Source organism: Marinomonas sp. GJ51-14, from assembly GCF_055808695.1.
In genome coordinates this window covers 3,550,831-3,608,501 of the sequence record NZ_CM147879.1, presented here as the reverse complement: position 1 = coordinate 3,608,501, position 57,671 = coordinate 3,550,831, and the positions used below count along the sequence as shown (strand labels likewise).

Sequence of the window (57,671 nt, the reverse complement as noted above, 5' to 3'; positions counted from 1 at the left end):
AATTCGTCTGCGCGCTGTTGCGCTTCTTTCAACTGTTGACGAATGCCTTCGATTTCTGGTGCCTGAATCTCTTCCGCTTTCTTCAAGGCTTTTTCGACTTTTTTAACCGCGGCTTTGGCAATCGCAGCATCGATTTTAAGCTTCTTCAACTCATCACTTATTGCCGCTTTGGGTGCTGCTGAACTTGCTAGTGTGTTGGCAGAGCTGGCCCCCAATTTTTCGACTGTAGCTTGTGCTGCTTTCAAATCGACTTGGAAACTCGTAATTTTATCTTTTAATTCTTGGTCATCCGGTGTTTCTTCTAACTGCTTGTTAAGCTTCTTCAGTTTCACACCAATTAGAGCCACATCCACTTTGGCTTTCTTTAGCTCATCGTTAACCGCTGGTTTGCTTTCCGCACTTGATGTGGCTTGTGCTGGAGCTGTCACTGGTGTCAGTTTAGCCAGTTGTTCTTCTAACTGAGCAAGTTGCGTTTCTTGCTCAGTTACTTGTAACTGCAATGCTTGAATATCTTCAAGATGTTCGTTTTCTTGAGCTTCAAGCAGTTGTTTTTGAGCTTTCTTCAATTTGGTTTTGCGAATCACTACATCGACTTTTAACTTTTTAGCTTCATCACTCATAGGCGCAGCTGGAGCTGCTTTAGATGGTGGCGGTGCTGTTTTTGGTGTTGTTGATTTGGCAGAAGTTGCTTTTTGACGAGCAAGACGTTTTGCTTCTCGCTCTGCATTTTCGGCGTCTTGACGTGCTTTACGCGCTTCAAAGCGTTGCTTCGCTAAGTCAGATTTCACATTGGCTTCACGTGCTTCACGAATACTGCTCTTAGTATGGCGATAGTATTGCACCAAAGGAATGCTGCTTGGGCAAACATAAGAGCAGGCGCCACATTCGATACAATCGAACAAATTGTAGTGTTCCGCTTTTTCGTGTTCTTGGCTTTTGCTGAACCAAAGTAACTGTTGAGGTAACAAGTTTGCAGGACAGGCTTGCTCACACATACCACAGCGAATACAGGCTTGCTCTGGTGCTGGTGGTGGAAGCTCTTCCTTTGTTGCTGCCAGAATACAGTTGCTGGTTTTGACGATAGGCACGGCAGCAGAGTCGAGGGTGTAACCCATCATTGGACCACCCATCACAAGGCGATATAGATTATCGTTTTGAGATTCTGCATATTCTAATAAGTGAGCAACAGGCGTTCCTAATAAAACGTCAACGTTTTGCGGTGCTTTTAAAGCATCACCAGTTAATGTGGTGAAACGAGAGATCAGTGGTTTGCCATGATGGATTGCGTCATGAACCGCAACACAGGTTCCGACGTTTTGGCATAAAACACCAATATCAGCAGGATATTGTCCACTTGGAACTTCTTCCCCTGTTAGTAACTGAATCAGTTGTTTTTCGCCACCAGAAGGATATTTGGTTGGCACAACAGCGATTTGAATAGAGCTGTTCTGTTCGCTCAATAAGGCGTTTAGCGCAGCAATGGCTGTTGGTTTGTTATCTTCAATACCAATAACTACTTGCTCTGCATTCACAATATGCTGAAGAATTTCAATACCCGAAATAAGCTCTTGGGTTTTTTCTCGGATCAGCATGTCATCCGCTGTGATGTAAGGCTCGCATTCTGCCGCATTGATAATGAAATACTTAAGCGTATTTTTATGTGCGCCTTGCAGTTTCACTTGGGTTGGGAAGCCTGCACCGCCCATTCCCACAATACCCATTTTTGCGAGATACGCTAAAACGTCAGTTTTGTCGTTGCTTTGCCATTTCGTTAATGGATTTAATGTTGTCCATTCTTCTTTACCATCTGGCTCTAGAATCATACAAAGATCACTCAAGCCGGATGGGTGAGCGATAGCGCGTTCTTCAATTGCAGCAATGGTACCGGATGTTGGCGCATGCAAGCAGCTGCTCAAAAAACCATTATTAATAGCAATGGTCTCACCTTTTAATACGCGATCACCTATCTTTACTAATGGGCGAGAGCTTTGTCCTATATGCTGTCTAAGTGGCAAGATAAGCTCACTTGGTAAAGGTGGACGGCCCAATGGAAGTTGTAAGGATTGCGCTTTGTTTTCTGGTGGGTGAATGCCGCCATGAAACGAAAAAATGTTTGCTGTCGTTGTGCTTGCTATAGCCATTAGTGAGCAACCTCCGATTGACGGTCGGTGGCAATAATATTTAATGAACTTGCTGCAATACCTTTAGGCTTATCCCAAGACCATGTCTGTGCTGTCACGCCAACTTCTACCATATCAATACAATCTACTGGGCAAGGTTCAACACAAAGGTCACAACCTGTACATTCGTCAGCAATTACTGTGTGCATTTGTTTCGCCGCACCCAAAATTGCATCTACAGGGCAAGCCTGAATACATTTAGTACAGCCGATACATTCATCTTCACGTATTACGGCAACACGTTTAGCGGATTCTTCACCATGATCACCGTCTAGTGGAATGGCTTCGATATCTAATAAATCAGCTAGAGCTTGAATCGTTGCTTGTCCACCAGGAGGACAATGGTTAATCGCTTCACCATTGGCAATGGCTTCTGCATAAGGACGACAACCCGGATGGCCACATTGACCACATTGAGTTTGTGGAAGAAGTGCATCGATTTGCTCAACAATAGGGTCGCCTTCCACGTGGAAACGTACATTGGCGTAACCAAGAATCGCACCAAAAATAAGCGATAAAAGAACCAGAACCCCGATAGCAAGTAAAACAGTTAACATACTGGCTCCTAAATCTGTACAAGGGCAGTAAAGCCCATGAAAGCCAGAGCCATAAGTCCTGCTGTGATCATGCCAATCGCAGAGCCTTTAAAAACAACTGGCACATCCGCCACGTTGATACGTTCGCGCATGGCAGAGAATAGAATCAATACAAAGGAGAAACCGACTGCAGCACCAAAACCATACAGAATAGATTCTACAAAACCGTTTTGTTTGCTGATGTTTTGCAATGCCACACCCAATACGGCGCAATTAGTGGTGATAAGAGGTAAGAAAATCCCCAAAACACGGTACAATAATGGGCTGGTTTTGCGCACCACCATTTCAGTGAACTGCACAACAACGGCAATTACCAAGATGAATGAAATGGTTTGTAGGTATTCAAGACCAAAAGGCTGAAGAACGTAGGTGAAAGTGAGATAGCTACATAAGCTCGACAGGGTCAATACAAAGGTTGTAGCCATCGCCATGCCAATAGACGTCTCCAGTTTTCCAGACACACCCATAAAAGGGCAAAGTCCCAGAAATTGTACTAAGACAAAATTGTTAACCAGTATGGTACTGACTAGTATCAAGAGATATTCAGTCATCTCACGTCCAAAAAATATATGGTGAATGTATAAAGTGAAACCTGTTGGCGGTGGGGGGCCATGCTTTGTATTGGCCTAGTCGGAATACCGTCTAACAGCTTCAGTATAGATACAAGTTTACAGATGTATCTTTAGGGCGTAACTATACCAATCGGCTTATAACTAACAAAGCTAAAACTCTAGTATATTTAGTCTGATTTAGTATATAGATAATAAGTTACGCTTATATAACTTTGATTTATGTTTGATTTGGGATGCTATTGTTTAAATTATTAAGAATGTTTCTTATTTGGCTTTCTTTGTACTTTTATAAAAACCTTTATGTCTTATCTGTATACCTTAAATTGAAGCGCCATTTGTTTGTTTAAATAAATGGCGCTGTCATGGAAAGCACAAGGTACAGTTAAAACATCACTTAGATAACACGTTGGCCTGGTTTCGCACCTTTATGTGGTTCTAAAAGATAAATTTCTTCACCACCAGGGCCAGCTGCTAATACCATGCCTTCAGACATGCCGAACTTCATTTTACGCGGTGCAAGGTTGGCAACCATCACTGTGTATTTTCCTTCCAAATCTTCTGGCTTATAAGCGGACTTAATACCAGAGAAAACAGTGCGTGTTTCACCACCAATGTCTAACGTCAGTTTCAACAGCTTATTGGCTTTCTCAACGTGTTCGGCTTTTGTGATTAGCGCAATACGAAGGTCGACTTTGGCAAAATCATCGAAATTAATTTCAGCTTCGATTGGTTCTTTGCTCAGTTCGCTTTCTTCTTGAGAAGGCTCAGCTGCTTCTTTTGCTGCGGCTTCGATCAAGGCTTCTTCTTTGCCTTCTTCGATCATTGCATCAATTTGTTTCTGATCAATACGCCCCATTAACGGTTTGAATTTATTAACGGTTTTACCAAACAGTAATTCGCTACGGTTATCCCATGTTAATTCTTTGCCTAGGAATGACTCAGCATCAGCAACCAAGTTAGGCATCACTGGTTTTAAGTAAGTAGCTAAAATGCTAAATAGGTTTAAGGCAACTGTGCAAACTTCTTGAACTTTCGGAAGTGTTGCTTCGTCTTTCGCTAATACCCAAGGGGCTTCGTCAGCAATATAGGTATTTGCTACATCTGCAAGGCGCATGATTTCACGAATCGCTTTACCGTATTCACGGTTTTCGAAATGCAAAGCAATCATTTCGCCAGCGTCAATGAACGACTGAATCATGGCTTCTTCACTGACTTGCGTCGCTAACTTACCGTCAAACTTTTTACCAATAAAGCTAGCGGTACGGCTCGCGATATTAACAACTTTACCCACTACGTCTGAATTTACTCTTTGGATGAAGTCTTGTAGGTTTAAATCAATATCATCTACGCTGGCGTTTAATTTGGCTGCAAAGTAGTAGCGAAGATATTGTGGATCCAGATGGTTCAAATAAGTACGGGCTTTAATGAAAGTACCGCGAGACTTAGACATTTTCTTGCCATCAACCGTTACATAACCATGTGCGTTTACTTTTGTTGGTGTGCGGTAACCCGCACAATCCAACATTGCAGGCCAGAACAAGGCATGGAAGTTAATGATATCTTTACCGATAAAGTGGTAAAGCTCTGCATCAGAATCTTTCGCCCAGTAATCATCAAAGTTTAAGCCTTCAGTACGATCACATAGGTTTTTAAAACTCGCCATGTAGCCAATTGGTGCGTCTAGCCAAACGTAGAAATATTTACCCGGTGCATCTGGAATTTCAAAGCCGAAATACGGCGCATCACGACTGATGTCCCATTCTTGCAAACCAGAATCCAACCATTCTGCTAGTTTGTTAGCGACTTGATCTTGTAAAGTGCCGCTGCGAGTCCATGTTGCTAAGAAGTCTTGGAAGTCTGGAAGTTTGAAGAAGTAATGCTCCGATTCTTTTTCCACAGGTGTCGCACCAGAGTAAACAGAAATCGGGTTGATCATTTCCATTGGTGTGTAAGTTGCAGAGCAAACTTCACAGTTGTCGCCGTATTGGTCTTCGGCTTTACACTTAGGGCAAGTGCCTTTAATGAAACGGTCCGCAAGAAACATCTCTTTTTCAGGGTCATAAGCCTGCACGATAGAACGGACGGAAATCTTACCGTTGTCACGCAATGCTTTATAGATGCTGTTAGAAAAATCACGGTTTTCATCAGAGTGAGTTGAATAGTAATTGTCATAACCAATCAAAAAATCGTTAAAATCGGCCATGTGTTCTTGGCGAACACCGTCAATAAGTTCTTCTGAGGTAATGCCGTTTTGAGCCGCTTTAATCATAATGGCGGTGCCGTGTGCATCGTCTGCACAAACCGCAGTACAAAGGTGACCACGCATTTTTTGGAAACGCACCCAAATATCGGTTTGGATGTGTTCCAGCATATGCCCTAAATGGATTGAGCCATTTGCATAAGGAAGGGCGCTGGTGACTAAAATTTTGCGTTGCGTTTGTGCCATTTTTGATAAACCTGCTGGATTAAAAAAGGTCGAATGTTCTATCGGTAACTAAGCTAGAATAACGAATGAGTAAACAGCCAAAAATACGGATAGCATTATAGAAGGCGTAATTATAAGTCTCAGCCTCTCGTGTGCAAGGGCTAGACTTGCTTTTCCGCAATTTGCCCCCACATTTGCCACATGATTTTAATTTACTTTTACAAAGAGTGCTGAGAACAGAGTAGAAAATTGTGCGATAACGAGGTTTGTACCTTTTATTTTTTCATATTCGCAGACTTTCTTCTCATCGCTAGGAGCGTTTAATGACAACGAACACGCAACAAACAGAATTGCTCGCGACACTAGAACGCCTGATTGATGAAAATAGCGGTCAACCTTATGGCCCTGTATGGCAAATTACAGACGATGAAACTCGTTTGCATATACTATTAAATTTGGGGTATCCAGCAGAGACGGAACAAGCCTCATTAGAAGCGCGCATCAAAACAGCATTGGGTGATAAGCGTGAAATAACGTTAGAAATGGTCTATGAAGTAAAAAGCCAACCGACACAAGGTAACATTGCTGGCTTAAAGGGCGTGAAGAACATTATTGCTGTTGCATCGGGTAAAGGCGGTGTTGGTAAATCGACAACCACGGTTAACCTTGCATTAGCGATGGCGAAAGAGGGCGCACGCGTTGGTATCCTAGATGCGGACATTTACGGCCCAAGCCAAGGCATGATGATGGGCTTTGCTGACGGCACTCGACCAGAAGTGCGTGAAGATAAGTTCTTTATTCCACCAACCGCCTATGGTGTACAAGTGATGTCTATGGCATTTCTGACCACCAAAGACACACCTGTTGCCTGGCGTGGCCCAATGGTGACTGGCGCATTAATGCAGATCCTGACGCAAACCGATTGGAATGACCTAGATTACTTGTTCATCGACATGCCACCGGGCACTGGGGATATTCAACTCACCTTGGCGCAAAAAGTGCCGGTAGCAGGTTCTGTTATCGTTACCACACCACAAGACATTGCTTTGTTGGATGCCCGTCGTGGTATTGAAATGTTTAACAAGGTAAAAATCCCTGTGCTGGGTGTGGTTGAAAATATGTCCACACACATCTGTTCTAACTGTGGTCATCACGAAGCCATCTTTGGTGATGAAGGTGGCGCGAGTCTTGCCAAAGAATATAACGTCAAGGTATTGGGTAAACTGCCACTGAGTCTAGCGATTCGCGAACAAAGCGACGCTGGCAAACCGATTGTAGTGGATGCGCCTGAAAGTGACGCGGCTGGCATTTATCAGTCGATTGCTCGTAAGCTTGGTGCTACCCTTACGTCCCAACAAGGTTCTTCAGATAATCAGCAGTTTGTTATGCCAACCATTGGCATGAGTGATGATTAAATAAAGACAATGATTTTACAGTTTATTAAGGAAAAGCAATGCGTTTGTGTGACCGAGATATCATAAAAGCCCTAGACGACGGTTCTATCGTAATAGATCCTCGTCCTGATAACAGTGTTATCAGCGGAGTGTCTGTGGATCTTCGATTGGGAAATTCATTCCGAGTTTTCCAGGGTCATCCTGCGCCGTATCTTGACCTAAGCAGCTCGAAAGCTGATTTAAACAAAGTGATCGAGTCCGTTATGAGTGACGAAATTCTCGTTGATGACGGTAAGCCTTTCTTTATTCATCCAGGGGAGTTGGTACTTGGAGTGACGAAAGAATCTGTTACTGTGCCAGATTACCTTGTTGGCTGGTTAGACGGTCGGTCTTCATTGGCTCGTCTTGGTTTAATGGTACACGTAACCGCCCATCGAATTGATCCAGGTTGGAGTGGTGGTATCGTTTTGGAATTCCTCAACGGTGGCAAACTACCGATTGCCTTAAGTCCAGGAATGACCATAGGTGCTATCAACTTTGAAACCATGTCAGGTTCGGCGGATCGCCCTTACAACAAACGCGACAACGCTAAATACAAAAACCAAACCTCTGCTGTGGGTAGTCGGATTTCGGGTGATAAATCTTAGGCTAACAGTTAAAGGGGTCAGAACCCTTTAACTAAATTCATATCGAAATGCACACTTTTATTGGATTTAAAGGGTTCCGACCCCTTTAACTCCAATATTCTGTTTCACTCCAACAACCACAGTATTCTTTTTTATGCGTCTGTTAAAATCGACCGTTCATTCAAGCCTTAACTCCCTCGATCAGTCTTCCTTTTTACGCCTTGCTGCACGGGGAATTGTGTTAAAAGGCGAGGAAATTTTGATGATGTATACCGAGCGTTACGATGATTATACTTTGCCGGGCGGTGGTATTGATGAAGGTGAAAACCAGATTGAAGGGCTAATTCGTGAACTAACGGAAGAAACGGGTGCGCAGAATATTTGTAATGTTAAAGCCTTCGGTATGTATGAAGAATTTCGCCCTTGGTATAAGGGAGATTTCGATATTATCCAGATGAAGTCTTACTGTTACACCTGCGATATTGATGACGAGTTAGGCGAGACGAGCCTAGAAGATTACGAAGTCAAAAATGGCATGAAAGCGGTATGGATAAATGTCCACGATGCGATTAAGCATAATCTAGACACGATTAAAAACAGTGATAAAAAAGGCATGTCGATTGAAAGAGAAACCTTTTTACTGTCATTGATTAGGGATGAGCTGATTATACCTGTGTCAGATTCGTTGTTGGGCTAAAGCTCAACCTATAAAATCTCACTTTGTTCCTTTCTCAGAACCCCGTTACTGTAAAATCTAATGCACCAATTATGTGGCCTCTAATGTGTTCGAGTGACCTGATTGGGTTATCCAAATTTTTCGTTTCCTGATCAATCTACTTTGATAACAATCACGCTAGAAAAAACCAATGAACTGTATCAGCATAAAGTGGAATATAGTTTGGTGGTTTATTGAAGACTGGTCTAAGGTTTAATGCTGTTATCTTTAACTTTCAGAAATTAGCAAAATCATGAAGGCTAGAGATGCGTAATTTTATGAAATAACTCAAATACTAAATAGGAAGATGATGAAAAAATTACTAGGAATATTGGCACTTACGAGCAGCGTTTCAGTAATGGCGGTTGATGGTTATAAAGACATTTATATCGACAAAGATAAAGACATCATTGTTCATGTCATACTTTGCGGAGATGATTTGAGCAACTTAAGTCAATTTACTCCATCGGCTGTATACACCAATACTTCTGACATCGAGAAGGGGACATATTATTATAAATCGCCATATGGCGAGTTTTCATTAACCTTTAACACAACTGAAAATGAGTTGGTTATGGTTCGTGGATTATTACAACACGGGCAAACATCAAAGGACGATATGGATAAGAAGCTTTGTATCGTGAAGTACGTAGAAGGCTTACCATCAGGCGTTAAAAGATACGTCGAACAAAAAACGATAAAAGCAAACGATCCAAATAAAGCGGGAACACTTGAGCAATACGAACTTATAACCGGAAAGCCAGCAATTGGGAAGAATAAGTATTAAGTTCATTCTTAACTTTTGTTAAAAATGATTTGAACCAGAGTTCGAAGCATTTCCACATTTTTAAAATATCACGAAATAACAAATACTTAATGTTCAATGCTATTGTGTATGCTTTCAAATACAAGTGTTTCTTATGTTGATATATCTTCAGATTTTACCCACTTACTACCTTGTTTGGAGTTTTGTCACTTTTGTTGTTTATGGCATAGATAAGTCAGCAGCCAAGCGAGATACGTGGCGAGTAAGTGAACTTACGTTGCATATTCTGTCATTACTTGGTGGTTGGCCTGGAGCCTTGTTAGGTCAGCGAGTGTTTCGTCATAAAACAAAGAAACGTATCTTTCGATTCGTATTTTGGTTAACCCTTATTCTAAATCTTGTCTTAGTTGTAGTTGGCTTTTATGTTTTTAGATAGCGTCTCTTAGTTATAGAATTTTGCTCTAAACGCGCACTTTGAAAGGATATTGTGACGATTTACTTTCTTGCGGCTGTTTTCTGTTTTAATATCATTGAACTAAGCAGTGATGCGAATTTAGAGTTTTGGTAGTGTCTGTTTTTTAGCATGACGTTGTTCATCATCATTTAACGATATAGGAAACAATAATGGCGGCTTTTGGTAGCGTGTTTATGCCTAAGATGGCATTGGCAACATTTGAAAATAATCAATGGAGTGAAGCAGGTATTGTCGCTTCGGATAGCATTCAGTTGCATCCAGGTGCGCATGTTTTGCATTACTCAAGCACGTGTTTTGAAGGTTTAAAAGCGTTTCGTCATGCTGATGGCAGTGTGCATGTATTTCGTATGGATCAAAACATTAAGCGTTTGGCACAAAGCAGTCGCTTATTGTCTTTGCCAGAAATTGATGAAGCTGCTGTTTCTAAAATGATTGTCGATGTTGTTGCTGAGTTCGCTAGTGAAGTGCCAGAGCCACCAGGGTCTTTATACATTCGCCCAACTCATATAGGTACAGAAGCGAACGTAGGCAAAGCCGCAGGAGCAACTGCAACATCTATGCTGTATGTGTTGTTGTCTCCTGTTGGAGATTATTTCACTGGTGGTGCGAAAGCATTGCGTCTTTTGTTAGATGAAACTGGTATGCGTTGTGCGCCACATATGGGCATGATCAAAAGTGGTGGTAATTACGCCAGTGCACTAGGTCCGATTAAGAAAGCAAATGAAGAAGTAAAAGCGGATCAAATTTTATTCTGTCCAAATGGCGATGTTCAAGAAACAGGCGCAGCTAACTTCTTGTTGATTGATGGTAACGAAATTATTACCAAAGGTTTGGATACGTCTTTCTTACATGGTGTGACACGTTCTTCTATTTTGACTTTAGCTGCGGATTTGGGCATGACAGTGACAGAGCGTGATTTGACTGTTGCTGAATTGTTAGAGCGTGCGGCTAAGCCAGAAGTAGAAGCGGTATTGTCTGGAACAGCGGCAGTATTAACGTCCGTAGGTACTTTTATTCATAATGATAAAGAGTACAAGGTAGGTTCTGGAGAGCCAGGACCTATTGCTGATAAACTGCGTCTAGCATTGAATAATATTCAATGGGGTAAAGCAGAAGACACTCATAACTGGTTAACGAAGGTCTGCTAGTTTTTATTAGCATCATACAAAGGCTTCATTAAGTAGAAGCATATAAAAGGGGTTGAACATTATGTTCAACCCCTTTTTTCTAAGCAATAAACAGTTCTGGTTTAGAAGCTCAATCTTGCAGAAGCGGATATAACATTTGAAGAATCAAGATCTTCATAGTTACCAGCAACAGAAAGGTTTGGAGTGAAGTAATAACCTAATGAAAATTTAGTGCTGTCTAAGCCATCATGATCTGTATATTGAGTGAAGGCAATAGTACCTTCTAAACGATCTCCGATGGTTGTACGAAAGCCTGCTCTTAAACTGAAGTCTGAATCTGTATTACCGCTATAGTCATTGTAGTGAACGAAACCAAAAATATGACTTGCGCTACCTACTGCAAACGCAGTACCTGCACCAACTTTTGTGATGTCTGTGCCACCAAAATCTACGAGTTCTAATGAAAAAATTGGTAGAAACATCGTTTCAAAAGAAATTGATAGGTTAGAGTAATCACCATCGCTACCGCCATCATATTCGACATTACCTATAGCATAGTCGATGTAAGTGAAAGGGGATGCACTAGCACCCATTGATAGCGTTAAGGTTGCTGCAGCGATACTTGCTGTGATTAATTTTTTCATCTCATTCTCCATTTTGCTGATGTTTATTAGTAACTAAAAAGTTTGTTTATATGTTCTTGTAGCAGGCTATCGGCAATGAGCTCTTAAACTTTAGGGTTTACAACTCTAAATTGATTTTTTTTATCTTTACTATCGTAATATTTAGTTTTTTGAGGTGTTATAAATAAATAGTGACTACATCGTGCTAAGTTAGGACGTATTTGAATTGTAAAAGGCTGTATTAATGAAAGACCTAATGAGAAAGCTTTGTTCGCCTGTATTGAGTATGTTTGAAACAGGTGAAGGTGAATATGATTATAGAAAATCCCACCGTACTATTTTGCTTGTGTTAGGAGGATTGTGTTTTGTAATTGCTTTGGTTTCTTTGGTTTTTACCTTTAAGACTGGAGAGTTTGCAGGCATCATTCCTATCGCATTGTTTTTTGTGACTGGGTTAGTGTGTGAAATCGTTGGATTGTTAGGTAGTGATCGGGCTGTGGCAAGAATTTGGAAGCGTGATTAGTTAATTATCTTAATTTAAAAAAAAGACGATGTACTTCACAGTGCATCGTCTTTTGGTTAGTTTAAAGTGTAATTATTTACCGCGTCGCTCAGCCATTTTTTCAGCACAGTCATTTAGGTGTTCTTTTTGTAGTTCTACAAATTTTGTTTTTTGTTCAGGTGTTAAAATACTGATCATCTTGTACTGATTATTAAGCATATTAACTTGACGTTTGATTTGTTTTTGCGCCATATCTTTTGCAATATTAGTGGCTTTAGCTGGATCGAAACTATCAGCAAGTAGTAAATCGTTTACTTTTTCAAGGCTAGCTAGACGTTCTGCTTGATGTTGTTCAGGGTTACCTTCGCCTCTATTTTTACGTTCTTCTTTAGTCGCTTTACGCAATGTTTTAAATTGCTCTTTTTGAGTATCGGTTAACTCTAGCTGTTTCATAATGCCGCGATCCAAGCCAACACGACATTCGCCTTTATGGCCCTTGTTGTCTTTTCCGCCGAAGGCTAAAGCGCTACCAGTGCTTAATACCAATGGTAAAACGACAGATGCGATAATTAGTTTTTTAGTCATTTTCATATTCTTTTCCTTCTATACTGTTTTAGAGTGTTTTAAGTTAATCACTGTGTTTCCAGTGGATAGGGATAGAATAGAGGTTGTTAGGTCAAGCAGCGTATTGCCAAGGTAAATTATCGTAAAAGCAGCATTGTTGTTCTGTTTTCAACGTAAAATAAGGTCAGTTGTCTATTTATCCGAATGATTGTTTAGGAATTTTTAATGCCACATATTTTAATAATCGATGATGATGTTGAATTGAGTGATTTACTCAAAGAGGTTTTGTCCTTTGAAAGCTGCACTGTTTCTACAGCGTATGATGGTGTGGAAGGCTTAGATATCATGAACGACAGTGTTGATCTTGTTTTACTTGATGTCATGATGCCTAAGCTAAATGGTTTCGAGACATTAAAACTATTACGCGAAAAATGGGATGTGCCAGTGTTAATGCTGACTGCGAAAGGAGATGAGATTGATCGTGTGGTGGGGCTTGAATTAGGCGCTGATGATTATCTTCCTAAGCCTTTTAGTGAGCGTGAATTGTTAGCTCGAATTCGTGCCATTTTACGTCGTACTCAAACACCGAAAGCTCAACAGCAGAATGATTTTGTTACCTATCGTGATATTAAAATTTATCCTGGGCGTTTAGAGGCGTATTGCAATGGTGAACTTCTGGATGTGACGAGTACGGAATTTGCGCTCTTGCATTATTTTTTACTTCACCCAGGTCAAGTGCTCACTAAGGAAGTTTTGAGCCTTGATGTATTAGGTAAGCGGCTAGCTGCGTTTGATAGGGCGGTAGATATGCATGTTTCGAATTTGCGTAAAAAATTGCCAGATTGGCCGAATGGCAAGCCTCGAATAAAAACCTTGCGAGGTCGTGGTTATTTACTGGTGGAGGGCGACTAATGCGTTTGCCAAAAATTACCAGCTTATATGGACGAATTTTCGCTATATTTTGGTTCACCATGTTTCTTGTTACCTTGGCTGTATTGGCATTGCCACATCTTGACCCACGAAAAACAAGAGATATTAGTCCGCCTTACTATGAGCGTTTGACAGAAGTAAGAGATCAAATAGAGCGTGAGTTTTCGACAGCCAATAGTATCGGACAGGTATTAGCCGCTTTTGACTCTAGGCCACCTAGAGATTCAAATGATGGTCGATTAAAGGTTTTTATTACCGATATTGATAGTAATATTCTAACGGTTTACCGCCGCCCTGATTTTTCTTTAAAAGCTTTACGTAATTTTGTGACGACGATTGAAACACCCTTAGTTCCTCAACAAAGACTTTATGGCAGAGTGATGATATCAGGGCCGTTTCCGATTCAACTTGCTAATGATGATTACTATCTTTATATCGGAGCTAAATGGAACCAACCACCAAACTTTGTGATACAGCTGTTTGATCATCCATTTCGTCTATTACTCGCGGTTATGTTAGTGAGTACACCATTTTTATTATGGCTGTCTTGGGCACTTAGTCAGCCTGCACGTCGTTTGGAGTTAGCCGCTCAGCGAGTGGCTCAGGGTATATTTGAAACAGACCCGGAGCTTGAGAAAGGCACATCAGAATTCCGTCAAGCGGGAGCGAGTTTTAATCAAATGGTGGAAGCCATTAATCTGATGATTTGTCGTCAGCAACGTTTGTTGTCTGACATTTCCCATGAACTGCGTTCACCGCTAACTCGTTTAAGAATGGCGCAAGCGTTGGCAACGAGAAAACAGGGAGAAAGTACAGAGCTCGTTCGTATTGATACTGAAGCCCAGCGGCTTGAGCAAATGATTGGCAAGTTGCTTGAGTTATCGAGTATGCAAGTTGATAGTCATTTAAAAAGAGAATCACAGCCACTTTCTAGTTTATGGGAAGCCTTATTAGCTGACAGTCAATTTGAAGCCGAACAAATGGGAAAAACACTTTATATATCTGATATCCCAGAACGATCACTGACATGTCATCCACAGCTGTTAATGAGTGCCATTGAGAATATTGTAAGAAACGCTATTTATTACGGTAAAGATCGTATAGAGGTAAGCTTTGAAGTTAAGACAGAAGATAAGTTTGATGTGTTAACCATTCGGGTGGAAGACAATGGTGAAGGCGTTCCTGATGAAGAGTTGAAATCGATCTTTCGTCCTTTTTATCGTGTGTCTACTGCACGTGATCGTCACAGTGGTGGTACAGGATTAGGTTTAGCGATTACGGAGAGTGCTGTCCGTCAGCATAACGGAACCATTAATGCATCTCATAGTCGCTTAGGCGGCTTGTTGGTTGAGGTTTCTTTGCCATTACTCACTAAACCATAATAGGTTTATTTCCATTTGACTGATGGGCCATTCGATTGTAGGGCAGGGCTTGCCAATAGGTTCTGTTAATAAAGCCGTGACATGTACTGACTCATCATTAGTTAAGTCATATTGCGGCTCTTATTTGATCTTGTTTGATTGATCCTAAGCATTTATAAAAAAGCTTTAGTAGACAAAGCAATCAATTAAGCCCATATTATTAGTTCATCGTGTTTGTTCTGATCTTCCGAATTCCTTTTCTTTGTATCGCACTCTATTTGAAAAAGACGCCGTGTAATAAACACCTAGCTTATGTGATTAGGCTGATGCTCATAAATAACCAATGGAGAAGCTTGTATTGATTTTCTCTACTATCATAGGAAAAATATGATAAATACTGCAAAAGAGTTTTTGTTAGAACGGATTTGTATTTTTACAAGTCAGGCATTTGATCCCAATTCTGATTCACAGGTTGTGGGTATGTTAAAAAGTAAATTTAATATACGCTTACCACAACGACGCTCTATGAATGAGTCTTTGTCTTCTACTGTAAGTGATCATGAAATCATTTCCTTGATCTTGAAGTATCGTGCAATGGGTTAAAATGCATTGCTCTGATTATTTTTTTACGCACACAAATATTGCATTGCCGGACATCTTGTCCCAAGCCATAATTTTATCGTACTCGTGTTCAAATATATGAATATCAAAATAGGGTGCGAGTAAGTCCTGTAACTTTTTAAAATTTAATGCCACCATAGGGTGTTCGTCTGTCCACTGCTGTGTTATTTCCGCGGTCGTCTTTTCAACACTCAGTTTTAATGTTTGTTTTTCTCCTTCTCCAGAATAAAACCAAGATGAACAAAAGCTAAACTCGCTGTTGTCGTGCAAAACGCTGTGCTTTGCTGTTAATGCATTATCTATATGGCTTTTATCTACGGAATTAAAACAAAGTACTCCGCCTGTTGTTAATGCCTTGTGAGCGCTTTCAATACAAGATATTAGACTCTTAATGTCGCCACAGTAATGAATGGAATATAGAAAACAGGTGATCAGGTCGTATTGTTCTTTTGTTTCAAAGGCACACATATTTCCTTGCTCAAAGGTAGCTGCAGGGCAGTATTGTTGAGCAATATCTAGCATAGGTTGGTTTATATCGATGCCGTGGCATTGGTAGCCTGCTTGGATAAAGTGACGAATGTGTGGGCCAGTTCCGCAAGCCAGATCTAAATGCCGTGTTCCACCATTACCAAAAATTTGATGAAGACGATGGATATTATCGCTTTGGGATTGATAGTTGATATCGGCACACATTAAATCGTAATAACCAGATAAATCCGTATAAAGCGCATTGTGGGACATTTTTTTGATCACTTGGAGGGTAAAAATTGATGGCGCATCATATAGGAAGAATGGCTTTTTGCGAAGCATAAAAAAAGAAGCAAACATAATATGTCTGCTTCTTTTTTTGAGCTTCTTTTGTCGTTTACTTAAGTTGAATCTTGTTTAAAAAAGACAAAGAACTTTTTAAACAAATACAAAGAACTTGGCAATAAACAATGCCGCTAGAATGTACACAGCAATACTGACTTGCTTGCCTTGACCAGATAATAATTTAATTACCGCGTAGCTGATAAAAGAAAGCGCAATACCATCAGCAATGGAATAGGTTAATGGCATAGTAAAGGCTGCAATTAATACAGGAGCTGCTTCAGATATATCATCCCAATCCACGTGCGCTAGACTGCTTGTCATTAGAACAGCCACGTACATTAATGCACCCGCTGTGGCATAAGCAGGAATAGAGCCAGCTAATGGGGCAAAGAAAAGACTTAACAAGAATAGTAAAGCAACCACAACGGCTGTTAAACCTGTACGGCCACCAGCAGATACACCAGAAGCACTTTCGATATAACTTGTTGTGGAGGATGTTCCTAATGCTGCACCAACTACTGTTGCGCTAGAATCTGCCAAAAGCGCTTTTTTTAAACGAGGTAATTTACCTTCTTTATCAAGTAATCCACCACGTTGACCTACGCCAATAAGCGTCCCTGAAGTATCAAACAGATCGACAAAGAAGAAAGCAAAAATCACGCTGATCATGCCAATTTGAAAGGCACCTTCTATGTCCATAGCAAGGAAAGTCGGTGCGATAGATGGCGGCATAGAAACCAAACCACCAAAACTGTTTTGACCAAATATCATGGATAAAACAGTGACCAATAAAATGCCAATCATCACGGCACCGGTTACATTTAAGTAAGCCAACGCACAGATAACAAAGAATCCTAAAAATCCATAGATAGCAGAAGGGGAAGACAAGTCACCTAAAGAAACCATGGTTGCTGGGTTTTTTACAATGATGCCCGCGTTTTGGAAAGCAATCATAGCCAAGAATAAACCAATACCCGCTGCAATACCTAGCTTTAGTGAAGATGGAATGGCGTTTATCACCCATTCACGAATTCGGAAGATACTGATGAAAATGAAAAGAATACCGGATAGGAATATTGCTCCAAGTGCTTGTTCCCACGAGTAGCCCATGCCTAATACAACACCATAGGTAAAGAATGCGTTTAAGCCCATACCAGGTGCTAATGCAATTGGATAGTTTGCATAAAGACCCATAATCAAACAACCGATGGCAGCAGCCAGACAAGTTGCGACAAAGACTGCACCTTGATCCATACCTGCTTGTGCAAGAATAGATGGGTTAACGAAGATAATATAAGCCATGGTTAGGAAAGTGGTAATACCGCCAATGACTTCATTACGTATAGACGTATTATGTGCCTTGAGTTGGAAATAGCGTTCGAGCATGAGGGTTGCCTTTTTTTGCCATAGTGGGAACGTATTAAAACTGATCATTTAGTCAGTGTTAAATTTTTAGGCGGCTAGTATAAAAAAATAGATTAGAATTTGGGAGGGAAATTTGAAAAAATGGGTAAAAACAAAGAAAGGATTAAGTTAAGCCACTTAAATAACTTTATTTAAAACCACTATTTTAAAGTTGCTTGCTTGGTTTCCTTAAAGTTGCTTGCTTGGTTTCCTTAAAGTTGATTAACCTTGTAGCCATTGGCTTTGAGCTTCGCTAATACACTGTCAGGCCCCGCTAAATGCATAGCGCCTATCATAACAAACTCGATATGTTTGTCTTTCAGCATGTTTTCGATTTGCGGTACCCAGAGGTTGTTACGTTTTACCAATAGTGATTGATATACATCGGGATAATCTTTTCTTAAATTATCCATCTCTAATGCCGCTAGGGTTTTCATGTCGCCTTTACGCCAACTATCACGCAGGCTAACTATACTTTCAGACATTACTTCGATCTCAGACAAGGCATAACGAACGATAAGGTTATTATCTTGCTGATTAAGCTCATCAAGCATTTGGATTTGTGCTTCAGGTTGTTCTAACCAACCTTTGTTTTTTTGATCTTGTGTGGCTTTTTTAGCATAAAACTGATCAACACCTTCACTGGTAAAGCCTAAATGTTTTAGCTCAATCATACTAAGAGACATAGCTAATGAGCCTGGTTTTAAATGTTGTATGGCAGTGACTGGAATATTTCGGCTATCAAGATAGGTTTTTAGTAAGTCATAAGTGTTCGGTGTGATGACTTGATCGATTGTTGTCCCATCAGCATAAGACAGTGTTTTTTGAGTTTCTCTTTGAAAAGCGGTATCAGTTAGCGCATCCATATTTGTTTCAAAAATAACGCTATCTGAGGCTTGGTACGCTTTTTCATAAGCTTTTGGTAATGGGTAATCTTCAGCAGTTAGCAGATGAATTGTACCGCCAATATAAAGTGTATTTTCTCCAGATGTTACCTTCCAAACCGAAGCAGCTTGAGTTTGGAAGGTCGCTGCCGCGAGTAAGGTAAATCCGATCTTTTTTAGAAAATGCATATTTTCCTCAGTTTGGTATTGCTGATGGCATTGTATAAAAGCCATCCTATTTATAAATAATGGTATTATCTTTGAAATTTTCAATGTCGGTATCGTGCTTACCATGAATAAAGAGTCAATAAATAAAGAATCAATGAATAAAGAATATGTTTATGTTGGATTAACGAATCCGAAAGGAGCCGAAAATGTCGGTTCTGTCATGAGAGCCGCTGGTTGCTATCGGGTTGATCAGGTTTTGTATTCAGGTCAACGTTATGATCGTGCTGTGAAAATGTCGACAGATACCCAGAGTGCAAGTACCTCTATCCCCCTTATTAATATTGAAACGCTAAATGTTGATAATTTGATTGATGCAGTCGATGGGGAAACTGAAGTTGTCTGTGTGGATTTGATTCAAGGCGCCACGTCGCTGCCTGCTTTCCAACATCCAAAAAAAGCCTTATATATTTTTGGTCCAGAAGACGGCACTATTCCCCAAAAGGTTGTCGATCGAGCTGATCATGTTGTGTTTGTACCAACGGTTGGTTGTATGAATTTAGCCGCTTCTGTGAATGTGCTGCTTTATGATCGTTTGGCAAAATCAGCCAGAGCAAACGCGGGAGATGAACTAATTAAGCAGAGTAAAGACGTAAATAACAATGTGAAAGTGCGTTCTCGATAAAGCTTTTTCTTTGTTTTATCAATTAGTTTTCAAATAGTTAACTCTATGTTGACTGAGATGAAAAGTGATCAATGCAAAAATACTTTCTTTGTCTGATGGCAATATTGGAAGTGAGTATTTCTGTTTTTGATGCTTTGAAAAATCTGTATACCTTCCTTTATTTGTCTTGTTTTAAAATAGAAATAAGGAAGATAGTCTAATGAAAATGCTCAAGTTACTGACGCTCACTGGTTTAACTCTAACAATTCCGACTCTTTACGCAGAAGAACCACAGAAGCAATTAGAGCCATTCAAAGCTGAATTAGAGTTAGGGATTATTGCTACGTCAGGTAATACGGAAAGCACTTCTTTAAAGGGGAAGGTTAGGCTTCACCAAGATTTTCAAGCTTGGAAAAATAAGTATTTGGTCGATACGCTCTACAAAAAAAATGAATACGATGGTGAAACAAAAACCACGGCGCAGAAGTTATTTTTATCTGCTCAAAGCGATTACAAATTAAGCGATGAACATACTTCCATCTTCGTTTATGGGGCTCACACAGATGATCGTTTAAGCGGTTATGAGTACCAAAATACGGTTGCTGTTGGTTATTCTGCAAGGCTTTTCTCTAACCAATATTCCTTCTTAGATTACAGTGCGGGTCCGGGTTATTCTTTTAATAAGACGGATGAAGGTGAGAAAGGGGAATCTGCGATTGTTCACCTTGAAGCGGAATATCTGTTTAATATCAGTCCGATAGCCAAGTTTACACAGACGCTTAGTACAGAAATGGCGTTAGAGTCTGATGAGAATACCCAGACAAAATCAGAAACAGCAATTAGTACAAAAATCCGTCGAGACTTAAGCATGAAAGCCGCTTACAGCATTACTTATAACAGTGAAGTGCTGAGTACGAAAGAGAAGACAGATACAGTGACAAGTGTGTCATTGGCTTATACATTTTAATTTAAATAGTTGAGATTTTTTTCATGCGCTATCAAGGTATAAAAGTAACATTAATTACAGGGTTTTTAGGCGCAGGGAAAACCACCTTGATTCGGCAGTTACTTGAGAAAGCACCGATTCATGAAAGATGGGCTGTATTGGTCAATGAATTTGGTGATATTGGATTAGATGGTGCTTTTTATTCTGAAACCGGCGTAGCGATTAAAGAAGTGCCTGGTGGATGTGTGTGTTGCACAACATCAGCTGCCTTTCAGCAAGGTTTGAATCAACTGATTCGTCAATATAACCCGGATCGGATCTTTATTGAGCCATCAGGTCTTGGTCATCCTAAACAAATTATTCAAAAGCTGCGTAGTAATTCTTATCAAGATGTCTTGTTACTAACCGGAGCTTTTTGTGTTTTGGACGCCCGTAATTTACAAGATGAACGTTATACTAAACATGCTATTTTTAAGGATCAAATAGAGTCAGCCAACGGCATTGTGCTGAGTCACGTAGATAAATATCAACAGGAAGATATTGATCGTTTAGAAGCTTATTTTGCTGATGTATCTGTGTATCAGCCTAAGCTTTTTATGTCAAAGCCTATGCAGCTTGACCTTGATGATTTGGATATTGGGCTTAGGGATGCTTTGGTTAAAGAGAAAGCGTCAACTCATATTCATGTTGATCACTTCCATGGTGCTCATTCAAAGTCGAATCATAAAGATGATGAAACTATATCTCCTTGGTATTACCAAAAACAGCAAGACACAATGCAGGTCTTGGGTTGGCGTTGGGAAATAGGAAGCTACTTCGATGAACAATCTTTAACTTCTACCATTGAAGAAATGTCTTCATTTGAAGGGGTTTATCGAGTTAAAGGTGTGTTTCAGATAAACACAGAAGAAGCGGTATTTGTGAACGTTTCCCGAGGTGAAGTGACATTAACGAAATCCAACTGGCAGGAAACCAGCCGAATAGAAATTATTGGTGATGTTGAAAACGATTGGCCTAGTATTACTCACTTAAGTATGATGAATTTGTGCATAACAAATTTAAGTGCAATGAATTGAGGTACTATGAAAAAAATTGTTGATTCACTTTTAAGTTTTCTCGAGCTGGGTCCTAATGCCCCATCGGTTAAGTGGAAGAATTTTGTCATTACTGCCCATGATTATTTGTCTAAGAGACAAAAGTCTTTGGTTTCCGAATATAAGATTGGAGAATATAAACGCTTCGATTGGGATCAGAAAAACGGCACATTGGTGTTTTCTAATGATGATGGACCTGTTGTTATTGCAAAGGTACAGTTTGTTGGTTCTTTATCAACGAAAACCAAAACCTGGGTTTGGTCTTGGGCTAACGATGCGATTCTTGATAATGTGAAAGATCAAATACATAAAGTCAAAGAATACGGTGAAGAGAATAATTATAAATTACTGAAGAAAGATAAGTGGCACAGTAATGAATCAGATGGCTGGGATATGACGTCGATTACTTGTTATTTGTTAAAAGGTAAGGGCGCTTACAGAACTTCGGCTGAAACAGGGTTTACCTATATGGTCATTACTGATATTTATTGGGCTAAGGAGAAATAAAGTCAATTCTAAGCTCCATTTTCTAACTTTAAGAAGAGGTATGTTCTACTAACATACCTCTTCTCAAAATATTTTTTACATTTCAGAATGTAGATAGTTTATTTCCTGTTTTTTGTACATTTCTTTTGGTCTTTTTTTTAGGCCTGTCTCATGTTTTTCGTCTAGCTGCCTTTCGTTTTTTCTAGGAAAATATACCGTTTTTACCTTTATATTAAGTGTCGTGTAAATCTGTGTGGTTTATTTTGTCATTAACTTTGGCATCTTTTGTTATTGAGAGAATGACGCATATAGAGGAACCTTTCTGCTATCGAAAGGGTTCCTCTATGGAGCTCATACAACAAAAACAATAAAGAGGTCATAGGCCATGCCTGAATATAAAGCGCCACTGCGCGACATCAAGTTTGTCACTGAAGAAGTCTTAGACATTCATGGGCACTACGCAAAGCTACCAGGTGCCGAAGAAGCAACACCAGACATGGTGACAGCGATTCTAGAAGAAGGTGCCAAATTTGCTGAGCGTGTACTTTCCCCTCTAAACCGTATTGGTGACCAGCAAGGTTGCCAGTTTAAAGACGGTGTAGTAACAACTCCAGATGGATTCAAAGAAGCTTATCAGCAATATGTTGAAGGCGGTTGGCCATCTCTGTCTCATCCTGAAAGTGTTGGTGGACAAGGTTTACCTGACTCCCTAGGTATGATGGTAACCGAGATGATTGCTACCTCTAACTGGTCGTGGGGAATGTATCCGGGCTTGAGCCATGGGGCGATGAATACTATTGAAATCCACGGCACAGAAGAGCAAAAAGATACTTACTTAACCAAACTAGTATCAGGTGAATGGACTGGCACCATGTGTTTGACGGAGCCTCATTGTGGTACAGACTTAGGTATGTTGAAAACCAAAGCTGAGCCGAAAGATGATGGCAGCTATGCGATTACGGGTACGAAAATCTTTATTTCTGCTGGTGAGCATGACATGGCCGAAAACATTGTCCATATCGTTTTGGCTCGTCTGCCTGATGCGCCTGCTGGAACGAAAGGTATTTCGCTTTTCATCGTGCCTAAATTCAGTGTTGATGCGTCCGGTGAAAAAGCGGAACGTAATGAGGTGTCCTGTGGTTCTATTGAACACAAAATGGGCATTCATGGTAATGCCACTTGTGTGATGAACTTTGATGGCGCCAAAGGCTTTTTGATCGGGCCACCAAACCGTGGTTTGAACTGTATGTTCACCTTTATGAATACCGCACGTATTGGTACGGCTCTACAAGGTCTTGCTCATGCAGAGTGGGCTCTACAAAACTCAGTGGCCTATGCTAAAGATCGTCTACAAATGCGTTCATTGTCTGGCCCGAAAGCACCAGAAAAAGCAGCTGATCCCATTATTGTTCACCCTGATGTTCGTCGTATGTTGCTAACTCAAAAGGCCTTTGCTGAAGGTGGTCGGGCGCTTATTCATTACTGTTCTATGCTGGTGGATACAACGAAACATGCAAGCGATGATGAAAAAGCGGAAGCTGATGAGTTGATGTCTTTATTGACACCCATTGCTAAAGCTTTCCTAACGGAAACAGGTTTTGAGTCTGCAAACCAAGGGCTACAAGTTTTTGGTGGTCATGGCTTTATCGCAGAATGGGGTATGGAGCAGAATGTACGAGATTGTCGTATTTCTATGTTGTATGAAGGTACGACAGGTATACAAGCATTGGATTTATTGGGTCGTAAAGTACTAATGACACAAGGTGCTACTCTGCGTCGCTTTACTAAAATCATTCATAAATTCTGTAAAGAACATAAAGGCGATAAGCGCTTTAAATCTTATATGACTGCACTCGATAAGGTAAACAGCGAGTGGGGTGACTTGACCATGAAAGTAGGTATGAAAGCCATGCGTAACAAAGACGAAGTTGGTGCGGCATCGGTTGATTATCTCATGTTCTCTGGTTACGTTGTTTTAGCTTACTTCTGGGCGCGTATGGCGGTTGTTGCGAAAACGAAATTAGAAGAAGGCACAGACGAAGTCGGCTTCTACACGGCAAAACTGCAGACAGCCACTTTCTACTATGAGCGTTTATTGCCTCGTACGAAAGCGCATGCCGAAGCGATGTTGTCAGGTGCTGACAATCTATTATCAATGGATGAAGATAACTTTTTGTTTCTGAATTCTTAAACGTTCCTAAATATTGATGAATGCAATTTTAAACAGATTAAAGGGGTTAAAGTTATGAGCGAAGCAAAAGCAGTATTTGAATCTATGGTTGGTCGTTTTGATGCAGATGAAGCGGACGACATGGAAGCAGTGTTTCAATTTGACTTAGACGACGCTGACAGCTATCACTTAAGTATTACAGATGGGAAATGTGACATGGGCGAAGGTGAACATGATGACCCAACGGTTACCTTAAGCATGGATCTTGATACATTAAAAGAAGTAATGAGTGGCGAATTAGATGGCATGGCCGCTTTCATGCAAGGTAAAATTCGTGCAGATGGAGATATTATGTTAGCAACTAAATTGACTCAAATATTCCCTATGTAGGGTTTGAGTTTGACGATAAATTGTTCTAAAGCTCAACTGCTATTTTTGTAGTTGAGCTTTTGTATTTACTTTTATTCTCCTAAATAAAAAAAACAAATGGAGCTTTTTTATGACTATGGATACCTCTACTCATAATAATGTAGGCGCCGTGAAAGCACCGGGTAGTTATTTACCTGAGTCACTCAACCCTGCTGGTTACCAATCGCTAACTGATATATTGGCTTTAGCAGTTGAGAAGTATAATGATAAACCTGCTTTTACGAGTGTTGGGCGTACGCTAACTTATCGTGAGTTAGGTGAAAAGTCCGATCAGTTTGCAGCCTATTTCCAAAATGAAACCGATTTGGTTCCAGGTGACCGAATTGCGATTCAATTACCTAATGTTATTCAATATCCTGTTGTGCTTTTTGGTGCTATGAAAGCAGGTTTGATCGTTGTAAACACGAACCCTTTATATACTCCAAAAGAGCTTGAACATCAGTTTAATGATGCAGGTGTAAAGGCATTAGTTGTGTTTGCTAACATGGCTCATAATGTTGAAAAAGTCCTCGCTAAAACGTCAATTAAACATGTGATAGTTACTGAAATTGCTGACTTCCATGCACCAATGAAGCGGCTATTAGTAAACTCTGTTGTGAAGTATGTGAAAAAAATGGTGCCTGAATACCATTTACCTAATGCATTACGTTTGAATGATGTATTAGCAAAAGGTGCCGGTAAAGCTGTTATGAAGGTAAAAACGACACCGGAGCAAATTGTAGTTTTGCAATATACAGGTGGTACAACGGGTGTGGCAAAAGGTGCCATGCTGACTAATGCTAATCTGATTTCTAATATGTTCCAATTGAGCTCTCGTTTAAGAACAATTATAGATGAAGGTGTTGAAACCTATATTGCCCCTCTACCTCTTTACCATATTTATGCTTTTTTGATCCATGGTTTAACCCTGTTAGAACGTGGTGGTCACAGTGTTTTGATTCCTAATCCAAGAGATTTACCAGGCTTTGTTAAGGAGCTAAAAAAATGGAAGTTTACTGGTTTTGTTGGTCTAAATACTTTATTCGTGGGCCTGTGTAATCGAAAAGATTTCCGTGAATTGGATTTTTCTAGTCTCAAATTAACCTGTTCTGGTGGCATGCCACTTACCCATTCTGCTGCAGAAGAATGGCAGGCTGTGACAGGGTGCGTGGTAGTGGAAGGTTATGGTTTAACTGAGACTTCACCTGTTGTGTCATTTAACCCAATTGGTAAAGAGCAAATTGGAACCATTGGTGTTCCTATTGCGGAAACAGAGATCAAAATACAGGGCCGAGATGGTCAATCATTACCACAAGGTGAATCTGGCATGTTATGTGTGCGTGGACCACAGGTAATGAAGGGGTATTGGAATCAAGAAGCAGCCACCCGAGAAGTGATGACAGAGGATGGCTTCTTAATTACCGGTGATATTGCTGTAATGCATGAAGATGGTTATTTACAAATCGTTGACCGCGCTAAAGATATGATTATTGTATCTGGTTTCAATGTTTACCCAACAGAAGTTGAAGACTGCCTATCGTCTCATCCTGATATTTTAGAATCTGCTGCCATTGGGGTTGCCGATGATAAAGCGGGAGAAGCCGTAAAAGCCTTTGTTGTTTTAAAAGCGGAAGTTGAAACGCTGGATACTCAAACGTTACGAGCTTATTGCAAGCAAAATTTAGCGGCTTATAAAGTGCCTAAATACGTTGAGATTCGGACGGAATTACCAAAAACCAACGTAGGTAAAGTACTGCGTCGAGCTTTGCGAGAAGAAGAGCAAGCCTAGTTCTATCTAGTAAATCGCTCATTGGTGAGCGATTTACTAAGGTTTCTAGTGCGTTTTTTTCTGTCAGAGGAGTATTGGTGATGAGTGATTTTGTTACTGAAAGAATTGAGTCCGGTGTGCAGATTTTGTGTCTAGATAGAGTAGATAAGAAAAATGCCATTACTCTAGATATGTATCAAGCTTTAGCAGATGCATTGCATAGAGCAGAAAATAATAGTGATATTAAAGCAACCTTGATTCATGGTGCTGGTGGTGATTTTTCTTCAGGTAATGACATAAACGAATTTGTACAAATTGCCCAAAATCCTGAAAAGATGGAAGTCACTATGAACTTCTTGCAGGTGCTAAGCTGTTATACAAAACCATTGGTTGCGGGTGTGGAAGGGAAAGCGGTAGGCGTTGGTGCAACCATGTTACTTCATTGTGATTTGGTCTTGGCGTCTCGTGAGGCACGGTTGCAATTTCCTTTTGTGCAATTAGGTTTAGTACCTGAGGCCGCTTCTAGTTATTTATTACCTCATCTAATAGGTCATCAAAAAGCCTTTGAAATATTAATGATGGGAGATTTTGTAGACGCGGAGTCTGCTCATGAGATGGGGCTTGTTAATCACTTATGCGAAGAAGGTGAGGCTTATCAGGTGGCATTACGTTATGCAGAGAAAGTTGCCGTATTGCCTGTTGAAGCTGTTACTTTAAGTAAGGGGTTATTGAAAGCTAGAACTCAAGAGAATGTTCAATCTGCATTGTTGCGTGAAGGGAATATTTTCAAAAACCGTTTGCGCTCATCAGAAGCGCATCAAGCTTTTGCTGCTTTCTTGAACCGTAATAAATAGTCATATTTTTTAGACTGAAATGGTCTTTTATCTAACCGTTACTTTGTACAGAGTAACGGTTTTTTTGTTTTTTTCTTATGATGACTGTCGTATTAATTATTGTCGTGAATATTTTTGTCAGTTAACTGGCGCTTTTTTGTTATTGATGAAAATCATTCCCAAACTACTATAGGTAGTATGAAAATAATAAATATGAGGGACTTATGAAAATCCTAGTATCCGTAAAGCGAGTCATTGACTACAACGTTAAAGTTCGCGTCAAAGCAGACCATACAGCGGTCGATCTTACCAACGTAAAAATGTCCATGAACCCTTTCTGTGAAATCGCAGTAGAAGAAGCTATTCGCCTAAAAGAAAAAGGTGTGGCATCGGAAGTGGTTGTAGTTTCTGTTGGTTCTAAAACATGTCATGAAACATTACGAACAGCATTAGCTTTAGGTGCAGATCGAGCCATTCAAGTAGACACGGAAGACGGTTTAGATTCTCTTTCTGTTGCTAAGCTATTGGCGAAAGTAGCCCAAGAAGAAGCCGCTGATTTAATTATCATGGGTAAACAAGCGATTGATTCTGACAATAACCAAACCGGTCAAATGGTCGCGGCATTGTTAGATTACCCACAAGCAACTTTTGCATCGGAAGTGGTGGTTGAAAATGGTGAAGCTCAAGTCACCCGTGAAATTGACGGTGGATTACAAACTTTGGCAATTACTTTACCAGCGGTTGTGACCACAGATTTGCGTTTGAATGAGCCACGTTTCGCTTCTTTGCCAAATATTATGAAAGCCAAGAAAAAACCATTGGATGTGAAAACGCCTGAGGATCTTGGTGTCGAAATTGGTTCTAACGTCAGCATAGTTTCTGTTACGCCTCCACCACAGCGAGCTGGTGGTATCAAAGTAGGCTCGGTTGCTGAGTTAGTAGACAAACTAAAAAATGAAGCGAAGGTGGTGTCATGAGCGTATTAATTATTGCAGAACATGATAATAAGTCTTTGAAGCCTGCGACATTGAATACCGTAACTGCTGCAATACAAATTGATGCAGATGTTCATTTGCTCGTGGCGGGGTTTGAATGTCAAACCGTCGTTGAACAAGCGGCATTGGTTGCTGGTATCACTAAAGTTATGGTTGCTGACAACGCCGTTTATGAGCACCAATTGGCAGAAAATGTTTCTAAATTGGTAGTCGAAATTGCCAGTGAATATGGTCACATTTTGGCACCGGCAACAACAACAGGTAAGAACACCTTGCCACGAATCGCTGCTTTGTTAGATGTGGCGCAGTTATCTGATGTCATCAAAGTGGAATCACCAGATACATTCGTGCGTCCTATTTATGCGGGCAATGCCATCGCAACGGTAAAAACAACCGATGCAGTGAAAGTGATGACTATTCGTTCAACGGGCTTTGATGCGGCAGCAACAGAAGGCGGTAGTGCCGAACGGGAAGTACTTTCTCAGGTTATTGCTTCTGATCGTAGTCGCTTTGTAAAAGAGCAATTGGCTGAATCAGATCGCCCAGAACTGACTGCGGCGAATGTGATTATTTCAGGTGGCCGAGGAATGGGGAATGGTGACAACTTCAAACTATTAGAAGGGGTTGCAGACAAGTTAGGCGCTGCGATTGGTGCTTCTCGTGCTGCTGTGGATGCAGGCTTTGTGCCTAACGATTTACAAGTAGGTCAAACAGGTAAAACGGTTGCACCTGATTTGTACATTGCAGTCGGTATTTCTGGTGCGATTCAGCATTTAGCAGGCATGAAAGATTCAAAAGTCATTGTTGCTATTAATAAAGACGAAGATGCACCAATTTTTCAAGTGGCCGATTATGGTTTAGTAGCAGATTTATTTGAAGCCGTCCCAGAACTAGAAAAGAGTCTTTAGATTTTAGACCGCTTTGTATAGATAACAGAATTTTCAAATACCAGACAGTGGCAGAATGAATGACCGTCATTGTCATAATAAAAATAATTGGAGACCAGCATGATATTCGAAGGACAAGCAGTCAAGGTTGCAGTCGATGATGCAGGTGTGGCAACAGTCACTCTGGATTTGGTCGGCGAGTCGGTTAATAAATTTAATAGTCTCACATTAGGTGAGCTCGCCAAAGCCGTTGATACACTTAAACATACAGCCGATATTAAAGGCGTGATTTTTGCGAGTGCCAAAGACGTTTTTGTTGTAGGGGCTGATATTACGGAGTTTACTTCGTGGTTCAAACTGGACGACGAAGAACTTGCGGATAAGCTTCGTGATGCACATGCTATTTTCAACATGATTTCTGATCTACCTTATCCAACGGTTGCTGCTATTAACGGTATCGCTTTGGGGGGCGGTATGGAATTGTGCTTAGCCTGTGATTATCGAGTAATGGCAGATTCAGCAAAAATTGGTTTGCCTGAAACTCAGCTTGGTATTTATCCAGGTTGGGGCGGCAGTGTGCGTTTACCTCGTTTGATCGGTCCTGATAATGCCTGTGAGTGGATTTGTGGCGGTGCTCAAAAGCGCAGCGCAGACGCTTTTAAAGATGGTGCGGTTGATGCAGTTGTTCCTGCTGCGAAAGTCAATGACTCAGCCCGTCACCTTATTCAGCAAGTCTTAGATGGCAAGCTAGATTATCATGCTCGCCGCGATGAATTGCGTGCGCCAATGGTGTTTTCTCCTATTGAAAAGATGATGATTTTTGAATCGGTTCGTGGTGTCGTTGGTGCAAAAGCAGGCAAACATTATCCTGCGCCAATGCTAGCGATTAAGACGGTTGAGAAGGGCATCAGCCAAGACATGGAAAAAGCCCTTGATACTGAAATTAAAGGGTTTATTAAATTAGCGAAAGGCCCTGTTGCCAAGTCTTTGGTCAACTTATTCCTAAGCGATCAGCAAATTAAGAAAACGGCTGGAAAATACGCGAAAAACGCAACGCCAGTGAAACAAGCGGCTGTATTGGGTGCAGGTATTATGGGTGGTGGTGTGGCTTATCAATCCGCTTCCCGAGGTACACCTATCATCATGAAAGACATTCGACCAGAAGCGTTAGAGCTTGGTTTGAGTGAAGCGAATAAATTGTTTAATGGTCAAATCGAACGTGGTCGTTTAACCGCAGATAAAGCGTTTAAAGCAATGAATGGTATTGTTCCGGCATTAAGCTACGGCGAGTTTGAACATGTTGACCTAGTCGTTGAAGCTGTTGTTGAGAACGTCAAAATCAAAAAATCTGTGCTTGCAGAAGTAGAAAGTAAGATCACAGACGATGCAATTTTAACATCGAATACCTCGACTATTTCTATTACAGAATTAGCAAAAGATCTAAAACGTCCTGAAAACTTCTGTGGTATGCATTTCTTTAACCCAGTGCATCGTATGCCTTTGGTAGAAGTTATTCGTGGTGAGAAAACCAGTGACGCTGCGATTGCGAAAACGGTTGCCTATGCACAAGCTATGGGGAAAACACCAGTAGTTGTGAATGACTGCCCAGGTTTCCTTGTAAACCGTGTTTTGTTCCCTTATTTTGCAGGTTTCTCCTTGATGATGCAGGAAGGGGCGGACTTTCAAGTGGTTGATAAAATCATGGAAAAATTCGGCTGGCCAATGGGCCCTGCGTATTTGTTAGACGTGGTTGGTGTTGATACGGCATTCCATGCCGATCAAGTGATGGCGGAAGGTTTTCCTGATCGTATGAAACATGAAGGCAAAAATGCCGTTGATCGTTTATTCGAACTAGAGCGTTTTGGTCAGAAAAATGGCAAAGGTTTCTACACTTATGAACCAGATCGTAGAGGCAAGCCGAAGAAAATTTTTAATGATGAGATTAATGACATTCTTGCTCCTGTTGTCGTGTCTAAATCTGAACTAACAGAAGAAGACATTATTGCTCGCATGATGATTCCGCTTTGCATCGAAACGGTTCGTTGTGTAGAAGAAAATATTGTCGCATCAGTAGCCGAAGCTGACATGGGATTGATCTATGGTATTGGTTTCCCTCCATACCTTGGTGGTGCTTTGCATTACCTAGACCAAATGGGACTGCAGGCATTTTGTGACCTTGCAGACAAATACAGCCATCTAGGTAAGTTGTACGAGCCAACCGCGAAAATGCGTGACATGGCAACAAACAACCAAACTTATTACGGCGCATAATTTCCCATAGGCTAGAGGAGAATTTACATGAAACTGAATCCAAATGATGTCGTCATTATCGACGCAATTCGCTCACCAATGGGTAAAACGAAAAACGGTGTATTTCGCAATGTACGTGCAGAGAATTTATCTGCAGGCTTGGTTAAAGCCTTATTTAAGCGTAACCCGAACGTAGACCCAAAAGACGTAGAAGACTTGATCTGGGGTTGTGTTAACCAAACACTAGAGCAAGGTTTTAACATGGCTCGTGCTGTGTCCTTGTTGGGCGGTTTACCAATCACCTGTGCTGCGCAAACGGTTAACCGTTTATGTGGCTCGTCTATGTCAGCGATTCATACGGCAGCCCAAGCCATTATGACAGGCCAAGGCGATGTCTTTGTTGTTGGTGGCGTTGAACACATGGGACACGTCGGCATGATGCATGGGGTTGATGTCAATCCAGCTTTGTCTAAACATATGGCAAAAGCATCCATGATGATGGGTGTCACCGCTGAGATGCTCGGCAAAATGCATGGCGTCAGTCGTGAAGCACAAGATGAATTTGCGGTACGTTCACATCGTCTCGCTTATGAAGCAACACTGCAAGGGCGCTTCAATAATGAACTTGTTTCGATTGAAGGCCATGACGCGGAAGGCAATAAAATCCTCGTAGAAGTAGATGAAGTGATTCGTCCAGAAACGACAATGGAATCTCTTGCGGCTTTGAAACCGGTATTCATGCCGAAAGTCGGAACCGTGACTGCTGGTACATCGTCCGCCTTGTCTGATGGTGCATCTGCTATGTTGATGATGTCTGCAAGAAAAGCAGAAGAGCTAGGTTTAACACCAATTGCGAAAGTTCGTAGTATGGGTGTAGCGGGTTGTGATCCAGCGATTATGGGTTATGGACCTGTGCCTGCAACGAAGAAAGCGTTGAAACGTGCTGGTTTAACCATTGATGATATCGATATCGTGGAATTAAACGAAGCATTCGCCGCGCAATCTATTCCTGTTCTGAAAGATCTAAAACTGATTGACCTAGTTGATGACAAGGTAAACTTAAACGGTGGTGCGATTGCGCTTGGTCATCCTTTAGGCTGTTCTGGTACTCGTATCTCAACAACCTTGTTGAATGTCATGCGAGACAAGGATGCGACGTTGGGTCTTGCCACCATGTGTATCGGTATGGGACAGGGCATTGCTACTGTCTTTGAGCGCGTGTGATCTGATAAAACGCGCTTTCTTTAAGCGTTCAATTGTGAAGTACATGATACTTTACTCTGTCTTTGCCCCACCTTGAGTGGGGCTTTTTTTTGGACTGATTTTTATAGCGTTTGTTTGGTTCGTGGTTTTTTTAAAACTTCGCTATTGATTGGGCTGATTTTGAATGTAATTTATGAGTGTTTGAACATATTATTTAAAGGTACTATTTAAAGTTTAAGGTACTGTTCAAAAATAGTATTTTTAAAGTTACTTATGCCATTGTGATTACTTGACCATAACAATGGCAACCTTATCTCTAGGAGACGATGCCTTGAAAATAGCTGTACTGGATGATTATCAAAACTGTGTGAAAAACCTTGAGTGTTTTAGTCTTCTACAAGATCACGATGTTCATGTTTTCAATGAAACCTTTTTGACAGTAGACGATTTGGTTCGCAATCTGATTGATTTTGATGTGTGTGTTTTGATTCGTGAACGCACCGTGATTACCGAGGAACTATTGTCTCGTCTGCCTAAATTAAAGCTGATCAGTCAAACTGGAAAAATCAGCAACCATATTGATGCAAAGCTCTGTCATCAATATGGTGTTGCGGTATCTGAAGGTGTTGGTTCGCCTGTCGCGCCGTCTGAACTTTGCTGGGGGCTGATTATGTCTGCAAGCAGACATATTTCCGCTTATGTTTCCCATTTCACACAAAACCAATGGCAACAATCTGGTTCGTTAGGTTTAGGACGAGTATTAAATGGTTCTGTGCTTGGTATTTGGGGATATGGAAAGATTGGTCAGCGAATTGCTCAATATGCCAAAGCCTTTGGCATGAAGGTAGTGGTATGGGGAAGAGACGCTTCTAGAGTGTTAGCACAGGAGCATGGCTTTTCAGTCGCGGCCTCTAAAGCTGAATTCTTTCAAACAGCCGATGTGATTTCATTACATTTAAGACTCAACGACGCCACCAAAGCTTGCGTTACCGAAGAAGATCTAGAGCAGATGAAAGACGGTGCTTTGTTTGTAAATACAAGTCGTGCTGAGTTAGTGGAAAGTGGCGCCTTGTATCGAGTGATGTCTGCAAACCCAAATAAACAAGCCGCAGTCGATGTGTTCGAAATAGAACCGGCTAATCGTGATAATGAGCCATTGTTGTCTTTGCCAAATGTACTCTGTACGCCACATATCGGTTACGTCGAACAAGGCAGTTATGAGCTTTACTTCAATATTGCCTTTGAGAATGTCGTGGCTTTTGCCAATGGCAAACCACAGAATCTAGTCGCGGTATAATAAAGAAAAAAAGTCGACACTAAGGCCGACTTTTTTAGATCATATTTTTCAGTTTAACGGCTAATTACTGAGCGTTTTTATTTTTTTACTGATCAGGGTGAAATCAAACATCTTTTTACTTGGTAATACGAGCAGCACTAATGAAATCGCTACAGGAATCAAGGTTGCTAATAAAAAGGATTCAAACAAAAAGGCAATAGGTTCACCCGGCATTGGGAAGTAGATAAAACCGGCTACCAAACCACCAATCAAGCTTAATAATGCTTGGTAGCCTTGATAACGAGCGTTATAAAAACCAAAAAACACAGGAAATGCAGCGGCACAACAAAGTAGGTCAGCAAGTAAGAAAAGATACAAAATACTGAAGCCTTTCGATGCCACGATCAAGGCTAGAATAGAAATGACAATGATCAACCAGCGAGACGCCACAACCAACTTACTTTCCTCAAGCTTAGGTAAAATTCGGTTTAAATCGATAATAAATAAGCTATGAAAACCACTGATAGTGGAATCCGCACTGCTCATAATTAACGCCAAACCAAAGAAAATCATACCAATCAATAACCAATAAGGCGCATTGCCTAGCATCACACTAAATAAAGCGGTGGAGCCTGTACCAGGTACAGATAAGCCAACAAAAGCCAAACCAAATAAACCCAGTGCTAAGATGATAGGGAAACTAATCAGGCCACTTAAAATGAAGCCGTTGCGAATCGCTTTATCGTTTTTCGCTGCAAAAATGCGCTGCCATGTACCTTGATAAAATAGGCCAGTCAAACACACAGCTAAAAAGAAAGTTACACCTGTTTCTATACCAGTACTGTTAAATGGATTCAGCAAGTGAGGGGCTTTTTCTTGCAAACCTTCAATCACAGGTGTAATGCCCCCCGTTGCTTGCCAGCCCAAAACTAATATCAGAAGGATAAAAGGTAAGATGACGAACATTTGAATACGATCAGTAAAAATGGTCACTTTTAATCCACCATATAAGGTGTAAAGCAAGGTAGATAACATCACAATAGAGGCTGTTATCCAGAGCGGAACGGGTGCTAAAAGTGCAACCATTTGCGCAATACCTGTAAGCCCTGCAGTAAGACTAATAAAAAGATAAAACAGCATAATAGAAAGCACCACAACATAAACACTGCGTCCATAACGTGCATAGACGAATTCAGTTAATGTGTGGCCTGTTGGCATCAGTTGACGAATTCTGACACCAAGAGGGATCATCACCAGACGAGGGATTAATGCACCGAGTGCATAACCAAGTATAGCGCCAATACCACCCCAAGTAGCCGATTCGGCTGGACCAAATAGCACCCATGTTCCCATGGTAGTTGCCAGTAACGTCAACAAGGTAGCTTGGCTCGTTTGGCTATTTCGAGCCACAATGAAATCTTCTAAACCGTCCTGATGGCGACGTGCAAATACTAAGCCTGCAATAGCAAAGATCGCCGAAAATAGAACAAGCCAAAGAATCGCGGTTTGTGATTCAAGCATGTTTCGCTCCTTTGTTACCTATTCTTTGACTACCAGCTCTAAGCCCCATTCCCCAGAATTCAGCTTCAAGTTCAACTGCTTTGCTAAAGCGTTCTTGCATTTTTGTCCAACGAGGGCTTTGTGTTGGGTTGTCGCCAATACGGGTGCTAATGGCTAAATCGACTAATCGACCCACTTCAACACAAACCTCTTGGAAGGATTCACCGCAATAGGTGTTGATCCATTTCTCATAAGGATGGCCTTCGTAAACGCTTTCTTTTAAGCGTAAACCAATTTCTCCATAGCCAAATGCACAAGGCGCAAGCGCCAAGATCAAGTCTAAAAAGTCACCCTGTAAGCCTGAGTCCAATACATAACGGGTATAGGCAATGGTTTCTAACTCTTCTTTGGCGTTAAATAAAGACGCTTCATCGATCCCTTGAGCGGCACAGGTTTGGATGTGTAGGGAAAACTCGTGATTAATTAATGAATCTACCGTTGCTGCACAGAGTTTCATCTCTTCTGGTGATTCTGCTTTCACGACACCCAATGCCCAAGCGCGAGCATAATGCACAAGGTAAACATAATCCTGAATCATATAATGTAAAAAAGATGCCTGTGGCAAAGTGCCATCTTGTAAGCCTTTTACAAAATCGTGCTCAATATATTCACGCCATTGTGGCGCACAGCCTTCGCGCATAAGTGCAAATGTTTTTCCATAATCTGGTGTTTTATTCGTCATAATCTATGTTCGCTTTATTCTGGTTAATAAAGATTTAAGGGAGTTTTATTGAGTAGCCAATAAGCCATTACAGAGGATCGTCACCCAGTGCTATGAGCTTTATTTCGCCTTGCCAATAAGTTTGTAATTTTCGTGCTGCACGCCATGCGGTTAGTCCGGTACGACAGACAAGCACAGCTCGCTGATGTGTATGAGGTTGAGCTTGTTGCTGGTCAAATTCGTCCAGAGTGAAATATTGAACACCTTCTTGTTTATTGATCTTGCGTAAATCCACCAACCAATCTTGCGACGTCACTTCATCGGTACCTATGAAACCTAATAGTTGATTATCTGGTGGCTCTGGCGCGTCATCAAAGCGAAATCCGCTTTGTCGTAAATTGTGTAGATCTATGGACACTAATTGCCCAAGAGGAGAGGGTTCAATATTAAGTAATAGGTTGAGTGCAAATTGAGCTTGTAGACAACCAATCGTGCCAACGATCGGTCCCATTACCCCAGCTGAAGAACAGTTGCTTGCTCGCTGTGGTAGTTCTGGAAAAATGGCTCTTAGAGACGGCTGACCGCCACAAAATCCGCCAATATATCCTTCAAACCCCAATGCCGATGCTGACACCAATTTCAGATTGTGAGCATGGCAGTAGTCTGACAGTACATAACTCACTGCAAAGTTATCCGCACAATCTAAGATGACATCCATCTCGTGGCAGAAAACATCTACATTGCTTGGTGTCAGAGTAGTAAAGTGGGTGGTGATCACGCAGTCATTATTGAGATCATCAAGATGGCGTTTGGCACATTCTACTTTGGGTAAATCAACATCCGCTTCTCGATACAATACTTGTCGATGTAGATTTGAAAGTGACACCACATCGCCATCCACTAAGGTAATCTGACCAACGCCAGCACCAACAAGATAAGGCAGCGCCGCACAGCCTAAACCGCCAGCACCCACAACAAGGACGCGCGCAGATGCCAGCAATGTTTGTCCCGTTTCACCGACTTCAGGCAAGCATGTTTGACGTAGATAACGACTCATACAGTTGCCTCGTTAGAGACATTTTTACAAGCATTTAGCCATTCCTTGATTCGTGCTTCTGGATCAGAATTTAAGGTGATATCAGTGACCGCAGCGACGATATCAGCACCAGCTAAAAAAGCGCCTTCGGCTCTTTCTACTGACATGCCACCAATCGCTACTAGTGGTGTTTGATCGAGTTTTCCTTTCCATTCAGTGACTTTTTCTAGCCCTTGCTGGTGCCATTTCATCTTTTTCAAAATGGTTGGATACACGGGGCCAAGGGCTATGTAATCGGGTTCTAGGCGACATGCTCTTAATAACTCTTCATCATCATGGGTACTGATGCCAATTTTCAATCCAGCTTGTTTGATTTTAGTTATATCTGCGGTATCTAAATCTTCCTGTCCAAGATGTACCCATTCGCAACCCAGTTCGATGGCAAGCTGCCAGTAATCATTGATCACCAAAGTACAATTATGCTGAGCACAAAGGGCTTTGGCTTTTTTAATTTCTACTCGGGCATGCTCTTCTTGGCAGTCCTTCATGCGCAGCTGAACCAGCTCAATACCAAGAGGAACCAAACGTTCGATCCATTCACTGCTGTCAAATACAGGGTAAAACCGACTTAACTTCATCATCATTTCAATCCAAAAACGCTTTGCCTAAAATAGGCGTAGAGGGTGATGCCATATCACGGGGTACCATTGGGTCGGCTTTTACGGCCAACTGTCCTGCTCGAATGGCATTAGCAAAGGCTTCTGCCATCATGGCGGGATCACCGGCTTTTGAGACCGCAGTATTGAGTAAAACCGCATCCATTCCTAATTCCATGGCTTGAGCGGCTTGACTTGGTAAACCTAACCCAGCATCAACAACTAATGGAATGTCAGGGAAATGAGCACGTAATGCCCGCAAACCAAAGATGTTATTTAAGCCCATTCCAGAACCAATCGGAGCGCCCCAAGGCATCAATACCCGACAGCCTGCGTTTATCAATCTATCAGCCACAACCAAATCTTCTGTCGTGTAGGGAAATACTTGAAAGCCATCTTCAGAAAGAATTCGTGCGGCTTCCACCAATCCAAATACGTCCGGTTGCAATGTGTCTTCTTCACCAATGACTTCCAACTTAATCCATGAGGTTCCAAACACTTCCCGAGCCATATGTGCTGTGGTTACGGCTTCTTTTACCGTATGACAGCCCGCGGTATTGGGCAACACATGCACATTTAACTGTTGAATCAAGCGCCAAAAATCCTGTCCGGCTTTGTCTCCGCTGGCTTCACGACGTAACGATACCGTTGCCACACTGGCTTTACTTTGCTCAAAGGCTTTCGCCAGAATGGCTGGAGAAGGGTATTGAGCAGTCCCTAACATGAAAGGCGTTTCTAATTGCACACCATAAAAATCACGTTTTGCTGAGCTGTCTTTAAATGATTTTGTCATCATTATCCCCCTTGCATGGGCGCTAGCACTTCAATGCGATCGCCATCATTTATCTGGATATTCGCTCGATTACCTTGAGTAACAAAGTCACCATTTACAGCGGTTGCAACCACGGCATCGGCGTAACCTAATTCAATTAAAAGATCAGAAAGACGCTCAGATTTAGCGGTCACTTTCTCGCTATTTACCTGTATATGTTTCATAGGTTCATGGCCTCTTCGGTTGTAGTAAGGTTAGTGGTATCAAACCATTCTGATTCGATACCTTGTTCGAGATAATCCGCCACCATTTTTGCCAAGGTTGGCGCGAGCAAAAAACCATGACGGTACAAACCATTAGCACGAATAATTTGCCCTTGACGGCGAATACGAGGAAGGTTGTCAGCAAATGCCGGGCGACTGTCTACACCAATTTCAAGGATTTCAGCTTCGCCAAACGCAGGGTTTATTGCATAAGCGGCATTTAATAATTCCATCACGGAGCGCACCGAAGCATGTTGCTTGGCACTGCTTTCCACCATGGTTGCGCCAAGCATATAAACGCCATCCCCACGGGGAACGATATAAAGGGGGATTCTTGGATGGAGTAAACGCACAGGTCTTGTGAGTTGCACTTCTGGGCAACGTAAAATTAGCATTTCGCCTTTTACACCACGCAAACCATCTAAATCGGGTTTTGCTTTAATGCCACGACAGTCAATTATCAAACTGTCTTTTGCCAACACGTCTGGGTCCGCATTTTGGTTTATAAAAGTGACACCTTGCTGTATTAATTTGGTTTTCAATGCTCGCAATGCATCCCGTGGAGATAAGTGTGCTTCTTCACGATAATATAAGCCTCGTGAAAAGCGACCGGACAAATCAGGCTCAAGTTCCGTTATTCCATCGGCATCCAAAACATCATAAGCTTGAGTTCGCTTTGCAAAACGTTTTAGATCTGCTTGGTCACGATCTAAAGCCAATACCAATGACCCTTGATGCTCAACCACATCTGTGTGTTTTTGCCACCAAGTTGCGGCTTTTTTGCCGTAATGCAGCACGGCTTCCTCGGCACTTTCAACTTCACAATAGGGTGCAAGCATTCCGCCAGCCCACCAAGAGCAAGATTCAGGGCCTGGCTCCAATTGGCGATCTATCACCGTTGGAAAAATGCCTCGTGCGACTAATTCCGTCGCAACACAAAGACCCGCCACGCCAGCGCCTAATACAACAACTTGTTCTGTAAATGTGTTCATTTTTTCCCCCACTGACTCTCTGTTTCCCACATACGATGGAAATGGTGAACTGGCCCATGGCCTGAGCCAATTTTTAACTGATCCGCACACTCAATTGCACGGTGTAAATAAGCGTGGGATTGCTCAACGGCTTGGGACATGCTCGCCCCTTTGGCTAACCAAGCAGCAATGCTGGAAGAATAGGTGCAACCTGTGCCGTGGGTGTTTTGAGTGGCAATACGTGGTGCATGAAGAGTGAGTGGTTCGGAATTGGTACTTACTAAAACATCGGTGCAAGTGTCACTCTCACCGTGTCCGCCTTTCAATAAAACGTGTTTAGCGCCAAGCTGTAACAGGTCGAAAGCGTGGGAAGTTAATTGGCTATCGTCAAAGGCATCGTGAGGTGATAAACCCAGTAAAACTTTCGCTTCTGGATAATTTGGTGTCAGTAGATCGACTCGGGGAATAAGTTCGGATTTTAACGCATTAACGGCTTCTACCTGTAAAAGTGCATCGCCAGATTTGGCTATCATCACAGGATCTAACACCACAAACCCTTGAAAATTCTTTAACGCATTCGCCACAGCGATTACTAAATCACTGGAGAAAAGCATGCCGATTTTAATGGCTTGAACATTTAAGTCGTCAAGAACTGCGGTAATTTGTGCGGTCACAACATCAATAGGAATAGGATGAACCGCAGTAACCGCTTGAGTGTTTTGTGCCGTTACAGCAGTAATGACACTGGCGCCATACACGCCATTAGCAGAAAAAGCTTTTAAATCCGCTTGAATACCTGCGCCGCCACCACTGTCAGAACCGGCAATGGTTAGCGCAATTGGAGTTGTGTTTGAATCAGTTTTGTCTAAAAGACGAGACATGTATATCACCCAGTTTTTATCAGGCGACATAGGGAATGAGTGCACGAAAAAATGCATAAGAAGACTGCATAACATCGCATCCGTTCCCTACGCCGATACTAATCGGATCAGGTTCACCGGGTTAATGAAATACATCTCTCAGCCTAATTCAACTAGGCACCCCGACGGACAATTTGGAGACAGCATAGAAGACTTAAATTTAGTTTACAAGCGGTATGTTTATTTTTTTAATAATATTAAATCCTCTAAAATTCGCTATAATCCTTTAAAATGTCGACTTTATGCATTAAAAGTCATTAAAAATAATTCAATTTATTTTTTAAAGTTTAATTGATGGAAATTAATTTGATTAAAATTCTCTTCGCCAAAAGGTCGTATTTGTTATAGTGAAAGTCATCTTTGTTGTGCATGACAAATACAGAAAACCATTGTTATGAAGCTATTGTATTTCTTAGATTGTATTTCTTAGGAGGTATCCGCATTGAATCAGATTAGTGTTCCTGTTTTATCGTCACCTATTACCATAAATAACAACCCAGAGAGTGAATATAGGAATGGGACAGGGTATTCCGTTTTTAAGGATGTTACGTATTCCCTAGAAAACTATAATGGTTTGTTTATCACTGACAGAATGGATGCTTTGAATTTTCGTCATCGGATAAGTGAACCTGGATACTTTAGTTCGTGGCATGTGGCAGGCGATCCTACTTTGATTATCATTCGCTCAGGCATATTACGAATCACATTGCGTAATGGGGATTATCGAGACTTCACGGCAGGAGATATGTTTATTGCTCAAGATTGTTTACAGGCAGATGAAGTGTTTAATGATCAGATTCATGGGCACACGGCAGAGCTAATAGGCGATCAAGCCTTGTCTGCCGTGCATATTAAACTCTCTTCATTAGGTGATTAGTTAAGCTGATTTTTTATGTTGTCATCCAAGGTTTACTGGTAATTTGTGCTGGCTGACGTTGCATAATGATTTCTCCATGGCGTACTGACAGCAGCACTTCACCTTGCTTACGTAGCACACTGTAATCATCAAAGCCTTCTAGTAATATGAAGTTCGCTGGGTTTCCAATTTTGATTCCGTAATTTTCCAAACGCATGGTTTTCGCGCTGTTGTCTGTGATCATGTCTAACGCGTTTTCGTAATCCTTGTAGCCCATCATTTGGCAGATATGCATGGCAAAGTCTAAGGTGCGTAGCAGTTTGCCATTGCCTAGTGAATACCAAGGATCGAAGATAGAGTCTTGTCCTAAGCAAACGTTGATGTTGGCTTCACGCAACTCTTTCACCCGAGTAACACCACGGCGTTTTGGATAAGTATCGAATCGACCTTGTAGATGAATGCTTTCTGTCGGGCAGGAAATGAAGTTGATGCCGGAATTTTTTAATAAACGAAACAATTTCGAGCAATAGGCATTATCATAAGAATGCATCGCCGTTGTGTGGCTCGCGGTAACTTTGTCGCCCATGTCATGGAACAAGGCTTCACAAGCCAAAAATTCAAGAAAACGTGAATTCGGATCATCGATTTCGTCACAATGAACATCCACTAGACGATCATACTTTTTTGCCAGTTCGATGATTTTCTTGACGGATTGTTCACCCAGTTCTCGGGTGTATTCAAAATGGGGAATTCCGCCTACAACGTCAGCTCCTATTTCTAGGGCTTCTTCCATGAGTTTTAAACCATTGGGATACGACAACATACCGTCTTGTGGGAAGGCAACGACTTGTAAATCTATCTTACCTTTCAATTCATCTCGTAGGGCACATAAAGTGCGAACACCAATCAAGGTTGGGTCTGTTGTATCTGCATGAGTACGAATTGCCTGTACACCGTTTTGTACTAAAAGTTCAATGGTAGACAGAGCGCGTTTACGAATGTCAGCTTCATTCAGCATAGGCTTGCGCTGACTCCAGCGTTCAATGCCTTCAAACAGTGTACCGCTTTGATTCCACTCAGGTTCACCAGCTGTGAGTGCTGCATCAAGGTGAATGTGAGGTTCGACAAAAGGCGCACAGACAAGGTTGCCGTCAGCATTTAATACTTCTGTGGCAGATTTTAAAGAGGGTAGTGTGCCGTCTTGTTTTTCGATTTTGGTAAAGTGGCCGTTTTCAATGTGTAAGCTAAATAACTCTGTTTGTTGGCGTAAACGAGCGTTAATAATTTGCATAGGAAACCTCAATCGTTGTGACTATCAAGCTGATCAGTCTGTTCTTCAATATCGTGATGATGGAATAATATTTGTTCAATCAATAGGGCGTTTTGTAAGTTGAGTCGTAAAAAAGGGTCTTGTAATGAATAGCCTAAGCGCTGTTCTATCTTGCTAAGGCGATAACTCAAGGTATTTCTATGAATACCCATGGCATCGGCTGTGTGTTGTTGGTGACCAAAATGGTTGAAGTAATGGTTTAGTGTCGCTTTCATCTCAAGTGTCGCACTATCTCGCGCAAAGCACAGCTTTCCTAAATGCTGTTTGCAGAAGTCTGCTAATAAACCACGATTAGGAATAGCCGCAAACAAACGTGCGATCCCTAATTGTTCATAGAAAAAAATACGTTGGTGTTGATGTTTTATAGCGAAGTGCAACGCTTGGCGTGCTTGTTCTGTGGCATCAGCAAGTTTTTCTAATCCTGTTTTGCGTTCACTTATACCAATGCAAAGTACGGTTTGTGGAAAGCTCTTCTGTAAGAGTGTGAGAACTTGTTCTAGTTCATCGTACAGTTCAGTTGTATCAATATCGGCCGTTGGCCAAATGGCTAAAAGATCTTTCTCATGGTTGAGTACTGGCCAAGTGATACCTCTACGCTTGAGTATTCTGCTTAGATGTTCTTCTAATGCTTGATGTAAATGAAGGAACTGTTGTGTTGAATCTTCTGTACTCAGATCCGTTTGAGTCATTCGAATGGCTAAAACAGAAAATGGATTTGAGTCAGTGATGCCCAAATCATTTGCTCTTAGGTGAATTAATTCAGGAGCATGGTCGAAACCATTAATCAGTTTTGTTAAAAAAAGTCGAACGGATTTTCCCAGTAAATTGGCTTGAACAATGGCATTACTGATAATTTCGGTCACCAATACCATTTTTAAACTATAGGGTTGCTCTAATAGTGGAATTTGATGTTTATTGGCGAGTTCTAGCACGCTATTGGGAATTTGCTGTATGAACTCTGGGCCGGTCAAAATGACCAGTCCAGCGACATTGCTGTTTACTGCTTCTTTGACAAGTTGGCAGAGGTTCTTTTCGTTGCGACGATGATTTATTCCAGTGACGAAAACCAATTCTCCACCACTGACCCAAGGTTGAATCGAATCATTTTCTGCCACATAAGGCCAACGAACAATACGTTGGCCTCCTGTCAAACCCGCTCGAAAGGTGATGCTTTCAAGGCCGGGTAAACGTGGTATATCAGCACAGCAAATACTCATTAATTGTTTAAGACCGTTTTTGTTTGAGTCTGAAGTAATGAGGTTAAAACACCATATACAACTACTGCAACAAAAACACCGACTATAGGTGGCACAACAGGTGAAAAATACGCTGCAGTAGAGGCAATCGCATAAGAACCAAGTCCAACCCAATTGAAGTCAGGTAGCTTTGTATTCTTTAGTAATGGGTATTTACCTTTATGACGTAACCAAAAATCAGCCATGATGACACCACCAATAGGTGGAATAAAAGTACCCAACAAAATCAGGAATGGAATCAAGAAGTTATACATACCAAATACGGCCATCACAGTCCCGATTGCGGCACCAATAACCGTTACGGTACGACGTTTATCAGTACGAATAAGGTTACAACCCGCCACTGCAAAGTTATAAATCGTATTGTCTTGAGTCGTCCAAATATTGAGGAACAGCATAAGAACAGCTAACACTAAAAAGCCTTGTGCAAGCATGACATCAACGATATCGGCTTGTTGATAAATTAGCGTACCCAGTGCCCCCGTTAACACCATCAAACCATTACCGATGAAGAACGCCGCCATAGTCGCCCAAACAGCTACTTTCCCACTGTTTGCAAAACGACTCCAGTTAGTTGCTTGTGTTGCACCGCTTACGAAGGTGCCAATGACAATGGTAATCGCGGCAGTAAAGCTTAAACTCTGGCTTGGTTCAATTCCGATTAATGCCGAAACACCACCAACATCGACAAGGCCCGTATAAAGGCTGATAAGAATGAAAATTAGCATGGCTGGTACAGCAACTCGAGAGAGTAAATCCATACCTCTAAAGCCGATCATTGCAGTAATGCAAAATGCCATGCCAAATAAAACCATTAATGGTGTTTGCCATGATTCTGGAATGCTGGTGATTTTTACTAAGACAATCGCGAGTGTTGCAGTCCCCCAAGCATACCAACCAATTTGAGTGAAGCCGAGAATGAAATCGGATAATTTACTGCCGATTTCACCAAAGCAAAACCGTCCCATTAAGACACTGTTTAAGCCACTTTTATAGGCAATGTATGCTAAAAAAGCAGCATAAGTTCCAAGCAGCAAGTTACCAACAAAAATTACCAAGAGTAATTCTGAAAAAGAAAAAGCCGTTCCTAGTGTTCCGCCAGCCCACATGGTCGCTGTGAAAAAGGTAAAGCCAAGCAAAATGGCTGCCATTGGCAATAAACCACGGCGTTTGTTTTGCGGTACCTCAACTAACGGATAATCTGATTGCGTCATAGTCATCTCCCATAATGAATAAGCCAACATAGCTTCCTTAAAGTCTAAGCAACTAATGAACCAATTTTGTCTCATAGGTCACTAATAAGATTATTTATGGCGAGATAACGAAACATTGCAAGAAATGCTTAGGCGCTTTACACAACACCTAGTTTCTATCTATTGCCATTAAGCTATTCTTTATGAATACCATGCACTAATAAACAGCAGTAAGCAGTGAGGGATTACCGAAACTATCGCAATGTTAGTTTTTATTTATTAGTTAATTGCTTTGTTAAAGATTATAACTATTACAAGTTAAATAAAACATATTACTAAAGCGAGTAGGAGAGTTCCTTATGTCCAATGAAAGTAAATGCCCTTTTAATCACGGTGAAACCCCAGCAGTTCAGTCAGCAGCACGTGGTACAGCAAACAAAGATTGGTGGCCAAACCAATTGAATATAAACCTTTTGCATCAACACTCTAAAAAATCTAACCCAATGGGTGAAGACTTCAACTATGCAGAAGAATTTAAAAAATTAGATCTTGAAGCCGTTCGCCAAGATTTATTCGCGTTGATGACAGATTCACAAGATTGGTGGCCAGCGGATTACGGACATTATGGTCCATTCTTTATTCGTATGGCGTGGCACAGTGCAGGTACCTACCGTACTGCCGATGGCCGTGGCGGAGCGACGTCTGGCTCACAGCGTTTTGCACCACTGAACAGCTGGCCTGATAACGTCAATCTTGATAAAGCACGTCGTTTACTTTGGCCTATCAAGCAAAAATATGGCCGTCAAATCTCTTGGGCAGATTTAATGATTCTTGCTGGTAATTGTGCATTAGAATCCATGGGGCTGAAAACATTTGGTTTCGGTGGTGGTCGAGTGGATGTATGGCAACCCGAAGATGATATCTACTGGGGAACAGAAAAAACTTGGTTAGATGATGATCGTTATACAGGTGAACGTGATCTAGAAAATCCTTTAGCTGCGGTTCAAATGGGCCTTATTTATGTCAACCCAGAAGGCCCAGATGGCGAGCCAAGTGCCTTGGCTTCCGCTCGTGATATCCGTGATACTTTCGCTCGTATGGCGATGAATGATGAAGAAACCGTTGCCTTGATTGCTGGTGGTCACACATTTGGTAAAGCTCACGGCGCAGGTGATGCGGCACAGGTAGGTGCAGATCCAGAAGCTGCTGGTATTGCAGAACAAGGTTTTGGCTGGAGTAACTCTCAGGGTACTGGAAACGGCGCTGACACGATTTCTAGTGGTTTAGAAGGTGCTTGGACGAGTACACCAACAAAATGGGATAACGGCTACTTCGATATTTTATTTGGTTACGATTGGGATATTGTGAAAAGTCCAGCAGGTGCCATTCAATGGGTTCCAACAGACCCTTCTGCAGCGAATGTACCTGATGCTCACGATAGTACGAAAAAGCATTTGCCTATTATGTTTACCAGTGATCTTGCATTACGCATGGATCCTGAGTACGGAAAAATTTCTCGTCGCTTCCACAAGAATCCAGAAGAATTTGCCGACGCTTTTGCTCGTGCGTGGTTCAAATTGACTCACCGTGACATGGGGCCGATTGCTTCTTACCTTGGTCCATTAGTGCCGAAAGAAGAGCTTGTCTGGCAAGACCCAGTCCCTGCAGTGAGCCATGAATTAGTTAATGAGACAGACGTTGCAAATCTTAAAGCAAAAATCATTGCTTCAGGTTTGTCCGTATCTGATTTAGTTTCAACAGCTTGGGCGTCGGCTTCTACTTTCCGTGGCTCAGACAAACGTGGTGGCGCGAATGGTGCTCGTATCCGTCTTGCACCTCAAAAAGATTGGGAAGTAAACCAACCTGAGAAATTGTCTACGGTATTGAAAACACTTGAAGCGGTTCAAGCGGAATTCAATCGTGGGAACTCTGCTAAGCAGGTTTCTCTTGCTGATTTGATTGTTATTGCCGGTGCGGCAGGGGTTGAAAAAGCCGCGAAAGCAGCTGGTAAAAATATCACAGTACCTTTCACTCCAGGCCGTACAGACGCTTCTCAAGAGCAAACAGATGTAGAGTCTTTTTCTGTTCTTGAACCGATTGCGGATGGTTTCCGTAATTACCAGAAAGGTAATTACACAGTATCAACGGAAGAAATGTTGTTAGATAAAGCTCAGCTATTAACTCTGTCTGCTCCAGAAATGACAGTGCTGATTGGTGGTTTACGAGTGTTGGGTGCGAATGTTGAGCAGTCTGCTCATGGTGTATTCACTCAAACTCCAGAAACATTGACGAATGATTTCTTTGTTAACTTATTAGATATGGCGACCAAATGGACGACTTTATCTGAAGAAGAGGATGAATTCGAAGGTCAAGATCGTAAAACTGGCGAGGTGAAGTGGACAGCGACTCGCGCAGATTTAATCTTTGGTTCGAACTCTCAACTTCGCGCTATTGCTGAAGTATATGCTTGCAATGATGCACAAGATCGTTTTGTGACAGATTTTGTTGCAGCATGGACGAAAGTAATGGAGTTGGATCGTTTCGATCTAGCTTAATCTCCTAGTGTTACCAACACCCAACCCCTTAATTTGAAAAGATTACGGGGTTTTTTTATGGGTGATATTTAGGTGTTTATGACAAAAAATTAGGCATAAAAAAAGCCCCATCAAACAAACTATAGTCAGCATGATGAGGCTTTTTAGAACAATTTAACGATTAGGTTTTAAACTTACTTGTTACACGTTGAATAAGTTTGGATTGCTCTTCAAGTCGAGAGAACTGAACGCTGGTTTCTTTCGAACTCTTACCAATCGAATCCGCAAGATCTGCTATACCACTGATATTCTGAGCCATGTCATTTACTACAGAGGACTGCTGGCTAGCAGCATTTGAAACATCGACGTTCATGCTGGTGAGTTGTTTAATAGACTCAGAGCTTGAATTGATGATGTGTGTAATCGCGTCCATAGATTCGATAACAGCGGTTCTTTTTTCAGTTGTATTACTCATGTCTTGAATAGTTTTTTCAGCGCTTAGCTGTAGTTTATCGAGAATCGTTTGAATTTGAACGGTACTTTGTTGGCTGCGTTGAGCAAGATTTCGTACTTCATCGGCAACCACCGCAAACCCTCGACCAAGTTCACCAGCACGTGCTGCTTCGATAGCGGCGTTTAATGCAAGTAGGTTAGTCTGTTCGGAAATGCCTTGGATAACACTTAGAACTGAATTTATCTCTTCAACGTTGCCACCTAGCTCTTGGATAGATTCTTCAACACTGGCTAATACGCCGTTCAATGCATTAAGTTCTTCACCCGATATTTGGACCTGTTTAAGCACATTTTGAACTTCAGCGTCAGTATTTTCAGCCGAAGTTCGTGTACGTTCGGCGTTGTCGGCAATTTCCATTGCTGTTGTAGACATTTCTTCAATGGCTGTTGCTGTATTAGCAGTTTCTTGAACTTGTCTATCAGAGGCTAGGGCAAGCTCTTTATGTTGTTGTCTTGATACAGAGGCGACTTCGTTTAATTGATCACAGGCACTTTTTAAACTGTTTATATCGCCAGCCATTGATGCTAAGAAACGGTTAAAGTGGCTAGAAATATCATCCAAGATATCTAATGAGCTTCCAGGTAAAGTGGCGGTTAGATCACCTTCACCATCTGCTAAATCTTCCACTGCATCACGCAGAGACGTAAGTGCAGTCAGCATGAGTCGAACGGAAAAGAATACGACGATAGCAACAAAAACAGCCAATCCTAATATCACTAATAAGTTTTGAAAGAGGCTAGATTGTTGGGATTTTTTAAGTGAGTTGTCTATATTGTTCAACATTACTTCTGTGCCATCGATAAAGAAGCCAGTTGCGATTGCAACGTTCCACTTATCAATCCATAGGGAGTAGCTGTATTTTGCTGAAGGTTCTGTTTCCCCTTTTTTAGGGAAATAATAGGTAGTAAAGCCTTCGCCAGATTTGGCAGCAGCGAGTATGTTTTTGACGATAAAGTTACCGAGTTTGTCTTTTGAATCAATAAAGTTTCCACCAACTCCAACCCCAGAACCACTCATTAAACGTGTACCTTCTCCGTCATAGGCGAATAAGTAACCTACATCGTTGTCGAATCGATAGTTATAAAGGAGTGCTAACGCATCTTCTAAGCCTTCTTTGCCGGGCATATCAAGATAGGGTTTGATAATACTTAAAGAAGAATCGATAACCGTGACCAGGCGTCTTTTCTCAACTTCAATAATGGCATCTTCTGAAATCTGTGAAACTTGCTGATTGATTGTGTCGAGAGTTTTTATTTGCATAAAAATGCCTACAAGAGCCACTAAAAGAAAGGGGGCAAAAGCAAACATGTATATTTGGGCTTTTAACGATCTAAACATAAGTAACACTCCAGGATAAAAAGGGATACCCCTATGATCTGTTGTTTTTGTATATCTAAACCATACTCGATGAATATACAAAGCTATAGTATTTGACAGGAATGTGTAAGCAATGTTTACAAAATATGACAGGTTTTAGCTCAAAATAAGCTAGATTTATATAAGATGAGGAAAATATGAAGCTATTTTAAATGGACAGAAGCCGTTCTGAGTTGCCTAAAGCTTGTGTTTACTTCATATAACAGAATTTTATAATGTTCGTCATAATTTGAAAAATAAGGAGAGTTAAATATGAGTTGGTGGTATTCCGCAACCTTAACAACAAAAATTGTGTATTCGATGCTACTAGGCTTGGCCCTTGGCCTATTAGTGAACTTTAGTTTTGGTGTCGATGGTGTTGTCCAAGAAGGTAATAACGCCATAGCTGATTTTTTTGTCTACGGCGTTTTTGAAACGGTAGGAAAAATGTTTGTTTCGGCACTGAAGATGTTAGTTGTGCCATTGGTCGTTTTTTCCTTAATTTGTGGTGTCATTGGTATTGGTGATGTTCGTGTCTTAGGACGTGTTGGTAGCAAATCTGTGATTTTTTACCTATTAACTACAGCGATTGCGATTGCTACAGCCATATTATTAGCGTCATTATTAAATATAGGTGCAGGCTTTGAACAAGGCTCTGTTGCTATGAAAGAAGTGACAGCGAAAAGCGCACCATCACTTGTGGATGTATTAATTAATATTGTTCCAACCAACCCTATACAAGCCATGGCAAATGGTTCCATGCTACCGATTATATTTTATACGGTACTAGTAGGCGTTGCGCTTCTGATGTTAGGTGATAAAGGTAAACCCCTGCAAGATGGCGCTATGCTCATGAATGACTTAATGATGAACTTGGTGAAAATCGTCATGTCATTTGCACCTTATGGTGTTTTCTTCTTGATTGCCAAAACCTTTGCTGAAAATGGCCCGGCTATGTTTATTCCGTTAATGGGGTACGTGGCGGCGTTACTTGGTTCATTGGCTTTCCATTGCTTTATTACCTTGATGGTTCTTTTGAAACTTTTCACCGGTTTGAGCCCGCTGACTTTCTTGAAGAAGATAAGATCGGCTCAGACCTTTGCATTTTCAACGGCCAGTTCTAATGCCACTATTCCCGTGACATTGGATGCGGTGACGAATCGAGTTGGTGTGCATCCGTCTGTTGGTTCTTTTACTGTGCCATTTGGTGCAACGATTAACATGGATGGCACTGCGATTATGCAAGGTGTTGCGACTGTTTTTATTGCCAATGTATATGGTGTAGATTTGGGCCTAAGTGGTTACTTAACGGTTATATTGATGTCAGTACTCGCTTCCATTGGTACAGCTGGGGTTCCCGGTGTTGGTATGATCATGTTAACTATGGTGCTGACGCAAGTTGGTTTACCTGTAGAAGCCGTTGGTCTGTTGTTAGGTGTCGACCGTTTAATGGATATGTGTCGAACCGCTGTTAATATTACCGGTGATGCTGTCGTTTCAGCCATTGTGGCGAAAGGTGAGGATAAAATTGACATGACAATTTTTGATAATCCTGAAGCAGGTGTAATTCGTAGCCATAGCAAATAATCTAAAACCGTAAGCAAAAAAAGGGAAGGCCTGCATTTTTCTGTGCAATGGGCTTTCCCTTTTTGTTTTCAAGCAAAGGTCTTCTACTTTATTTCTAGTATTTAAAATAAAACGGAAACGACTTTGTTTTGTCTTTTTCTTCGTTTATTCTAATTTTTTAGCAACAAAGTAGTCACTATGAAATTTCAAGGGTTAAATGCCATTGCGTTATTAGAGGGCTTTAAAGGGGTACTCGCATTATCCGTAGCCATTGGCGTTAATGCTTTGGTTGGCGAAGATCTTCATCAGATAATGTTAGATTTCATGTTAAAATGGGGGATATCTCCTGTCGGTCATTACCCTACAATCGTTTTGATGTTGGTCGACAAGATTTCTAATAACAGTTTAATTTTAGTAACTTTAGTTGCTCTTATTTATGGCGCTTTTCGATTTGTATTAGCTTATGGGCTTTGGAATCAATTACTTTGGATTGAATGGTTTGCTTTTATTACCGCATCGCTTTATATCCCTTTTGAATTGTATGCCATCTATCAAGATCTCAATGTTTTTAGTGTGTCAGCCTTGGTTATTAATCTTGCTATTGCTGGCTATTTATTTAGGGTTTTAAAACGTGGTGTAAAGAATAAACAATCAATTCGTAGTGAACCTTAAATGAAGATACGTGCATATAAAGAAGAAGACAGAGTACCGCTAATTGCATTATGGCGAGAATGTGGTTTGGTGACACCTCAGAATGATCCTGATAAGGACATTGACCGTAAACTCAAAGTCGATGCTGATCTATTCCTTGTAGGTGTAGAAAATATTAAGGTTGAATCTGGAGAAGAGGAAAAAGAGGTTGTTGTCGCTTCTGTAATGGGAGGGTATGAAGGTCATCGAGGTTGGATTAATTATTTAGCCGTCAGTCCAAGCCGTCAAAGGAAAGGGTATGGTCAGATGATTATGGCGGCGGTTGAATCACGTATTCAAGCTAAAGGGTGCCCTAAAATTAACCTGCAAGTTCGTCATGCTAATCAGGCTGTAATCGCATTCTATGCTGAGTTAGGTTATGGAGATGACAATGTTCTAGGGTTAGGGAAACGCCTTGAAAAAGATGATTAACGTTTCCCTATATGTTTACTAATTAATCCTCTGATTTTAATTCGAGGGCTTTTTGAATTTTCATTTTATAATCATCAGGTAATGCAACGGCGGCTTTTTTCTCTTTCGAAAAACAGACATAAGTAACATCGGCTTCAGCAACCAGTGTGTCTGTTTTAGCATTTACAATGCGTTGCTTCATGGTGACACTGCGATTTCCCAATTTTGAAAATTGAGTATGTACTTCGAGTATGTCTCCAAAGTTACCTTCCGCTTTGAAGTCAATGTTGATGTTAACTACAGCCCAAGCTAAGCCTTGCTCCATTAGTTCTGTATTAGCACCAAACTCATCAAAAAATGCCCAACGACCTTCTTCTAAAAATTCTAAATAGCGGGCATTGTTAACGTGTTGGAAGATATCCAAATGATACCCTCGGACTTTAATTTGGATTATGTTTAACATCCTTCTTCCTTCTCATTATGTTGTCTAAAAAGGTTACTTTTCTTAGTAAAAGAAGCATATGGCAAAAACGTTCAAATTTACTGACATGTCTTAGCGTTTTGACGTGTTATTTATAACATAACTGTTTATTTATTTTGAACGGGTTACCATGAGAATAGGCCAATAGACTGTAAATACGTTCATCAGGAATCGGAAAAAAATGCTAGAAAATAAAAATGAATACTATACTCAAAAATTCGAAGATCTTGTTATGGTACAAGATACCTTGGTGAGTGGGGTATTTGAAAATTGTACTTTTGAGTCCTGTGATTTTTCTGAATCTATGTTTGATGGCTGCACATTTAAAGATTGTCGTTTTGTTAAATGTAAGTTGACTGCCATACGAGTTAAAAATACTAAATTTTCAGATGTTAAGTTTTATGATTCTAAGGTCCTGGGCGTAGATTGGACGAAAGCTTACTGGCGAGGCTTAGATTTAGGTGCAGCACTTCACTTTGAACGGTGTTTGATCAATGCATCATCCTTTTATGGACTAAAACAATCTGGCATTGTATTTGATGAGTGTCGTGCTCATGATGTAGATTTTCGAGAAGCAACTCTTTCCCGTGGACGATTTTCTGGAACGGATTTAAGTAACAGTTTATTTATAAACTCTGATTTATCCAATGCCGATTTTAATGGAGCTATCAATTTTGATATAGATGTGACAAAAAATATGCTGAAAGGCGCTACTTTTGACCGCTATGAGGCTGTTAGTTTGCTGGCATCATTGGGTATTAAATTAGTCTAATTGGTTTACAAAAGGTTATGTAAAAAGAAGAGGCCAACTATGTTAAGAAAAGAAAAAACGGGTTTAGTTATCATAGATGTTCAAGGCAAATTGGCGGAAATCGTTCATGACAGTGAACGAGTTATTGCTAACCTTGTAAAACTAATTCAATCTGCAAAATTGTTAGGTCTGCCTATTTTATGGTTGGAGCAAAATCCAGAAAAATTGGGTGAAACGGTTCCTGCTTTAAAAGTGGCTTTAGATTCCGTTCAGCCTATTTCAAAGTATGCATTTAGTGGCTGCGGTGAACCTGAATTTGCTGCGGCAGTTGAAAGAACTAAAGTAAATACATGGCTTATCGCTGGTATTGAGGCACATATTTGTGTTTATCAAACGGCGCTCGATTTAATGAACTCGGGTTATATGGTTGAATTGGTTAGTGACTGCATTTCATCTCGCTCATCGGATAATAAAGAATTAGCGTTAGCGAAGTTAACAAGAAAGGGCGCAGAGATAACCTGTCTAGAAATGAGTCTGTTTGAACTGATTGGTGATTGTCAATCCACAGAGTTTAAAGCTGCGTTAAGTTTAATTAAATAGTTGGAAATTCAGATAATTATCCGAATCAAGGCGCTTTGTGTTTTAATTCAATTATCTTACTCACAGTAACACCATTTCCTTTAGGCAGGCAGCATGAATTTAGATAAATCTAAAAAACGTATCGCAAAGAAAGTTAAAATGGGTTTTAAAGGTTATCCACAAGTCACATTTGCCTACTTCGGTGAAACCGCAAACAAAGCAACAGAAGTCGTGGTGACGTTTTTACTAGAAGAAGGCGCAGAACCACAAGAACAGCGCTTTGCTAGCAAAGAAGACGTGCGTGAAGACGAAGTGATTCAATCTGCACTGGTAAAAATCATGGAACGCACAGACGCGAAAACGGTACTGGAAGTAGAAGGGACTGCATTGTTAAGTGAATAGGCTTGTCTTCATTTACTAAATCAGAGCTTATGAAAAGCTATTTTTTCAACATGTGCTGGGCAAGGCATTAATTAATAACCCCTTAATAATACGGGTGTTAGTAAAGAAAGCCTGTTCAGCTATTTTCTAAAACCTCCTTTTGAACCAATTTTTATACAACCTTCCAGATTAATACAAGCTCTCACATATCAATGGTTAATCTCAAAGAACTCATATGAAACGGATTGAGTCCTATCTATTTTTTTAAAGATTTCTATTTTTTTACAAAAAAACGATGGCTCTATTAAATGCAATTGATTATCATTTGTGTCGAATTAACTATTAGTAATGATTATCATTACTGGAGGCTTCGTATGAATGTTACCCTTCCTGACTATGCTGACTCATTAGCATTAGAACAATCCCAGACTGATTTGTTTTTGTTTAATTCGAATACTAATCTTGTACGTGCTAGTGGTGTGAGTCAGCAGTTATCGACACCAATTGTTTCCCCTAGTTTCAATCAAGAAGTCCAGACGATCTTTAAAAGTGAGTCTGATAAAGGAGTACAAAATCCAATATTAGTTGGTGCGATTCCTTTTGATATGACTCAACCTACACAGCTTGTTACCCCTGAATGGTCTGAACGAGTAAAGCCGCTCCAAAGTGAGTTATTGCCATTCATCGATAACGATTTTTCTCATCGAGTGACAGAGCACAGTTTTACACCAAATCATGCGGATTTTTTAGCCATGATTGAACAGGCGCTTTCTACTTTTGAAAATGATCATTTGAAGAAGGTGGTACTGTCGAAGGTATTAGAATTGAGATTAGACAAAGCGGTTGATGTTTCCCGTTTGTTGGCCAATATCATGGCGCAAAATCCTAATGCTTATCATTTTAATGTGCCGCTTAAAAACAGTGTATTGATCGGTGCGAGTCCAGAACTGTTAATAAGAAAACAGGGTCATCGAATATTTTCTAACCCATTAGCGGGATCAGCCAAGCGTTTAAGCGATAAAACGGCGGACCAACAGGCATCTGAAAGCTTACTTCAATCAGTGAAAGATCAATACGAGCATCGTCTTGTTGTCGAGGCTATACGAACTTCATTAACACCATTAGTGCAGAATCTCATGATACCTGCAAAGCCCAGTGTTATATCCACACCAACCATGTGGCATTTGTCGACTGAAATTGAAGCAACTTTACCACTAAGTAATGTGACGTCCATTTTTGATGTAATTAAAAATATGCATCCAACTCCAGCAATGTGTGGCACACCGACCTCGCTTGCTCAGCGTCAGATAGAAGCATTAGAGCCTCATAAACGTGGTTTCTTTAGTGGTTTGGTTGGTTGGTGTGATTCACAAGGTAATGGTGAATGGGCGATCGCTATACGATGTGCAGAAGTATCGGGTAATAACGTGAAGCTGTTTGCTGGTGCTGGCGTAGTGCCAGATTCGTTACCTGAAAGTGAGTGGCGAGAAACATGCGCAAAAATGCGTACCATGATTAATGCATTTGGAATAAAGGAAGATTTGATATGAGCATTGTTTATACGCCGTGGCCAGACTCCTTGGCACAAGTATACCGAGATAAAGGTTATTGGACAGATCGACCATTGTCGGATCTGATCGATAACGCTCCGCAAGATAATGTGGCTGTGTTATGTGGAGAAAGGTCGTTGACCTACCGTGATTTGTCTTCTCAATCAAATACTTTGGCTGCTTATTTACAACGACTTGGCCTACAATCTGGTGATACAGCACTGGTTCAATTGCCTAATGTTGCCGAGTTTTATGTGGTTTTTTTTGCACTTATTCGGTTAGGTGTTGTTCCTGTTAATGCTCTATTTAATCATAACGAAAATGAGCTAAATGCCTACGCAAAACAAATAGAGCCAAAGTTGCTAATCGTTAGTAGCGATCATTCTTTATTTACTAATGATGATTACTTTAAAAGGTTAAGCTCATCTGGTTCTTTACAGCATGTGTTGCTGGTTGGCAAAGGAGGGTGGGCGGATTCATTAGATAATATTCTTGCATTAACTATTGATAAGACACTAATTGCATCACCAAGTAAGGCTGACGAGGTGGCCTTCTTTCAACTTTCAGGTGGTAGTACAGGCACGCCAAAATTAATTCCAAGAACACACAATGATTATTTTTTCAGTGTACGACGAAGCGCGGAAATTTGTCACCTTTCTGAATCAACAAAATATTTGTGCGCTTTACCTTGTGCTCACAACTTCCCTATGAGCTCTCCTGGTGCTTTTGGTGTATTTCATCGTGGTGGGAGCGTTGTTATGGCGTCCAGCCCCGATTCAAGTGTATGTTTCGACCTTATTGAGCGTCATCAAGTAACGATTGCGGCGTTGGTTCCTCCTGCACTGGCTTTGTGGTTGCAAGCGATGCCGTCGTCTAAGAAAAACTTATCGTCATTAGAACTGATGCAAGTGGGTGGTGCGAAACTGAGTGAGAGCGTGGCTCGTCAGGTTCCGGATGTATTAGGTTGTCAATTACAGCAAGTGTTGGGCATGGCGGAAGGTTTGGTGAATTACACCAGGCTAGATGACGACATAGATACGATATTGACAACGCAAGGGCGGCCGATGTGTTCCCTTGATGAAGTTAAGGTTATTGATGACTCTGGTAATGAAGTGGGGCCAAATATGGAGGGACAATTAATTACGAGAGGGCCTTACACGATTCGTGGTTATTACAAAGCACCAGAACATAATGCAAAGGTTTTTGATAGTGAGGGTTTTTATCATTCAGGTGATCTTGTGTGCCGAGATGCAAATGGCTATTTGACTGTCGTTGGCCGTGATAAAGATCAGATCAACCGCGGTGGTGAAAAAATTGCGGCGGAGGAAATTGAGAACCTTCTTTTAAAACATGAATTGATTGTACACAGCGCGCTTGTATCTATGCCGGATAAAATGATGGGCGAAAAAAGCTGTGCTTTTATTGTCCCAAAAACAGCTTCTCATGGGTTGAAAAGTATTACATTGCGTAAGTATTTACGTGGGCTTGGTATTGCTGATTATAAGGTGCCAGATCGGTTTGAATTTATTGAAACCTTACCTCTTACTCCAGTCGGCAAACCCGATAAAGTCGCTTTACGTAATGTAATTCGCCAACAACTACAAGCAAACAAAACACTTTAAAGGACGATTATGAGCATTCCAACGATTCCTTCTTATCCT

Annotated in this window: 56 protein-coding genes and 1 riboswitch (2 of these 57 only partly in view); of the genes, 34 read left to right on the top strand and 22 right to left on the bottom strand. The window is 41.1% G+C overall.

Annotated elements, in window-relative coordinates; translation table 11 throughout:
- From rsxC to metG, 4 genes are all read right to left on the bottom strand, one after another.
- Positions 1-2,141 carry the 5' portion of an electron transport complex subunit RsxC gene (rsxC, locus tag AC0L3Y_RS17420; RefSeq protein ID WP_473466944.1) on the bottom strand. The gene continues 769 nt to the left of window position 1, outside the view, so 2,141 of the gene's 2,910 nt are visible here — the first part of the coding sequence; it begins with the start codon at positions 2,139-2,141; its stop codon lies beyond the left edge, outside the window.
- Positions 2,141-2,737, bottom strand: a complete 597-nt coding sequence (gene rsxB, locus AC0L3Y_RS17415; protein ID WP_473466941.1) for an electron transport complex subunit RsxB — start codon at positions 2,735-2,737, stop codon at positions 2,141-2,143. Before rsxB ends, rsxC begins: the two co-directional genes overlap by 1 nt.
- An 8-nt stretch (positions 2,738-2,745) precedes the next feature.
- Positions 2,746-3,327, bottom strand: coding sequence for an electron transport complex subunit RsxA (rsxA, locus tag AC0L3Y_RS17410; protein ID WP_473466939.1), 582 nt, complete (start codon positions 3,325-3,327; stop codon positions 2,746-2,748).
- A gap of 415 nt (positions 3,328-3,742) precedes the next feature.
- Positions 3,743-5,794, bottom strand: coding sequence for a methionine--tRNA ligase (gene metG / locus AC0L3Y_RS17405; protein WP_473466938.1), 2,052 nt, complete (start codon positions 5,792-5,794; stop codon positions 3,743-3,745).
- Positions 5,795-6,096: 302 nt separating this feature from the next.
- Here metG and apbC point away from each other — a divergent pair, with 302 nt between their 5' ends.
- The 6 genes from apbC (at position 6,097) to AC0L3Y_RS17375 (ending at position 10,897) form a co-directional block, all read left to right on the top strand.
- Positions 6,097-7,188, top strand: coding sequence for an iron-sulfur cluster carrier protein ApbC (gene apbC, locus AC0L3Y_RS17400; protein ID WP_473466935.1), 1,092 nt, complete (start codon positions 6,097-6,099; stop codon positions 7,186-7,188).
- A 38-nt stretch (positions 7,189-7,226) separates the two neighbouring features.
- On the top strand, positions 7,227-7,814 hold the full coding sequence (gene dcd / locus AC0L3Y_RS17395) for a dCTP deaminase (RefSeq protein ID WP_473466932.1): 588 nt from the start codon (positions 7,227-7,229) through the stop codon (positions 7,812-7,814).
- 133 nt (positions 7,815-7,947) lie between these two features.
- Complete coding sequence (locus AC0L3Y_RS17390; RefSeq protein WP_473466929.1) at positions 7,948-8,490, top strand: NUDIX hydrolase; 543 nt, start codon at positions 7,948-7,950, stop codon at positions 8,488-8,490.
- Positions 8,491-8,815: 325 nt separating this feature from the next.
- Positions 8,816-9,295, top strand: a complete 480-nt coding sequence (locus AC0L3Y_RS17385; RefSeq protein ID WP_473466927.1) for a hypothetical protein — start codon at positions 8,816-8,818, stop codon at positions 9,293-9,295.
- A 133-nt stretch (positions 9,296-9,428) separates the two neighbouring features.
- Positions 9,429-9,710, top strand: coding sequence for a DUF1294 domain-containing protein (locus AC0L3Y_RS17380; protein WP_473466924.1), 282 nt, complete (start codon positions 9,429-9,431; stop codon positions 9,708-9,710).
- A gap of 188 nt (positions 9,711-9,898) precedes the next feature.
- Positions 9,899-10,897, top strand: a complete 999-nt coding sequence (locus AC0L3Y_RS17375; RefSeq protein ID WP_473466920.1) for a branched-chain amino acid aminotransferase — start codon at positions 9,899-9,901, stop codon at positions 10,895-10,897.
- A gap of 101 nt (positions 10,898-10,998) precedes the next feature.
- Here AC0L3Y_RS17375 and AC0L3Y_RS17370 read toward each other — a convergent pair whose 3' ends face one another.
- Entirely contained in the window at positions 10,999-11,520 is a 522-nt protein-coding gene (locus AC0L3Y_RS17370) for a hypothetical protein (RefSeq protein ID WP_473466918.1), read from the bottom strand.
- A gap of 223 nt (positions 11,521-11,743) precedes the next feature.
- Here AC0L3Y_RS17370 and AC0L3Y_RS17365 point away from each other — a divergent pair, with 223 nt between their 5' ends.
- The gene (locus AC0L3Y_RS17365) at positions 11,744-12,022 is read left to right on the top strand and encodes a hypothetical protein (RefSeq protein ID WP_473466915.1); all 279 of its coding nucleotides are present in this window, start codon (positions 11,744-11,746) and stop codon (positions 12,020-12,022) included.
- Between the two features lie 72 nt (positions 12,023-12,094).
- Here AC0L3Y_RS17365 and AC0L3Y_RS17360 read toward each other — a convergent pair whose 3' ends face one another.
- A complete protein-coding gene (locus AC0L3Y_RS17360) occupies positions 12,095-12,592 on the bottom strand; it encodes a CpxP family protein (protein WP_473466913.1) in 498 nt (165 codons plus the stop codon).
- A 198-nt stretch (positions 12,593-12,790) separates the two neighbouring features.
- On the opposite strand from AC0L3Y_RS17360, the gene AC0L3Y_RS17355 reads away from it, so the two are divergent.
- The 3 genes from AC0L3Y_RS17355 (at position 12,791) to AC0L3Y_RS17345 (ending at position 15,459) form a co-directional block, all read left to right on the top strand.
- Positions 12,791-13,477, top strand: coding sequence for a response regulator (locus AC0L3Y_RS17355; protein ID WP_473466911.1), 687 nt, complete (start codon positions 12,791-12,793; stop codon positions 13,475-13,477).
- Positions 13,477-14,877 carry an envelope stress sensor histidine kinase CpxA gene (gene cpxA, locus AC0L3Y_RS17350; RefSeq protein WP_473466909.1) on the top strand — a complete coding sequence of 467 codons (1,401 nt, stop codon included), beginning with the start codon at positions 13,477-13,479 and terminating at the stop codon, positions 14,875-14,877. The genes AC0L3Y_RS17355 and cpxA overlap by 1 nt, the downstream gene beginning before the upstream one ends.
- A 366-nt stretch (positions 14,878-15,243) precedes the next feature.
- Positions 15,244-15,459, top strand: a complete 216-nt coding sequence (locus tag AC0L3Y_RS17345) for a hypothetical protein (protein WP_036162354.1) — start codon at positions 15,244-15,246, stop codon at positions 15,457-15,459.
- A gap of 15 nt (positions 15,460-15,474) precedes the next feature.
- On the opposite strand, the gene AC0L3Y_RS17340 is transcribed toward AC0L3Y_RS17345, so the two are convergent.
- From AC0L3Y_RS17340 to AC0L3Y_RS17330, 3 genes are all read right to left on the bottom strand, one after another.
- A complete protein-coding gene (locus AC0L3Y_RS17340) occupies positions 15,475-16,218 on the bottom strand; it encodes a class I SAM-dependent DNA methyltransferase (RefSeq protein WP_473470646.1) in 744 nt (247 codons plus the stop codon).
- A 165-nt stretch (positions 16,219-16,383) separates the two neighbouring features.
- The gene (locus tag AC0L3Y_RS17335; RefSeq protein WP_473466906.1) at positions 16,384-17,676 is read right to left on the bottom strand and encodes an NCS2 family permease; all 1,293 of its coding nucleotides are present in this window, start codon (positions 17,674-17,676) and stop codon (positions 16,384-16,386) included.
- A gap of 230 nt (positions 17,677-17,906) precedes the next feature.
- Complete coding sequence (locus tag AC0L3Y_RS17330) at positions 17,907-18,767, bottom strand: TraB/GumN family protein (RefSeq protein ID WP_473466904.1); 861 nt, start codon at positions 18,765-18,767, stop codon at positions 17,907-17,909.
- 103 nt (positions 18,768-18,870) lie between these two features.
- On the opposite strand from AC0L3Y_RS17330, the gene AC0L3Y_RS17325 reads away from it, so the two are divergent.
- The 13 genes from AC0L3Y_RS17325 (at position 18,871) to AC0L3Y_RS17265 (ending at position 33,744) form a co-directional block, all read left to right on the top strand.
- A complete protein-coding gene (locus AC0L3Y_RS17325) occupies positions 18,871-19,428 on the top strand; it encodes an RNA methyltransferase (protein ID WP_473466902.1) in 558 nt (185 codons plus the stop codon).
- 199 nt (positions 19,429-19,627) lie between these two features.
- The gene (locus AC0L3Y_RS17320; RefSeq protein WP_473466900.1) at positions 19,628-20,374 is read left to right on the top strand and encodes a DUF481 domain-containing protein; all 747 of its coding nucleotides are present in this window, start codon (positions 19,628-19,630) and stop codon (positions 20,372-20,374) included.
- Between the two features lie 23 nt (positions 20,375-20,397).
- On the top strand, positions 20,398-21,429 hold the full coding sequence (locus AC0L3Y_RS17315) for a CobW family GTP-binding protein (RefSeq protein ID WP_473466897.1): 1,032 nt from the start codon (positions 20,398-20,400) through the stop codon (positions 21,427-21,429).
- Positions 21,430-21,435: 6 nt separating this feature from the next.
- Positions 21,436-21,954, top strand: coding sequence for a DUF6882 domain-containing protein (locus tag AC0L3Y_RS17310; protein ID WP_473466893.1), 519 nt, complete (start codon positions 21,436-21,438; stop codon positions 21,952-21,954).
- Between the two features lie 364 nt (positions 21,955-22,318).
- The gene (locus AC0L3Y_RS17305) at positions 22,319-24,124 is read left to right on the top strand and encodes an acyl-CoA dehydrogenase C-terminal domain-containing protein (protein WP_473466891.1); all 1,806 of its coding nucleotides are present in this window, start codon (positions 22,319-22,321) and stop codon (positions 24,122-24,124) included.
- 54 nt (positions 24,125-24,178) lie between these two features.
- Positions 24,179-24,493: an SCP2 sterol-binding domain-containing protein gene (locus AC0L3Y_RS17300; RefSeq protein WP_473466888.1), complete on the top strand. Its 315-nt coding sequence runs from the start codon at positions 24,179-24,181 to the stop codon at positions 24,491-24,493.
- Positions 24,494-24,602: 109 nt separating this feature from the next.
- Positions 24,603-26,300 (top strand): AMP-binding protein, encoded by a 1,698-nt coding sequence (locus AC0L3Y_RS17295; protein ID WP_473466885.1) that lies wholly within the window; start codon positions 24,603-24,605, stop codon positions 26,298-26,300.
- A gap of 80 nt (positions 26,301-26,380) precedes the next feature.
- Positions 26,381-27,133, top strand: coding sequence for an enoyl-CoA hydratase-related protein (locus tag AC0L3Y_RS17290; RefSeq protein ID WP_473466882.1), 753 nt, complete (start codon positions 26,381-26,383; stop codon positions 27,131-27,133).
- A 203-nt stretch (positions 27,134-27,336) separates the two neighbouring features.
- Positions 27,337-28,089: an electron transfer flavoprotein subunit beta/FixA family protein gene (locus AC0L3Y_RS17285; RefSeq protein WP_473466879.1), complete on the top strand. Its 753-nt coding sequence runs from the start codon at positions 27,337-27,339 to the stop codon at positions 28,087-28,089.
- On the top strand, positions 28,086-29,015 hold the full coding sequence (locus AC0L3Y_RS17280; protein ID WP_473466876.1) for an electron transfer flavoprotein subunit alpha/FixB family protein: 930 nt from the start codon (positions 28,086-28,088) through the stop codon (positions 29,013-29,015). The genes AC0L3Y_RS17285 and AC0L3Y_RS17280 overlap by 4 nt, the downstream gene beginning before the upstream one ends.
- A 99-nt stretch (positions 29,016-29,114) precedes the next feature.
- Entirely contained in the window at positions 29,115-31,265 is a 2,151-nt protein-coding gene (gene fadB / locus AC0L3Y_RS17275) for a fatty acid oxidation complex subunit alpha FadB (RefSeq protein ID WP_473466874.1), read from the top strand.
- 27 nt (positions 31,266-31,292) lie between these two features.
- Entirely contained in the window at positions 31,293-32,468 is a 1,176-nt protein-coding gene (gene fadA, locus AC0L3Y_RS17270; RefSeq protein ID WP_473466872.1) for an acetyl-CoA C-acyltransferase FadA, read from the top strand.
- Positions 32,469-32,778: 310 nt separating this feature from the next.
- The gene (locus AC0L3Y_RS17265; RefSeq protein WP_473466871.1) at positions 32,779-33,744 is read left to right on the top strand and encodes a D-2-hydroxyacid dehydrogenase family protein; all 966 of its coding nucleotides are present in this window, start codon (positions 32,779-32,781) and stop codon (positions 33,742-33,744) included.
- A 60-nt stretch (positions 33,745-33,804) separates the two neighbouring features.
- Here the strand turns inward: AC0L3Y_RS17265 and AC0L3Y_RS17260 are convergent, their stop codons facing one another.
- From AC0L3Y_RS17260 to thiD, 8 genes are all read right to left on the bottom strand, one after another.
- Entirely contained in the window at positions 33,805-35,244 is a 1,440-nt protein-coding gene (locus tag AC0L3Y_RS17260) for a sodium:solute symporter family transporter (RefSeq protein WP_473466869.1), read from the bottom strand.
- Positions 35,237-35,965 carry a thiaminase II gene (gene tenA, locus AC0L3Y_RS17255; RefSeq protein WP_473466865.1) on the bottom strand — a complete coding sequence of 243 codons (729 nt, stop codon included), beginning with the start codon at positions 35,963-35,965 and terminating at the stop codon, positions 35,237-35,239. The genes AC0L3Y_RS17260 and tenA overlap by 8 nt, the downstream gene beginning before the upstream one ends.
- Before the next feature lie 67 nt (positions 35,966-36,032).
- On the bottom strand, positions 36,033-37,001 hold the full coding sequence (locus tag AC0L3Y_RS17250) for a HesA/MoeB/ThiF family protein (RefSeq protein WP_473466863.1): 969 nt from the start codon (positions 36,999-37,001) through the stop codon (positions 36,033-36,035).
- The gene (locus tag AC0L3Y_RS17245; RefSeq protein ID WP_473466861.1) at positions 36,998-37,624 is read right to left on the bottom strand and encodes a thiamine phosphate synthase; all 627 of its coding nucleotides are present in this window, start codon (positions 37,622-37,624) and stop codon (positions 36,998-37,000) included. The genes AC0L3Y_RS17250 and AC0L3Y_RS17245 overlap by 4 nt, the downstream gene beginning before the upstream one ends.
- A 1-nt stretch (position 37,625) precedes the next feature.
- Complete coding sequence (locus AC0L3Y_RS17240) at positions 37,626-38,432, bottom strand: thiazole synthase (RefSeq protein WP_473466859.1); 807 nt, start codon at positions 38,430-38,432, stop codon at positions 37,626-37,628.
- Positions 38,432-38,632 carry a sulfur carrier protein ThiS gene (gene thiS, locus AC0L3Y_RS17235; RefSeq protein ID WP_036162388.1) on the bottom strand — a complete coding sequence of 67 codons (201 nt, stop codon included), beginning with the start codon at positions 38,630-38,632 and terminating at the stop codon, positions 38,432-38,434. Before thiS ends, AC0L3Y_RS17240 begins: the two co-directional genes overlap by 1 nt.
- Positions 38,629-39,663 (bottom strand): glycine oxidase ThiO, encoded by a 1,035-nt coding sequence (gene thiO, locus AC0L3Y_RS17230; protein ID WP_473466855.1) that lies wholly within the window; start codon positions 39,661-39,663, stop codon positions 38,629-38,631. Before thiO ends, thiS begins: the two co-directional genes overlap by 4 nt.
- On the bottom strand, positions 39,660-40,523 hold the full coding sequence (thiD, locus tag AC0L3Y_RS17225; RefSeq protein WP_473466853.1) for a bifunctional hydroxymethylpyrimidine kinase/phosphomethylpyrimidine kinase: 864 nt from the start codon (positions 40,521-40,523) through the stop codon (positions 39,660-39,662). Before thiD ends, thiO begins: the two co-directional genes overlap by 4 nt.
- Positions 40,524-40,590: 67 nt before the next feature.
- Positions 40,591-40,697, bottom strand: a riboswitch (TPP riboswitch).
- Between the two features lie 307 nt (positions 40,698-41,004).
- Here thiD and AC0L3Y_RS17220 point away from each other — a divergent pair.
- Positions 41,005-41,439 carry a cupin domain-containing protein gene (locus AC0L3Y_RS17220; protein ID WP_473466851.1) on the top strand — a complete coding sequence of 145 codons (435 nt, stop codon included), beginning with the start codon at positions 41,005-41,007 and terminating at the stop codon, positions 41,437-41,439.
- 13 nt (positions 41,440-41,452) lie between these two features.
- Here the strand turns inward: AC0L3Y_RS17220 and codA are convergent, their stop codons facing one another.
- The 3 genes from codA to codB are packed head-to-tail and all read right to left on the bottom strand — an operon-like array spanning position 41,453 to position 45,218.
- Positions 41,453-42,709 carry a cytosine deaminase gene (gene codA / locus AC0L3Y_RS17215; RefSeq protein WP_473466848.1) on the bottom strand — a complete coding sequence of 419 codons (1,257 nt, stop codon included), beginning with the start codon at positions 42,707-42,709 and terminating at the stop codon, positions 41,453-41,455.
- 8 nt (positions 42,710-42,717) lie between these two features.
- Entirely contained in the window at positions 42,718-43,965 is a 1,248-nt protein-coding gene (locus AC0L3Y_RS17210) for a PucR family transcriptional regulator (protein WP_473466845.1), read from the bottom strand.
- Entirely contained in the window at positions 43,965-45,218 is a 1,254-nt protein-coding gene (codB, locus tag AC0L3Y_RS17205) for a cytosine permease (RefSeq protein WP_473466843.1), read from the bottom strand. Before codB ends, AC0L3Y_RS17210 begins: the two co-directional genes overlap by 1 nt.
- 338 nt (positions 45,219-45,556) lie before the next feature.
- On the opposite strand from codB, the gene katG reads away from it, so the two are divergent.
- Entirely contained in the window at positions 45,557-47,752 is a 2,196-nt protein-coding gene (gene katG / locus AC0L3Y_RS17200) for a catalase/peroxidase HPI (protein ID WP_473466841.1), read from the top strand.
- A 160-nt stretch (positions 47,753-47,912) separates the two neighbouring features.
- Here katG and AC0L3Y_RS17195 read toward each other — a convergent pair whose 3' ends face one another.
- Positions 47,913-49,505 (bottom strand): methyl-accepting chemotaxis protein, encoded by a 1,593-nt coding sequence (locus AC0L3Y_RS17195; RefSeq protein WP_473466839.1) that lies wholly within the window; start codon positions 49,503-49,505, stop codon positions 47,913-47,915.
- Positions 49,506-49,874: 369 nt separating this feature from the next.
- Between AC0L3Y_RS17195 and AC0L3Y_RS17190 the strand changes: the two genes are divergently transcribed.
- From AC0L3Y_RS17190 to AC0L3Y_RS17180, 3 genes are all read left to right on the top strand, one after another.
- The gene (locus tag AC0L3Y_RS17190) at positions 49,875-51,188 is read left to right on the top strand and encodes a dicarboxylate/amino acid:cation symporter (protein WP_473466837.1); all 1,314 of its coding nucleotides are present in this window, start codon (positions 49,875-49,877) and stop codon (positions 51,186-51,188) included.
- 177 nt (positions 51,189-51,365) lie between these two features.
- Complete coding sequence (locus AC0L3Y_RS17185) at positions 51,366-51,839, top strand: DUF2127 domain-containing protein (RefSeq protein ID WP_473466835.1); 474 nt, start codon at positions 51,366-51,368, stop codon at positions 51,837-51,839.
- Positions 51,840-52,289 carry a GNAT family acetyltransferase gene (locus tag AC0L3Y_RS17180; protein ID WP_473466833.1) on the top strand — a complete coding sequence of 150 codons (450 nt, stop codon included), beginning with the start codon at positions 51,840-51,842 and terminating at the stop codon, positions 52,287-52,289.
- Positions 52,290-52,311: 22 nt separating this feature from the next.
- Here the strand turns inward: AC0L3Y_RS17180 and AC0L3Y_RS17175 are convergent, their stop codons facing one another.
- Positions 52,312-52,731 carry an acyl-CoA thioesterase gene (locus AC0L3Y_RS17175; protein WP_473466831.1) on the bottom strand — a complete coding sequence of 140 codons (420 nt, stop codon included), beginning with the start codon at positions 52,729-52,731 and terminating at the stop codon, positions 52,312-52,314.
- 199 nt (positions 52,732-52,930) lie between these two features.
- On the opposite strand from AC0L3Y_RS17175, the gene AC0L3Y_RS17170 reads away from it, so the two are divergent.
- The 6 genes from AC0L3Y_RS17170 to AC0L3Y_RS17145 form a co-directional block, all read left to right on the top strand.
- On the top strand, positions 52,931-53,521 hold the full coding sequence (locus AC0L3Y_RS17170; RefSeq protein ID WP_473466829.1) for a pentapeptide repeat-containing protein: 591 nt from the start codon (positions 52,931-52,933) through the stop codon (positions 53,519-53,521).
- A gap of 39 nt (positions 53,522-53,560) precedes the next feature.
- The gene (locus tag AC0L3Y_RS17165; protein WP_473466826.1) at positions 53,561-54,100 is read left to right on the top strand and encodes a hydrolase; all 540 of its coding nucleotides are present in this window, start codon (positions 53,561-53,563) and stop codon (positions 54,098-54,100) included.
- Positions 54,101-54,193: 93 nt separating this feature from the next.
- Positions 54,194-54,481: a hypothetical protein gene (locus AC0L3Y_RS17160; protein ID WP_473466824.1), complete on the top strand. Its 288-nt coding sequence runs from the start codon at positions 54,194-54,196 to the stop codon at positions 54,479-54,481.
- Positions 54,482-54,834: 353 nt separating this feature from the next.
- A complete protein-coding gene (locus tag AC0L3Y_RS17155) occupies positions 54,835-56,010 on the top strand; it encodes an isochorismate synthase (protein ID WP_473466822.1) in 1,176 nt (391 codons plus the stop codon).
- A complete protein-coding gene (locus AC0L3Y_RS17150) occupies positions 56,007-57,632 on the top strand; it encodes a (2,3-dihydroxybenzoyl)adenylate synthase (RefSeq protein WP_473466820.1) in 1,626 nt (541 codons plus the stop codon). The genes AC0L3Y_RS17155 and AC0L3Y_RS17150 overlap by 4 nt, the downstream gene beginning before the upstream one ends.
- Before the next feature lie 9 nt (positions 57,633-57,641).
- Positions 57,642-57,671: the start of an isochorismatase gene (locus AC0L3Y_RS17145; RefSeq protein WP_473466817.1), read on the top strand. The gene runs 855 nt beyond the window's last position; 30 of the gene's 885 nt are visible here — the first part of the coding sequence; the start codon lies at positions 57,642-57,644; its stop codon lies beyond the right edge, outside the window.

Excerpts from the sequence above, each read along its gene's own strand:
- rsxB (WP_473466941.1), bottom strand. The coding sequence starts at position 2,737 with ATGTTAACTGTTTTACTTGCTATCGGGGTTCTGGTTCTTTTATCGCTT.
- rsxA (WP_473466939.1), bottom strand. The coding sequence starts at position 3,327 with ATGACTGAATATCTCTTGATACTAGTCAGTACCATACTGGTTAACAAT.
- metG (WP_473466938.1), bottom strand. The coding sequence starts at position 5,794 with ATGGCACAAACGCAACGCAAAATTTTAGTCACCAGCGCCCTTCCTTAT.
- apbC (WP_473466935.1), top strand. The coding sequence starts at position 6,097 with ATGACAACGAACACGCAACAAACAGAATTGCTCGCGACACTAGAACGC.
- dcd (WP_473466932.1), top strand. The coding sequence starts at position 7,227 with ATGCGTTTGTGTGACCGAGATATCATAAAAGCCCTAGACGACGGTTCT.
- AC0L3Y_RS17390 (WP_473466929.1), top strand. The coding sequence starts at position 7,948 with ATGCGTCTGTTAAAATCGACCGTTCATTCAAGCCTTAACTCCCTCGAT.
- AC0L3Y_RS17385 (WP_473466927.1), top strand. The coding sequence starts at position 8,816 with ATGATGAAAAAATTACTAGGAATATTGGCACTTACGAGCAGCGTTTCA.
- AC0L3Y_RS17380 (WP_473466924.1), top strand. The coding sequence starts at position 9,429 with ATGTTGATATATCTTCAGATTTTACCCACTTACTACCTTGTTTGGAGT.
- AC0L3Y_RS17375 (WP_473466920.1), top strand. The coding sequence starts at position 9,899 with ATGGCGGCTTTTGGTAGCGTGTTTATGCCTAAGATGGCATTGGCAACA.
- AC0L3Y_RS17370 (WP_473466918.1), bottom strand. The coding sequence starts at position 11,520 with ATGAAAAAATTAATCACAGCAAGTATCGCTGCAGCAACCTTAACGCTA.
- AC0L3Y_RS17365 (WP_473466915.1), top strand. The coding sequence starts at position 11,744 with ATGAAAGACCTAATGAGAAAGCTTTGTTCGCCTGTATTGAGTATGTTT.
- AC0L3Y_RS17360 (WP_473466913.1), bottom strand. The coding sequence starts at position 12,592 with ATGAAAATGACTAAAAAACTAATTATCGCATCTGTCGTTTTACCATTG.
- AC0L3Y_RS17355 (WP_473466911.1), top strand. The coding sequence starts at position 12,791 with ATGCCACATATTTTAATAATCGATGATGATGTTGAATTGAGTGATTTA.
- cpxA (WP_473466909.1), top strand. The coding sequence starts at position 13,477 with ATGCGTTTGCCAAAAATTACCAGCTTATATGGACGAATTTTCGCTATA.
- AC0L3Y_RS17345 (WP_036162354.1), top strand. The coding sequence starts at position 15,244 with ATGATAAATACTGCAAAAGAGTTTTTGTTAGAACGGATTTGTATTTTT.
- AC0L3Y_RS17340 (WP_473470646.1), bottom strand. The coding sequence starts at position 16,218 with ATGTCCCACAATGCGCTTTATACGGATTTATCTGGTTATTACGATTTA.
- AC0L3Y_RS17335 (WP_473466906.1), bottom strand. The coding sequence starts at position 17,676 with ATGCTCGAACGCTATTTCCAACTCAAGGCACATAATACGTCTATACGT.
- AC0L3Y_RS17330 (WP_473466904.1), bottom strand. The coding sequence starts at position 18,767 with ATGCATTTTCTAAAAAAGATCGGATTTACCTTACTCGCGGCAGCGACC.
- AC0L3Y_RS17325 (WP_473466902.1), top strand. The coding sequence starts at position 18,871 with ATGAATAAAGAGTCAATAAATAAAGAATCAATGAATAAAGAATATGTT.
- AC0L3Y_RS17320 (WP_473466900.1), top strand. The coding sequence starts at position 19,628 with ATGAAAATGCTCAAGTTACTGACGCTCACTGGTTTAACTCTAACAATT.
- AC0L3Y_RS17315 (WP_473466897.1), top strand. The coding sequence starts at position 20,398 with ATGCGCTATCAAGGTATAAAAGTAACATTAATTACAGGGTTTTTAGGC.
- AC0L3Y_RS17310 (WP_473466893.1), top strand. The coding sequence starts at position 21,436 with ATGAAAAAAATTGTTGATTCACTTTTAAGTTTTCTCGAGCTGGGTCCT.
- AC0L3Y_RS17305 (WP_473466891.1), top strand. The coding sequence starts at position 22,319 with ATGCCTGAATATAAAGCGCCACTGCGCGACATCAAGTTTGTCACTGAA.
- AC0L3Y_RS17300 (WP_473466888.1), top strand. The coding sequence starts at position 24,179 with ATGAGCGAAGCAAAAGCAGTATTTGAATCTATGGTTGGTCGTTTTGAT.
- AC0L3Y_RS17295 (WP_473466885.1), top strand. The coding sequence starts at position 24,603 with ATGACTATGGATACCTCTACTCATAATAATGTAGGCGCCGTGAAAGCA.
- AC0L3Y_RS17290 (WP_473466882.1), top strand. The coding sequence starts at position 26,381 with ATGAGTGATTTTGTTACTGAAAGAATTGAGTCCGGTGTGCAGATTTTG.
- AC0L3Y_RS17285 (WP_473466879.1), top strand. The coding sequence starts at position 27,337 with ATGAAAATCCTAGTATCCGTAAAGCGAGTCATTGACTACAACGTTAAA.
- AC0L3Y_RS17280 (WP_473466876.1), top strand. The coding sequence starts at position 28,086 with ATGAGCGTATTAATTATTGCAGAACATGATAATAAGTCTTTGAAGCCT.
- fadB (WP_473466874.1), top strand. The coding sequence starts at position 29,115 with ATGATATTCGAAGGACAAGCAGTCAAGGTTGCAGTCGATGATGCAGGT.
- fadA (WP_473466872.1), top strand. The coding sequence starts at position 31,293 with ATGAAACTGAATCCAAATGATGTCGTCATTATCGACGCAATTCGCTCA.
- AC0L3Y_RS17260 (WP_473466869.1), bottom strand. The coding sequence starts at position 35,244 with ATGCTTGAATCACAAACCGCGATTCTTTGGCTTGTTCTATTTTCGGCG.
- tenA (WP_473466865.1), bottom strand. The coding sequence starts at position 35,965 with ATGACGAATAAAACACCAGATTATGGAAAAACATTTGCACTTATGCGC.
- AC0L3Y_RS17250 (WP_473466863.1), bottom strand. The coding sequence starts at position 37,001 with ATGAGTCGTTATCTACGTCAAACATGCTTGCCTGAAGTCGGTGAAACG.
- AC0L3Y_RS17245 (WP_473466861.1), bottom strand. The coding sequence starts at position 37,624 with ATGATGATGAAGTTAAGTCGGTTTTACCCTGTATTTGACAGCAGTGAA.
- AC0L3Y_RS17240 (WP_473466859.1), bottom strand. The coding sequence starts at position 38,432 with ATGATGACAAAATCATTTAAAGACAGCTCAGCAAAACGTGATTTTTAT.
- thiS (WP_036162388.1), bottom strand. The coding sequence starts at position 38,632 with ATGAAACATATACAGGTAAATAGCGAGAAAGTGACCGCTAAATCTGAG.
- thiO (WP_473466855.1), bottom strand. The coding sequence starts at position 39,663 with ATGAACACATTTACAGAACAAGTTGTTGTATTAGGCGCTGGCGTGGCG.
- thiD (WP_473466853.1), bottom strand. The coding sequence starts at position 40,523 with ATGTCTCGTCTTTTAGACAAAACTGATTCAAACACAACTCCAATTGCG.
- codA (WP_473466848.1), bottom strand. The coding sequence starts at position 42,709 with ATGCAAATTATTAACGCTCGTTTACGCCAACAAACAGAGTTATTTAGC.
- AC0L3Y_RS17210 (WP_473466845.1), bottom strand. The coding sequence starts at position 43,965 with ATGAGTATTTGCTGTGCTGATATACCACGTTTACCCGGCCTTGAAAGC.
- codB (WP_473466843.1), bottom strand. The coding sequence starts at position 45,218 with ATGACGCAATCAGATTATCCGTTAGTTGAGGTACCGCAAAACAAACGC.
- katG (WP_473466841.1), top strand. The coding sequence starts at position 45,557 with ATGTCCAATGAAAGTAAATGCCCTTTTAATCACGGTGAAACCCCAGCA.
- AC0L3Y_RS17195 (WP_473466839.1), bottom strand. The coding sequence starts at position 49,505 with ATGCAAATAAAAACTCTCGACACAATCAATCAGCAAGTTTCACAGATT.
- AC0L3Y_RS17190 (WP_473466837.1), top strand. The coding sequence starts at position 49,875 with ATGAGTTGGTGGTATTCCGCAACCTTAACAACAAAAATTGTGTATTCG.
- AC0L3Y_RS17185 (WP_473466835.1), top strand. The coding sequence starts at position 51,366 with ATGAAATTTCAAGGGTTAAATGCCATTGCGTTATTAGAGGGCTTTAAA.
- AC0L3Y_RS17180 (WP_473466833.1), top strand. The coding sequence starts at position 51,840 with ATGAAGATACGTGCATATAAAGAAGAAGACAGAGTACCGCTAATTGCA.
- AC0L3Y_RS17175 (WP_473466831.1), bottom strand. The coding sequence starts at position 52,731 with ATGTTAAACATAATCCAAATTAAAGTCCGAGGGTATCATTTGGATATC.
- AC0L3Y_RS17170 (WP_473466829.1), top strand. The coding sequence starts at position 52,931 with ATGCTAGAAAATAAAAATGAATACTATACTCAAAAATTCGAAGATCTT.
- AC0L3Y_RS17165 (WP_473466826.1), top strand. The coding sequence starts at position 53,561 with ATGTTAAGAAAAGAAAAAACGGGTTTAGTTATCATAGATGTTCAAGGC.
- AC0L3Y_RS17160 (WP_473466824.1), top strand. The coding sequence starts at position 54,194 with ATGAATTTAGATAAATCTAAAAAACGTATCGCAAAGAAAGTTAAAATG.
- AC0L3Y_RS17155 (WP_473466822.1), top strand. The coding sequence starts at position 54,835 with ATGAATGTTACCCTTCCTGACTATGCTGACTCATTAGCATTAGAACAA.
- AC0L3Y_RS17150 (WP_473466820.1), top strand. The coding sequence starts at position 56,007 with ATGAGCATTGTTTATACGCCGTGGCCAGACTCCTTGGCACAAGTATAC.